The following is a 54,946-nucleotide window of genomic DNA, read 5'->3' as shown; positions in this document are numbered from 1 at the left end:
CGCGCTGACCAGCGGTGCCTACCGCTTCCGCGCCAGGCCGTTCGACCTGGTCTCCTCCCCGAGTTCCTGCGAGCACTGCGCGAGCGGGTGCGCGCTGCGCACCGACCACCGCCGCGGCAAGGTCACCCGCCGTCTGGCCGGCATGGACATGCAGGTCAACGAGGAGTGGAACTGCGACAAGGGCCGCTTCGCGTTCACCTACGCGACGCAGCCCGACAGGCTGAGGACGCCGCTGATCCGCAACGAGGAGGGCCTGCTGGTCCCCGCCTCGTGGCCCGAGGCCCTCGCCGTCGCCGCCGCCGGTCTCGCCAAGGCGCGCGGCAAGGCCGGAGTCCTGGTCGGCGGTCGCGTGACCGTCGAGGACGCCTACGGCTACGCCAAGTTCGCCCGCGTGGCGCTCGGCACCAACGACATCGACTTCCGCGCCAGGCCGCACAGCGCCGAGGAAGCACAGTTCCTCGCGCACGCGGTCGCCGGCAAGGGCATCGAGATCTCCTACACCGACCTGGAGCAGGCCCCGGCCGTCCTCCTGGTCGGGTTCGAGCCCGACGAGGAGTCGCCGATCGTCTTCCTGCGCCTGCGCAAGGCATGGCGCAAGAAGGGCCTGAAGGTCACCTCGATCGCGCCGTTCGCCACCGAGGGCCTGGCCAAGATGGGCGGCTCGCTCATCAGGACGCTGCCGGGCGGCGAGGCCGACGCTCTCAACGAGCTCGGCTCCGTGGCCGAGGGCACGATCATCCTGGCGGGCGAGCGGCTGGCCACCGTCCCCGGCGCGCTGTCGGCTCTGGTACGGCTCAGCGCCGCCTCCGGCGCCAGGCTGGCCTGGATTCCGCGCAGGGCCGGTGAGCGCGGCGCCCTCGAGGCGGGCGCGCTGCCGAACCTGCTGCCGATCGGCCGCCCGGTCGAGGACGAGAGCGCCAGGGCCGAGGTCGCCAGGGCGTGGAACGTCGGCTCCATCCCGGCCACACCGGGCCGCGGCACCGACGCGATCCTCGCCGCCGCGCTGAACGAGGAGATCGACGCGCTGCTCGTCGCGGGCGTCGACCCGCACGACCTGGCCGACTCCGAGGCGGCGCTCGCCGCCCTGGAGAACACGCCGTTCATCGTCAGCCTCGAGATCCGCGCCAGCGCCGTCACCGACAGGGCCGACGTGGTCCTGCCGGTCGCCGCCGTCGCGGAGAAGGACGGCACGTTCGTGAACTGGGAGGGCCGCGGCCGCTCGTTCGAGCGGGCGCTGCGGGTCCCCGGCATCATGAGCGACCTGGGCGTGCTGTCGGCCATCGCCGACTACATGGACGTGCACCTGGGCCTGCCCGACGCCGCCGCCGCCCGCAAGGAGCTCAGTGGCCTCGGCGCGTGGCGCGGCACCCGCGTCGGCGCGCCGAACGCCACCCCGGCGGTCCAGCGGACGCCCCAGGCGGGCGAGGCAGTGCTGGCCACCTGGCACCAACTGCTCGACGCCGGCCGCCTGCAGGACGGCGAGCCGTACCTCGCCGGTACCGCCCGCGCGGTCGAGGCGCTGGTGTCGGAGAGCACCGCGGCCGAGATCGGCGTGGTCGACGGCGGCAAGATCGTAGTCGGTGAGACGGTGTCGCTGCCGGTGCGCGTCGCGGACCTGCCCGACCGGGTGGTCTGGCTGCCGACGAACTCCGCCGGCAGCGCGGTCACGCGCGACCTGCGCGTGGTGGCCGGCGACATCGTCAGGATCGGGAGCGCCTCATGAGCTTGACAGTCCTCGCGACGGATCCGACCCTTGCCGACTTCGGCAAGGATCCGCTCTGGATCACCATCATCAAGGCGGTCGGCGTCTTCGCCTTCCTGATGCTGGGCATCCTGTTCGGCGTCTGGTACGAGCGTAAGCTGATCTCCCGCATGCAGAACCGCTACGGCCCCAACAGGGCCGGCAAGTTCGGTCTGCTGCAGTCGGTGGCCGACGGCATCAAGATGGGCCTGAAGGAAGACCTCTTCCCCAACACCGTGGACAAGGTGCTCTACCTGCTGGCCCCGGTCATCATGGTGGTCCCCGCGTTCCTGGCCTTCTCCATCACGCCGTTCGGTCCGATCGTGAACATGTTCGGTGTGCAGACGCCGCTGCAGCTGGTCGACCTGCCGGTCGCCGTGCTGTTCATGCTGGCGATGGGCGCGGTGTCGGTCTACGGCGTCATCCTGGCGGGCTGGTCGTCCCGCTCGCCGTACGCGCTGCTCGGCGGTCTGCGGTCGGCGGCCCAGGTGGTCTCCTACGAGATCGCGATGGGCCTGTCGTTCGTGGCGGTGTTCCTGTTCGCGGGCACGCTGTCCACCTCGGAGATCGTCAAGGCGCAGGCGTCCGGCGGTGAGGTCCTCGGGATCCCGATGCCGTCCTGGTACGTGATCCTGCTGCTGCCGTCGTTCCTGATCTACGTGGTCTGCGCCTTCGGCGAGGCCGCCCGCATCCCGTTCGACCTGCCCGAGGGCGAGGGCGAGCTGGTGGGCGGCTTCCAGACCGAGTACTCCTCGTCGCTGAAGTTCGCCCTGATCATGATGGGCGAGTACCTGCACACCTTCACCGCCTCGGCGATGGCGATCACGCTGTTCCTCGGCGGATGGCGGGCGCCGTGGCCGATCTCGCTGTGGGACGGCGCGAACACCGGCTACTGGCCGTTCCTGTGGTTCCTGATCAAGTTCATCCTGGTCTTCTCCGCTGTTGTCTGGGTCCGCGCCTCGCTGCCCCGCGTGCGCTACGACCAGCTGATGGCGCTGGGCTGGAAGGTGCTGATCCCGCTCAACCTGGCGTGGATCATGCTCGTCGCCACCGTCAAGCTGCTCAGGACCCCGGGCGTCGACCTGACGTTCGTGTACGTCATCGGCGCGATCGTGATCGTCGGAGCCTTCGCCATCTGGTGGCGCTTCGACACCGTGAACCAGCGCCGCAAGGACGAGGAGAAGGCCAAGGTCGCGGCCGAGTTCGAGCAGCTGGCCAACGAGCCGACCGCCGGCGGCTTCCCTGTGCCGCCGCTTGACCTGCCGCACTACCACGGGGTGGAGCGCAAGGAGGTTCCCAGTGGGAGCAACTGATTGGCTGAACCCCGTGAAGGGGTTCGGCGTGACCTTTCACACGATGTTCAAGAAGCCGGTCACGACGAACTACCCGGAGGAGAAGAAGCCGACGGCTCCTCGCTTCCACGGTCGTCACCAGCTGAACCGCTGGCCCGACGGGCTGGAGAAGTGCGTCGGCTGCGAGCTGTGCGCATGGGCGTGTCCCGCCGACGCGATCTACGTCGAGGGCGGCGACAACACCGAGAACGAGCGTTACTCGCCCGGCGAGCGCTACGGACGCACCTACCAGATCAACTATCTGCGGTGCATCCTGTGCGGTCTGTGCATCGAGGCGTGCCCGACCAGAGCACTGACGATGACCAACGAGTACGAGCTCGCCGACTCCAGCCGTGAGAGCCTCATCTACACCAAGGAGATGCTGCTCGCGCCGCTCACCCAGGGCATGGAGCAGCCTCCGCACCCCATGCGGCTCGGCGAGACCGAAGAGGACTACTACCGCTTGGGGCGCGAGAATGGGTGAGACCATCACGTTCTGGGTGCTGGCCGTCGTATCCGTCGGCGCGGCACTCGGAATGATCTTCAGCCGTAAGGCGGTCTACTCGGCGCTCCTCCTCGGCGGCGTGATGCTCTGCCTCGCGGTGCTCTACGCCGTGCAGGAGGCGCCCTTCCTGGCCACGGTGCAGGTCATCGTCTACACCGGCGCGATCATGATGCTCTTCCTGTTCGTGCTCATGCTGGTGGGCGTCGACTCCTCCGACTCGCTGGTCGAGACGCTCAAGGGACAGCGCTTCTGGGCCGGCCTCGCCGGCATCGGCTTCGCCGTTCTGGTGGTCCTCGCGATCGGGAACGCGCTGTTCGTCCCCGAGCCCGCTGGCATGGCGGCCGCCACCGAGCAGGCGGGCGGCAACGTGCAGGCGCTGGCCAGGCTGGTGTTCACCCGCTACGTCTTCGCCTTCGAGATCACCTCGGCGCTGCTGATCACCGCCGCGCTCGGCGCGATGGTCCTGGCGCACCGCGAGAAGGCCGAGCCGAAGCCGTCGCAGAAGGACCTGGCGCGCGCCAGGTTCGCCGAGGGCGACCCCTCGCCGCTGCCCGCGCCCGGCACCTACGCCAGGAACAACGCCATCGACATGCCCGCGCTGCTGCCCGACGGCTCGGTCTCCGAGCTGTCGGTCAACCGGCACCTCGCGCGCTACGACGTCGAACAGGGCCACCTGCCCGACGACCCCAAGCTCGCCGAGGCCATCAGGCACGCGGTCGAGGAGGAACCCGTGACAGAGGCTTCGTCGAAGGAGTCCGACCACCTGGGCGAGGTGACCAAGTGACCACCGAGTACCTGGTCCTCTCGGCCCTGCTCTTCGCGATCGGCGCTATCGGCGTGCTGATCAGGCGCAACGCGATCGTGGTCTTCATGTGCGTCGAGCTCATGCTCAACGCCTGCAACCTCGCGTTCGTCACCTTCGCCCGCATGCACGGCAACCTCGACGGCCAGATCATCGCCTTCTTCGTGATGGTCGTGGCCGCCGCCGAGGTCGTGATCGGTCTGGCGATCATCGTGACGATCTTCCGAACCCGCAGGTCGGCATCCGTGGACGATGCCAACCTGCTGAAGTACTAAGAGGTGACAGTGGAACCGGCTGAGATCATCCCGCACTCCGGTGGAGTGATCGGGGCCTCATGGCTGATGATCGCACTGCCCCTCTTGGGCGCGGCGATCCTGTTGCTCGGCGGCCGCCGTACCAACGGATGGGGCCACTACCTCGGCGTCCTGATGTCGCTGGGTGCGTTCGTCGTCGCGGTGCTTGCCTTCCTCCAGCTCGATGGTGGTCGTTACAGCATTCACCTGTACGACTTCATTCCCGGCATCGCGGACATCAGCCTGCTGGTCGACCCTCTGTCGATCAGCTTCTGTCTGCTGATCACCGGTGTGGGCTCGCTGATCCACATCTACTCGATCGGCTACATGTCGCACGACCCGGACCGGCGCAGGTTCTTCTCCTACCTGAACCTGTTCGTCGCGGCCATGCTGCTGTTGGTGCTGTCGGCCAACTACGTCGGCCTGTTCATCGGCTGGGAGGGCGTCGGTCTCGCCTCCTACCTGCTGATCGGCTTCTGGCAGTTCAAGCCGTCCGCGGCGGTCGCGGCCAAGAAGGCGTTCATCGTCAACCGCGTCGGCGACTTCGGTCTGCTGATCGCGATGTTCATGATGTGGTCGACGTTCGGCTCGCTCGCCTTCGGCGACCTCTCCGCCAAGGTCGGCGAGGCCTCGCAGGGCACGCTCACCGCCATCGGCCTGCTGCTCCTGCTCGGCGCCTGCGGTAAGTCCGCCCAGCTGCCGCTGCAGTCCTGGCTTCTCGACGCGATGGAGGGCCCGACCCCGGTCTCGGCCCTCATCCACGCCGCGACCATGGTCACCGCCGGTGTCTACCTGGTGGTCCGCTCCGGGTTCGTCTTCGAGGCCGCGCCCACCGCGCAGCTCGTCGTCACCATCGTCGGCGTGGCCACGCTGCTCGCCGGTGCGATCATCGGTTGCGCGAAGGACGACATCAAGAAGGGCCTGGCCGGTTCGACGATGTCGCAGATCGGCTACATGATGCTGGGCGCGGGCCTCGGCCCCGCCGGGTACGCGTTCGCGATCGGCCACCTGATCACGCACGGCTTCTTCAAGGCCGACCTGTTCCTCGGCGCCGGCTCGGTCATGCACGGCATGAACGACGAGGTCGACATGAGGAAGTACGGCGGCCTGCGCAAGTACATGCCGGTGACGTTCGTGACGTTCTTCATCGGCTACCTGGCGATCATCGGCTTCCCGCTGCTGTCCGGCTACTTCACCAAGGACGGCATCATCGAGACGGCGATGCACCACAGCGCCGTCCTCGGCTGGCTGGCCGTCCTCGGCGCCGGCATCACCGGCTTCTACATGTCGCGGATGGTCTTCATGACCTTCTTCGGCGAGAAGCGCTGGGCCGCCAACGCCCACCCGCACGAGTCGCCCGCCGTGATGACCTGGCCGCTGATCATCCTGTCGATCGGCTCGATCTTCCTGGGCGGCTACCTGATCCTGGGCGGCAGGCTGATGGAATTCCTCGCCCCGGCGGTCGGCCGGCCCGAGGAGGTCCCGCACTTCGACCCCTTCACCACGCCCGGCCTGGCCACGCTGGCTCTCGTCGCCGTCGGCGCAGGCATCGCCTGGATGAAGTACGGCAGGGTGCCGGTTCCCGAGACCGCTCCCCGCGGCTCGTTCCTCACCACCTTCGCCAGGCGTGACCTGTACGGCGACGCCCTCAACGAGACACTGCTCATGCGTCCGGGCCAGTGGCTCACCCGCATCGCGGTGTTCTTCGACAACCGCGGAATCGACGGCCTGGTCAACGGGCTGGCGGCGGCCGTCGGCGGCACGTCGGGACGGCTGCGCCGGCTCCAGACGGGCTTCGCGCGGACGTACGCGCTGTCCATCCTCTTCGGCGCCGCACTCCTGGCCGGCGCTCTGCTCCTTGTAGGGAACCTGTGATGCCCTGGCTTACGATCCTGATGGCGGTGCCCGTGGTGGGCGCCGTCCTGGTGGCCCTCACGCCGAAGGGCAACGGCAAGCTGGCCAAGCAGCTCGCGCTGGGCGTCTCGGTCGTCGTGCTGGCGCTCACCATCGCGATGGCCGTGCAGTTCAGCCCGAAGGGGCCGCGCTTCCAGTTCGTCGAGACCTACGACTGGATCCCGCGTTTCGGCGTCCACTACGGCGTCGGCGTCGACGGCATCGCGCTGGTGCTGATCGCGCTGTCCGCGGTGCTGGTGCCGATCGTGGTGCTGGCCTCGTGGAACGACGCCGACGCCCCGCACGCCAAGTACTCGGTGAAGACCTACTTCGCGCTCCTGCTGGTGCTCGAGGCGATGATGATCGGCGTCTTCGCGGCGACCGACATCTTCCTGTTCTACGTCTTCTTCGAAGCCATGCTGATCCCGATGTACTTCATGATCGGGTCGTACGGCGGCGCGCAGCGGTCCTACGCGGCCGTCAAGTTCCTGCTCTACTCGCTGTTCGGCGGCCTGCTCATGCTGGTCGCGGTCATCGGCCTCTACGTCATCGCGGGCAAGAACACCTTCATGTTCCCCGAGCTGATCGGGGCCATCCAGGACCCGACGACGCAGAAGTGGCTGTTCGCCGGCTTCTTCTTCGCCTTCGCGGTGAAGGCGCCGCTGTGGCCGTTCCACACCTGGTTGCCCGACGCGGCGGCGCAGGCTCCGGCGGGCGCGGCCGTGCTCCTGGTGGGCGTGCTGGACAAGGTCGGCACGTACGGCATGCTCCGGTTCTGCCTGGAGCTGTTCCCCGACGCGTCGAAGTACTTCACCCCGCTGGTGATCGTGCTGTCGGTGGTCGGCATCATCTACGGCGCGATCGTGGCCATCGGCCAGACCGACATGAAGCGCCTGATCGCCTACACCTCGATCTCGCACTTCGGCTTCATCGCCCTCGGCGTGTTCGCGATGACGAACGACGCCGGCGCCGGCGCCACGCTGTACATGGTCAACCACGGCTTCTCGACCGGCGCGCTGTTCCTGATCGCCGGGTTCCTCATCGCGCGGCGCGGCTCGCCGTACATCGAGGACTACGGGGGCGTGCAGAAGGTCACGCCGAAGCTGGCCGGCGTGTTCCTCATCGCGGGTCTGTCCGGCCTGTCGCTGCCAGGCCTGTCGTCGTTCGTCAGCGAGTTCATGGTGCTGCTCGGCACCTACGAGCGCTACATGGTGCCGGCGATCATCTCGGCGACGGGCGTGATCCTGGCGGCCATCTACATCCTGTGGATGTACCAGCGGATCGCGGGCGGTCCGACGGCCGAGCCGGTCAAGGAGTTCAAGGACCTCAACCGCCGCGAGCTGTGGGTGGTCGCCCCGCTGATCGCCCTGATCATCGGGCTCGGCTTCTACCCCAAGCCGCTGCTTGACGTGATCAACCCGGCCGTGGACCACACCCTGGTCTCCGTCCAGGTGGAGAAGTTCACCCCGGCGATTGCCGAGAAGGGGGCCGGACAGTGAACGGCACCATCCAAGCGCCGACGATCGAGTACGGCCTGCTGGCGCCGATGCTCGTGATCTTCGGCGCCGCGATCATCGGCGTGCTGGTGGAGGCGTTCGCGCCCCGCTACCTGCGCAAGTCGATCCAAGTGCCGGTGACGCTGCTCAGCATGGCCGGCGCGTTCGTGCTCGTCATCTTCCAGGTGATCAGCGGGTTGCCGTCCTCCGCCGCGGCGATGGGCGCCGTCGCGGTCGACGGCCCCTCGCTGTTCTTCTGGGGCGTCATCCTCGTCCTGGCGTTCGTCAGCACGCTGCTGGTCCTCGACGACGACAACTTCGTCGCCTCCGCCGCCGCTGTACCCGGTAGCGCGGCCGAGGAGGAGGCGGAGATCACCGGTGGCGCGCACACCGAGATCTACCCGCTGATCCTGTTCGCCGTCGGCGGCATGCTGCTGTTCGCGTCGGCCAACGACCTGCTGGTGATGTTCGTCGGCCTCGAGGTCATGTCGCTGCCGCTGTACCTGCTGTGCGGGCTCGCCCGCCGTCGCCGCCTGCTGTCGCAGGAGGCGTCGATGAAGTACTTCCTGCTGGGCGCGTTCTCCTCGGCCTTCTTCCTGTACGGCATGGCCTTCGTCTACGGCTTCGCCGGCTCGGTCGACCTGGCCAAGATCAGCCAGGCGCTCGGCACCGTGGGCGGCATGGACACGATGCTCCTCATCGGTCTGGCGCTGCTCGGCGTCGGCCTGATGTTCAAGATCGGCGCCGCGCCGTTCCAGGCCTGGAAGCCTGACGTCTACCAGGGCGCCCCGACCCCCATCACCGCGCTCATGGCCTCGGGCACGCTCGTCGCGGCCTTTGGCGCGGTTCTGAGGGTCTTTTGGGTGGCACTGGGCAACCTCGACTGGGACTGGCGTCCGGTCATGTGGGGCGTCGCCATCCTGACGATGGTCGTCGGCGCGATCCTCGCGATCACCCAGACGGACATCAAGCGCATGCTGGCCTACTCCTCGATCGCGCACGCGGGCTTCCTGCTCATCGGCGTGATCGCGACCAGCACGCAGCCGGAGGGCAACTCCTCCACGCTGTCGGCGATCATGTTCTACCTGCTCGTCTACGGCATCTCCACGGTCGGCGCGTTCGCCGTCGTCACGATGGTGCGCGACGCGGGCGGCGAGGCCTCCCACCTGTCGCGCTGGGCGGGGCTCGGCAAGCGGTCGCCGATGCTGGCGGGCGTCTTCGCCTTCTTCCTGCTGGCCTTCGCCGGCATCCCGCTCACCAGTGGGTTCTTCGGCAAGTACGCGGTCTTCGTCGCCGCGGTGGCCAACGGCGCGACGCCGCTGGTCATCGTCGGTGTGATCACCTCCGCGATCGCCGCGTTCTTCTACGTTCGCGTGATCGTGCTGATGTTCTTCAGCGAGCCCGCGGCCGACGGCCCCACCATCGCGGTGCCCTCTGCGGCCACCGCGGCTGTTATCACTCTGGCGGCAGCGGTTACGGTAGTGCTGGGGGTTTTCCCGCAGCCTGTCCTGGATCTCGCCGACAAGGCTGCCTCTGCCTTGTTCATCCGCTAAGGGGTTTATATGTCTGCGCCACCGGTTGTTGATCTGCCCATCGACGATGAGCGGTTGGCGCAGGACCTGGCCAGTGGTCTCGCGTCCGTCGAGAAACTGCTGCGCACCTCGGTCGAGAGCGAGGACGCCTTCGTCACGGAGGCGTCCAAGCACCTCATCGAGGCGGGCGGCAAGCGCTTCCGCACCATGATGGTGCTCCTGGCCGCGCAGTTCGGCGATCCTTCCGCGCCGGGCGTCGTGCCCGCCGCGGTTGTGATCGAACTCACCCACCTGGCCACCCTCTACCACGACGACGTCATGGACGAGGCGCCCGTCCGCAGGGGATCCCCCTCGGCCAACGCCCGGTGGGACAACACCGTGGCCATCCTCACCGGCGACTACCTGTTCGCGCAGGCGTCGGAGATCCTCGCCGACCTCGGCGCCGAGGCCATCAAGATCCAGGCGCAGACCTTCTCCCGCCTGGTACGCGGGCAGATCCGCGAAACGATCGGCCCCGCCGAAGGCGTCGACCCGATCCACCACTACATCAGGGTGCTCGCCGACAAGACCGGCTCCCTCATCGCCACCTCGGGACGCTTCGGCGGCCTGCTGTCCGGCGCGCCCGCCGACGTCGTCGAACGGCTGTCGAGCGCGTGCGAGGCCATCGGAGTCGCCTGGCAACTCGGCGACGACCTGCTGGACGTCGCATCGGAATCCGCCGAGTCAGGCAAGACGCCCGGCACCGACCTGCGCGAAGGAATCAGGACACTGCCCGTCCTGTACGCGCTGGAGTCGTCGCCGTCCGCGCGGCTGCGGGAACTGCTGGCGGGCCCGGTGGCCGAGGACGACGTGGCGGAGACGCTCGAACTGCTGCGGGCCGACCAGGGGATGGTGCGAGGACGGCAGGAACTGGACGCCTGGGTGAACAGGGCCAGGGCCGACCTGGCCACCCTGCCTGACATCCCGGCCAGGGCGGCCTTCCTCGCGCTGTGCGACTACGTGGTGGAGCGCTCGGGCTGACCCCGGGTTTGCGCTGCGCCCTCCTCGCTGCGCCGCCCTCGGGCTGACACCAGGGTTTTGCGCTGCGCCCTCCTCGTTGTGGCGCGCTCGGGCTGACCCTGCCGTCCCCCTGTCGTCGCGCCGCCGCCGGGCTTGGCGGTGGGGCTGGGCGGGGCGCCGTGACGGCGGGGACCGGAGTCCTGCTGGGCGAGGCGCCCTCGCCGGACGGTCAGCGGTGACCGGCGGAGGCGCCGGGGTGGCTTGCCGTACCGGAGGAGACGGGTTGCGGGTCCGCGCGGCGGGCCCGATGCGCCGCCCGGAGGCTGTCATAGGTGAACACCGCCAGCGCCAGCCACACGATCGCGAACCCGGCCCACCGGCTGGGCGGCATCGTCTCCTTCACGATCAGCACGCCCACCAGGAACTGCAGGATCGGCGCGATGTACTGCAGCAGCCCGATCGTGCTCAGCGGCACCCTGATCGCGCTGGCCGTGAAGAACAGCAGCGGCACCGCCGTCACCAGGCCGCCGCCCGCCAGCAGCAGCGCGTGCCACGGCCCGTGGTGGCCGAACGTCGAGCCGCCCGCCTGCTCCAGGTACACCAGGTAGGCCAGCGCGGGCGCCAGCAGCACCAGCGTCTCGACCGTGAGGCTCTCCGCCGCCCCGACGTTCGCCTTCTTCTTCACCAGGCCGTAGACGCCGAAGCTGATCGCCAGCGTGAGCGCGATCCACGGCAGCCGGCCGTAGTCGAGGGTCAGCACCACGACGGCCAGCGCGCCGAACCCGACCGCGACCCACTGCAGGACGCGCAGGCGCTCCTTCAGCAGGATCACCCCGAACAGAACGCTCACCAGCGGGTTGATGAAGTAGCCGAGCGCCGTCTCGACCACGTGGCCGGAGTTGACGCCGTAGATGTAGGTGCCCCAGTTGACGGTGATGAGCAGCGCCGCCAGCGCCAGCAGCCCGAACTGTCCCGCCCGGAGCTGCTTGAACCACGACCAGTGCCTGCGAACGGCGAGGATCGCCACCACGGCCACCAGCGACCACGCCATGCGGTGCGCGAGGATCTCGATCGGCCCCGAGGGCTTGAGCAGCGGCCAGTAGAGCGGGAAGAGTCCCCATAGCGCGTAGGCGGCGACACCATAGAGGACTCCACGACGTTGGTCAGGCATGTAACCAATTTTCGCCCCTTACTTCATTAAATACAAATGCGTATTGCTATCTGGGATGATGTAGGGACTCTTAAGTGTTGAGACGTAGGCTTGACGGAAGAGGAGGTGGATCATGGGCTGGCTGTTCGGCTCGCACAAGACATCGATGGTGAACCCCACGGACGCCCTTCCTGGACGCCCGACGCCGATACCCGTACCCGCGCGCCACGCGGTGCTCGACGCCCCACTCGTGGGAGCCGAGGGCGAGATCGCGGACTTCGGGCTCGGGTGCTTCTGGGGCGCCGAGCGGAAGTTCTGGGAGACGCCCGGCGTGGTGTCCACGGCGGTGGGCTACCAGGGCGGCTACACCCCGAACCCTACGTACGAAGAGGTATGTTCCGGGCTCACCGGACACGCCGAGGTCGTGAGGGTGGTGTTCGACCCCTCGAAGGTCTCGTACACGGATTTGCTCAAGGTGTTCTGGGAGGCGCACGACCCGACCCAGGGGCTGCGTCAGGGCAACGACGTAGGCTCGCAGTACCGGTCGGCGGTGTACGTCCACTCGCCCGAACAGGAGAAGGCGGCACTGGCCTCCCGCGACGCCTACCAGCAGGTGCTGACTTCGGCAGGGTACGGCGAGATCACCACGGAGATCGCTCCCGCAGGCGAGTTCTACTACGCCGAGGATTATCACCAGCAGTACCTCCAGAAAGTGCCGAACGGTTACTGCGGCATCGGCGGCACAGGCGTAGCCTGCCCGGTCGGCCTGACGTCCGGCGAGGCCTGAGCAGTGCCCTTACGTACGCCCCGGGAGCACCTGGAGGACATTCGCAGGCGGCCGGGGGCGTACGGCCTGGACGGCTCGTACCAGTTGTTCACGACGTACATCGCCGGATTCGATGCGGGCAGTGGCCACACCCTCCTGGAGGGTTTCAGGGAGTGGCTGATCGTTCAGGTGAATGGCGGTAACAATCTTGTCTGGGAGGCGCTGGTGCTCATGCTGGCGTTTCCCGGCGAGACTGGACCGTTCTCTTCCGAGCGGATGGATGAGGAGCGGAACGCGGTCGCTGTGGGCGTGCTCTTCGATGCGCTCGAACGCTTCCTGGCCGATCGTGATGGGCGGTCAGGTGGGCGGAACATGATCCAGCCTGCGTATGACCAGTGGCTCAGTCAGCAGCGCTGGACGCAGCCGTAGACGGACCATATCGATGAACACGCAGAGTGATCACGGCGACAATCTTCACTACAGGGTCAAGAGCAGACCGCCTACGGTGGCCCGACGCGCGTCGGGGCGGTCGCTGGCCGCGCTGCGGCTCTCCGGCCGGTCGCGGCCAGCGCCGCCCACGCGCATGACCACCGCCACGAAGGACCCGAGACGGCGAAACTCAACAACGAAAGGGACATCAACGCGCGTATCGCATTTCCAGCTCGTCCATTGCGAGGTCCCAGAAGGACCTGTAACGCTCAGCGCCGGGTTTCCATGGCGCGAGATACCAGGCTTCCCACTCACCTTCAGCGGTGCGGACGTGGGGATTGAGGAGAGCCACTCCGTCATCCCAATACCCGGCCAGAAGGGTGTCGGGCACATACTCCCCTCTGTAGTGAATGGAGTCCTGCTCCAGTCCGTAGACGAAGTAGAGCTCGTCGGGCACGCTCCATGAGTTCTCCTGCTTGGGTGCTGACCAGCTCTCGGCGATCGAGGGATCGACATCACGGAGCCAGCCGACTTCTTCGACACGCAGCAGGCAGCAGTCATCGTCGCTGCCCCACCCATTGGCGAACAGGAGAAGCTGCCGGTAACTCGGCGGCAGCTCCACGCCCAGCCGCTCTTCAAGCTCGCGGACCTCTGCTTCGGTAGCCGGGGGATACAGATCGCCGAGCGGACTGACCGCCGGGTGATCAGAACCCTCGGTCACCGGATGCTTTGCAGGGAAACGTTCCGACCATGCGTACCGGGCACTCATCGCGAGAAGATATCCCGTTTCGAGTGGCTGCTGCACGTGCAGCACAAAGCTAGGGCTGCCCCTCCCGATAACCTCCACGTGTGGGACATACGCGAGATGATCAAGCTATGGCGTCTATCGATGCTTGGCATCCCGCAGGTCGCCCAGCACACCGGACCACAGGAGCGCCGCTCTCCATCGATCTGGCACGAGGAGATATGAGCCGCGACGTCGCAATCGGCCTGGAGTTCAAACACGACATCGATTTCGTGGACATCCTCGATCGGCTCGCCCGGGCGGGTTGGGAATTGCTCCGCGAAGAAGACGCCATCTGGTACATGACCGACTATGACTGGAAGCACTTGCCGCTGGACGGCCTGGCTGAGGCGAAGCGCGACATGCGCACCTCTTATGAGGCCGGGGCGGCGGTCGGCATAACCACCAGGCTGCCCGACGGGGAGACCTTCGCGAACGTACTGTTCCACGAGGCAAGGACGTCGGTCTCCCTGATCCCCCTGCTGGATTACCGCACCATCGCGCACATGCCGGAGTTCGTCGATCTCGGCTGGTATCTCGAGAGGTTCCTGGCGTCATGCAGAGATCTGCCCATCGTACGAACGGAAGCCAGCGACCAGCGGTGAAGAGTCGAACCGGCCGGTGACGTCCGGCGACGCGTAGGCATACGTAGCGGCTGGTGCTTGTGCAGAGTGAGGGCCAGCATTTTGCTACTTCGAGTAGTAAACTGAGCCTGTGAGTATGCCAGAGCGGGACTTCGGCCCGGGAGACGGTCCGGCCGCCAAGGTCAGTGTGTCTCTGAGAACGGGCAACATTCGCGCTGTCCGAGAGCGAGTCGGGGCCCGCGGGTTTTCCGCCTATGTTGATGCCGCTGTGGAGCGCCAGATCGAGCGGGATCTCTTGGAGGAGGCCCTGCAGGCTAACGAGGCCGCTTCTGCGCCGATCCCGCAGTCTTTGCGTGATGAGGCGGCGGAGTTGTTCCGCCGCGTCAAGTCCGCGCCCGAACTCCAAGGGGAGGACGGATGGCGCGCGCACGAAGCCGGTTGAGCGCGGGCACCGTCGTTCTCGATTGCGAGGGGCTCGTGAAGTGGTGCGAGGCCGACCAGCGGGTGACAGCGTTCGTACGGGAGGCGCAGGACAACGACTTTCGGGTCGTGGTCAGCGCCATGACACCGGTCGAGGCACAAGACGTCCGGGTCAAAAGCGATCGTCTCAGGTGGTATCTGTCCCGACTGAAGATCGAGCCGGTGACCGAGGACATCTCGTCTCGAGCGATCGAGCTTCTTCGAGATGCCCGCCTGCACGGTCACAAGTACGCCATCGACGCTGTGGTCGCGGCCACCGCACTGCGCTCCGTGCGCCCTGCCGTCGTTCTGACGTCTGACGAGGACGACATGAGCAAACTGTGCGGGAAGGCAGTGCAAGTGGTCCCTGTCTGAGACTGCTTGAGGGCCGAGCGGGAGTCTCCGGAACTACCGCGGGAGGCGAACCACTAGCACCAGCAGGGCCTTCCGGCCCCAACACCCCGGCCTTGACCATGTACTCACGGCTTCGCGGTGGGGCGTTCCAGATCCACAAGCACGTCCAGGGGGACATGTGGCGTCCTAGACGAGTAAGTCCTAAGTCGTTTGGGCTGCGGGAACAGCGAAGGGTGTCGACGATCTGTTTGTGACGACAGACATCAACACCTTTCTCACCGCACTGTACGTGAAGATCGACGACTGGCTCGGCACATCACCCCGCAGCGGACGACCACCGAAGCTGACCGACGCCGAGTTACTGACCCTGGCAGTGGCCCAGGTCCTGCTCGGTGTCCGTTCCGAAGCCCGCTGGCTGCGGTTCGTCCCCCGACACCTGCCCGGCGCCTTCCCCTACCTGCCCGGCCAATCCGGCTACAACAAACGACTGCGCCGCGCCCTGCCCCTGCTCCAGCGCGCAATCCGGGTCTTGGCCCGCGACACCGACCTCTGGGCCGAACTGGTGTGGGTGGTCGATTCCACCCCGGTCGAATGCGGCCGTTCCCGCCCCACCGCGCAGCGCTCGGACCTGGCAGGATGGGCCGGCTACGGCTACTGCCGCTCCCACTCCCGCTGGTTTTGGGGCTTGCGGCTCCACCTGATCTGCACGCCGGCCGGACTGCCGCTCACCTGGGCCCTGGCCACTCCGAAGATCGACGAACGGCAGGTGCTGATGGCCATTCTCGATCACGATCCTGACCTGCTCGTCGACCGGCCCGGGCTGCTGATCGTCGCCGACAAGGGTTACGTGTCGGCAGAGCTGGACCGCTACCTGCAAGAGCGGGGAGTACGGCTGCTACGGCCTTCGTATCGCAACCGCATGCCCCGCCCGGGCGAGCAGTTCCTCAAGCCCATCCGTCAGCTCATCGAATCGGTCAACGACACTCTGAAGGGCCAGCTCGATCTCGAGCTTCACAGCGGACGCAGCCCGGAGGGAGTCGGCGCGCGCATCGCCCAGCGGATCTTGGCGTTGACCGCCGCGATCTGGCACAACCGCGCCACTGGCCAGCCCATCACGCGATCACTGATCGCCTACGACCACTGATCAGACTTAGGACTTACTCGTCTAGCGCTGCACCGCGACTCAGCGGTGTTCCCTGATCGCCTGTGTTCAGATCGTGTTCTGACTTACCCTGGATGAGTGAGTGCCAGCCATGCCGACGCCGTCACGTTCTCCGACCTGTCGAGAAACCCCCGGGCCGTTGCCGAGCGCGCGGCACGCCTGGGACGTGTCCGAGTCACGCATCGGGACGCCCCCGACTTCTACCTCACGGCGGTAGACCGTGAGGAGGAGCGCGATCAGACGCTGGCCACGGCGTCCCGGCTCTTTCTAGCCTTGATCAAACACGATCCCGCCGCGCGTGCATTGGTCCTCGCCATGCCTGAGGTCTTCCCCTGGGTGCGCCACCTTTCTCCGGAAGAGCTTCGCGCCTTTACCCTGGAACTGGTTGAGGCGCTCTCCGATGCCGCGGAGTTGGACGTTGATGTCACCACTCAAGAGGTCATCGCAGGGTGGCGGGCAACCGCTCGGATCAAGGCTGGCCCTGAACGCTATGCCGAGGCCCGCAAGCCGACCGTAGGTGACTTCGGGCCGGTGGAGGCTTCTGCGTGAGCCCGAAACGCGGCGATCGCGTTACGGTGCCACCGCCGGATGACGAGTGGGACGTGCGGTTCGGCACCAGCGACGCGGTCAGGGGATGGGAAGAACTGTGCCGTCATGCCCTGGCCAATGCGCGCCGACGCTTCGAGGTCCTGCGTGCTGATCCCCGTTCACGTTCAAGCCGTGACCGCCAGCATCGCCTACGCGGCGATCTCGCGACTCATCGTCACAATGGCAAGGACCTGGAGCAGTGGGAATTCGAGGTCACCAGCGGCGGACGTGTCCGCTATGTCATAGATGACGTCTCTCGCACTGTCTGGGTGGTCTACGCATCGCCTCGACACCCGAAGGACACCGACTAGGCGGCTATTGATGCGCTAGTCGAAGTGCTACCACCAGCAGTCCCTGTACAAGGTGCCCGACGGTTACTGCGGCATCGGCGGCATGCCGCGGAGGGCGGTTGTGGCCGAGGCCGGGTGGCGAACCGGCGCCGGCGCCGGTCGATCTCGCCGGCCACCTCGTGCCCCGGCGGCCAGGGTCTCATCGAAGGTGTCAGGGGTGGGGGATGTGCTGGTCGATCAAGGTCTGGGCCGCAGCCGCGGCGCGGCCGGCGGGGCCGGTCGGGCCCAGGGTGGCGGCGTTGGCGTAAAGGCCGGAGATGATGAGCATCAGCATGTCGGCCAGGGCGTCCGCGTCGGTGGCGCGTGCGGCCAGAGCCAAGGTGTGCAGGCGTCGGCGTAGCTGGCCGAGGTGGGCGACGGCTTCCTGGCGGCCGGGATGTGCAGGGTCACGGAATTCCGCCGAGGTGTTGTAGAAGGTGCAGCCGTGGAAATCGGGGATCTGGACGCTTTCTTGCGCGAGTTCGACAACCATGAGGAGCTGGCGGGCGGGGTCGCCCTCGTAGGCGGCCAGCGCGTGATCCATGTGTGACCACGTTTCGGCGTCGAGCTCGCGCACCCATGCGGCGACCAGGTCGTCCTTGCCGGCGAACTCCCGATAGAGCGCGCTTTTGCCGAGCCCGGTCTCCTCGACGACCTCCTGCATGCCCACCGCCCGGGCACCGCGCTCACCGAACAGGCGGGCTGCTGTCTTGAGGATGCGCTGCCTGGTGCCGGGCGCCGGTCTACGCGTCACCGTCGTCGGTTCCTTCCGCGTTCTCGGGGGCTTCTGAAATCTGCCTGTTGACACAGTATCGCTGCGCTCCCAACAATGGACCGATCGGTCCGGACCGATCGGTCCGCTATGGATTGGAGCACTGTTCTCATGACCGAGGCTGCGGCCGTCGGTGGTGTCAAGAACGTCGGCCTGCTGCTCGCGATGATGTCGCCGGTCTCGTCGGAGGCTGCACCGGCGATGGCTCCGCTCTCGTGCTTGCCCGCCTGGCGACCGCCGTCACCGCCACCGTGCTCGCGACCCAGAGCGACGAGGGCCTCAGCGGCTGCCGCGCCGGCCTGTGGACCGTTGTCGCCATCACCCTGCTGCGCGCCGCGGCCATGAGGTCCGCGTCAATCCGCTGAACAGCATCGAGAAAGGAAACACACATGCGCATCTACACCGCAATCGCCACCTCTGCCGGCCGTGACGGGCGGGCGGTCTCCTCTGACGGCAAACTGGACGTCCAGCTCGCGCTCCAGAAGGAACTGGGCGGCAACGGCGACGGCACCAATCCCGAGCAGCTCTTCGCAGCGGGCTACGCCGCCTGCTTCGCGACGTCGCTGAAACTGGTGGCGGGCCAGAAGAACCTGGACGCCTCCGACGCGTCGGTCACCGCCGAGGTGGGGCTGTCCCCCAACGGCAAGGGCGGCTACCAGTTGGATGCCACCCTGCACGTGGAGCTACCCGCGGGCCTCTCTCCCGAAGAGGCCCACGACCTCGTGGAGACCACCCACCAGGTGTGCCCGTACTCCAACGCCACCCGCGGCAACATGCGAGTCAACCTGGTCATCGACCAGTGATCGTCATCGGTGGGGCCGGGGTCTCCCGCCGAGCCCCCCGAGATCCCCGGGTGGGCGGCACCGAAGCCCCTGATGGCAGCAGGTGATCAATCCGGCTGCCAGGGGCTTCACCCCCGCTGCCAGGGGAACCGAAGGCCCGCGATCATGCGTAGATCAGCGAGCCGTAGTCCGGGGATGAAGGACGCACGCCGGGCTGTGCCTCGCCTTGCTCAAGCATGATCCCACCGCGCGTGCCGATGCTTCGAGGCGCTGCGGGCTGATCCCCGTTCGACTCCAGCCACGACCGGCACATCGCCTACTCGGCGACCTCGCGACTCATCGTCACAGCGGCAAGGACTTGGAGGATTCCAGCGGTGGACATGACCCCCGAGGGACACCGACTAGTCGGTGCCGGTGGGGAGTGAGAGGCCGGCGTAGACCTGGTTGAGGACGGTGGGCAGCAAGGCCTGGGCCGTGGTCCTGCCGCCGGGCGACAAAGTCAGGTTCGTCCAGATCACCAGCGTGACCTCGTTGTCCATGTCCCGGCCGATGAAGGAATTGAAACCGGGCAGCTCACCGCCGTGGTAGTACATCGAGGCGTTCGGACCGAAGCGCTGGTAGGCGATGCCGTACCCGTACTTCTTCCCGTCGGGCGGCGCGGCCGGGTCCTCGGCTTGCGGGCTGTGGAGCCACTGCCGTTGGAACGCCGGGTTGAGGACCTTGCCCGTCACCAGGGCCTGGATCCAGGTGGCCAGGTCGTCCGCGGTGGAGATGACGCCTCCGGCGGCGGCGGCGTAGGAGGGGTTCTGGTGGGTGTAGTCCACCGGCCGGAGCTTTCCGGACCGGGCCGCCGCCTGCATGTCGGCGGGGTAGGGCCGGTCGACCAGCGCGTAGGCCGTTCCGCCGTACATGTAGCCGTGCGAATAGGGCAGGGGGAGGGACAGGTCGTCGGCGGCGGGCAGCGAGGTGCCCGCCAGTGCGAGCGGGGCGAACAGCCGGTCCCGGAACTGCTGGGCCAGCGGCCGGCCGCCCGCCTTCTCGGCTACGAGACCCAGCAGCACGTAGTTGGTGTTGCTGTACTCGTAGGACGTTCCGGGGGCGAAGGTCGGCGGACGCCGGAACGCGATGTCCAGCATTGCCTGCGGCGTCTGGGCCTTGCCCGGATCGGTGTCCATGGTCGCCGCCAGCTCGGGCGCGTCGGTGTAGTTGTAGAGTCCGCTGCGCATCTTCAGTAGCTCGGCGATGGTGATGTGTTCGCCGTCGGGCACTCCAGGAACGTAGGCGGACACCGGATCGCTCAGCCGGAGTTCGCCGTCCTGGGCCAGGAGGATGATCAGCGCCGAGGTCATGGTTTTGGTGTTGGAGGCGATCCGGAAGTGGTCGCGCGTGGTGGGCGGTCTGGCGGTGCCCAGCTCGGTCGTGCCGACGGTGGCCCGGAAAGTTCCCTGTGGGGTGCGGAGCAGGATCACCGCGCCGGGAACCATGAGTTTCTTCGCCGCACGTTCGACGGCGGACTGGAACACGGTCGGATCGATCGGCTTCAGCGCCGAAGCGCTCGCCGTCACCGTAGGTGTGGGCGACGCGTTGGAGAAGGTCGTGAAACTCGCCTCTGGGGTGAAGACGTAGCCGGCGATCAGTAGGACAGCGCTCGGTGCCAGCAGAGCCATGTGGCGGGCGGTACGCGCTACACGGTGACCGGCTTCTCCATGACGCGTACGGTTCGGCGCGCCGCCGTCAGCTCGGGAGTCCCTCATGTCGGCATCACCGCCCCCACGCGTGGCGGTTCGGTGCCGCAGTCAAGGTGAGAAGAAAACAGATGCGGCACGACCGCGGAGGCCAAAAGGAAATAAGTTGCGTAATTTTATCATCTTTTCGGCACGCCTCATTGGCCATTGTCGTGCCGGCCAAAGCGCTACCACCGGAGAAGAATCCCGGCGGCTACTGCGGGACCGGCGCCCCCTGTATCAACGCAGGTGGCCCCTCGACCTGGTGCCCGACCGGTCACTCGGCCGATGGCCTGCTTGGGCCTTTAATCGAGATGCGCTCGCTGGGCGAAGGGGTCCCAGCGGACAGTGATGAGTCCGCCATAGTGCCTGGCCAGCTTGCGACGTAGATCCTGGTCGAATCCGTTCACTTCGAGAACGGCACGGTTGAGTTCCGGTTCGATCCCCATGCCCAGAGAAGACTCCGCTTCTTCCATCGGACCGTCCTGCGCCTCCATCAACGTCGTCAACTCGGCCTGGCTGTTCTCCGCCATTTGCGGCTGGGGGACGATGCTGAATCGGATGCTCTTCCCGTCGGACCAGTACGCCCCAGAGACGGGTGGGGCGGCCAGCTCCCGCCCCCGCGCGGTGACATACGGTGCGACGAGCCGGTATGGCTCGTGCAGGATGTACGGCGGAGCAAGATCGTGCGGGTAGGTCTCGGCCCGCCGCCGAGCGATCTCCAAAGCGCGATTGAACGGCTCGATGCCCTCGTAGGACCTGAGCAGCACAACGTCGACCGGCGTGAAGTAGACCTCAACCGCGTCATTCGTCGCAGGCTGCACGATCACCCGTCCGTCTCCCGGAAGGAACATGGGTGCCGCCGCGACGACGTAGACGGCGAGAATGGTGAAGATCAACCTTAATCGCATGCGCCATGAGTGTAGGTGCGTGTCGGAGAAGATCGTTGCCTGGCCGCAGCCTTCTTTGCGGTCGCACGGTGGCAATGAGGGCATGTGCAATCGTTCGTGTGGGCCGTCAGCCGCAGATCAGCGAGGTCGCGCTTGCCGGCGGGCTTGCGCACGGTGGTGGCGCCGCCTGTCACAGGCCCAGTCCGCCAGCCGTCCCGCGAAGCCCCGGCCGGCGAAGACGTGCCGGATCGGGGTGGCCAGGTAGGCCGACAACAGGCGCTCGTCACCCCGCCCCCTGGAGCCGGCGGATTCAGATGAGGCGTTCCAGGAAGACCGTGATGGTCATGATCGTGATCCCGACGACGATCAGGTCGACAGCCCATCGCAGATTGCGGTTCTTGGCGCTGGCCACCTGGACGAATTGGAGTGCGTCAGAGGCGATGATCAGGTCGTAGTCGCGGGTCTCGGCGTTCAGCTGCTCGATCAGCGCCTGCGGCGTGGGCGCACTGGCGTAGGAGAGGATTCTCGGTTCTCGCTTGGAGGAGAGCGGCCGGATGGTGACCAGGATCAGCATGACCGCCGCGGACAGCAGGATCAGCGCCACGATGACGCCGAAGCGACCGATGCCGGGAAAGCGGGCCGGGCCGGTGAGGATGAGGGTGACGACCGCACCGTAGGCGACGCCCGCCCAGGACAGCAGGAGGCCTGCTCTTTGCTGGCTGGCGCTTATCACTTCGGCGCGGGCCACGTTGGCGGCGGCGTCGAGCCGATCTCTGACGAGCGGGGGTATGTCCGGGCTGCGTGCACCACCGTCGTCTCCGGAGTGAGCACCGGGTGCGGCTTGGTCGTGGTTCATGGTGACGGAGCCTTTCCGCGAGGTCGTGAACCGGCGGGACCGGACGGTGCACGAGGTGGGCGAGATGTGGGTCCCCTTCGACGCCGCAGGCGGTGGACGCAGGGGATGTGCCCCTGCCTGCTACGGATCCTCATGCGGTGGTGGCGCGCGGCGACGGCTCAGCACCGCCGCGATGGGGATCGCGGCCGACAGGCCGCTCAGCAGTACGGCGGCGAGCGCTCCCAGGATGGGCGGCGCGTTGCCGAAGGCGAGGCCGACGGCGGCGAGCGCTGGTCCCGCGTTGCGCACCGCCGCGACCCCGCCCATGGTGGTACGGCGTGCCGGCGGTCCGGTGGCCAGGGCCGTACCGAGCGCGAAGGCGAGGGCGGAGAAGACGAAGCCCGCGAGCAGGCTGAGCGAGCCGATCAGCGCGACGACGTCGCGCCAGTTGCCCACGAGCATGCCTGCCAGCACGATGAGGAACGTCACGTTCGACGTCGTGGCGGCCACCGGATGCCATGCCAGCGCTGTGGCAGGAGCGTAGTGTCGCACGATCAGTCCGACGGCGAACGGCACGAGCTGGAGGACCACCACGGTCAGCATCAGCACCGGGACGTCGAGTGCGACTCCGCCGCCCACGTCGGCCGCCTGGAGGATGAGGTTCACGGTGGGCCCGAAGGTGATGCTGCCGATGGCGGCCAGCAGGACTTGCATCGCCGCCCCCGCGACCACGTCCCCGTTTTGCACCATGCCGAGTTTCGCGCCGAACGGTCCGCCAGGTGAGGAGGCGATCAGGAGCAGCGCGACGAACGCCGCCGAGGGCAGGCCGAACAGCGCGGCGACGCCCCAGCCGAGGAGCGGGATGGCGACCAGGTTGGCCACCAGTACCAGCACGAGCAGCAGGACGTTCGCGAAGACGGCGCGCAGGGCCGGCAGCGTCGCGCCGAGACCCGCGGCGAACATGGTGGCCGCGATGAAGACGACTGTGACGGCGTTGAACAGCAGCTGCAGCGTGTCCATGAGGGTTCCCGGTCGTCGTGCCGGAGCGGTGTCGCCCTGGTCAGCCGGTGAGGTCGCCCAGCCAGCGCAGTGCGGTCAGTCCTGGCATGAAGCAGTATTCGCCGCCGCGCGTGACGACGAATCGCGGCAGGGAGAGCAGGCGTCGCCGTACGGGACGCCGGGGGATGGTGTAGTCGCCGGAGCCGTCGGCTGAGCCGACGACGGGGTCCTTCGCGTCGCCCGCGCCGAAGAAGACGCCGTCGTTCATCCATTCCGACTGGACGAACTCGAACTGCCGCCCGAGATGGGCTCCGACGAAGGCGAACATCAGCCCCCTGTCGGCCCCGTCGTCTTCCAGGACTCCGTCGGGCAGTGGCGGGCCGTACGCCGTGCCGCGCCTGATCATGCGGTGCAGCCTCGGCACGCCGGCGACCGAGGCATCACGGGGATTGCCGCGGCGGATGTGGCACCCGCCGGGGGTCGTGAAGCCGGCGGCATCGTCCTGCTCGAACAGGAACGTGTTGTTGCGCATGCGGTCGGCCCCGAGAGCGGGGTCGTCGTGCAGGGGGCTGAGCGCCAGCGGTGCGCCGCTGCGCCAGCGCCCCATGATCTTCGCTGCCAGCAGTTCCTCGTCCGCGGGGCCGGTGGAGTTGTCCTTCAGGTACCGCCGGAACAGGGCGACGCGCTGGTGAAGTTTGCGGAAGACCACGTAGGTGCCGTTGCGCCCGAGCACCTCGGGCTGCGGGGTCTGGATGCCGCCGAGCTCGTCAGGGTAGCCGAGCACGAACTCGCCGGCCTTCAGCGGCGTCTCCAACGGGTTCGAGCCGGCTATGCCGCTGCCCTCGACGGCGGGATGGCTGATGCCGTCGCGGTAGCCGAAGGGCTCGGTCTCGGTGGGGAGTGCGTGGCAGTTCTGGCGCCAGATCGCCGTCACGCCTGGCAGGGCTTCGTAGGCCGGACGGGCGCGGTCGACGGCGGCCTCCAGCTGCGCGCTGTCGGGCGCGAGTGCCACCAGCACCACGTGGACGTCGGACGTGCCGAGCGGGGGCTCCCAGTTCTCGGGGCTGCTCTCGCCGGTGTCGCCCAGCGCGCTGGCCCGTGCCGCCATGCCTTGCCGGAACTCCCAGGCGAAGGTGTCCAGCCATTCCTGCGGGACACCGAGCGCCTTGAGACCGTGGTAGGTGAGCGCGACGCTGACCCAGCTCTCGCCGAGTGGGCTCACCGTGTCGGCGGCCGAGGTCACCACGGCGCCGGCGCGCCGCATCAGCTCCCGCCCGTGGTCGCGGTCATCGATGCGGAAAAGGATGTAGGTCGCCGCGTACGGCGTCGGCCGCGGGCTGAGAACCCCGCGCTGGATGTCGTCGAGCTCGAGCTTGACGTGGGTGTCCTCGCTCACCTGGACCGGCCTCCCCGTGGCGCTACTTCGCCGAGACGATGTTGTTCCAGAAGGTGCGCAGGCTCTCGTCGACGCCGAACAGCGAGCTGAAGATCGTGGTGTCGGCGAAGATCACGTCACCGGCCCGGTCACCGCTGGGCGGCATCCACAGGAACATGTTGAACTCGGTGTTCCCTGCCTCGGTGAACGGGTGCGGCCTGGACATGTCGATCGGCTGCCTGCCCAGCACGTGGATGACGTTCGGGTCGTCGGTGGTCACGGCGTAGTGCGGCAGGTGCATGTGGAAGTTGAAGCTGGACACGCCTTCCAGCCACCGCTTGGTGTCCAGATCCCTGGTGATGGACAGCGGGGCGCTCTTGCCCCCATCCGTCACCGCGGGACGGAGCCCGTAGCGGTTCTCCACGGGCACCCCCAGGCCCGCCATCAGCGATCGGGTGTACCTGCCGAAGCGTTGCTGGCGGGGCACCAGCGCGTCGCCGTGGTGGTGGTACTCCATGTCGCGCACCGCCATGTCGTCGGAGGCGCCGACGTCGTGATGCGGTCCCAGAGCCAGGCAGGTTCCTTCGCGGGTGAGGAACTCGCGGAGGGCCTCGATCTCCGCAGGTGTGGCGTCCTGTCCAGTGATCATGTGGTCCAGCCCCCACACGAACAGGGTGTCGGTGTCCGCCAGCACCCGTTCGTCCAGCGGCGTATGGAACCCCGCCTGATCGACGCGTTGGTACACGGGCACGGGGTAGCCGGTGGTCTCCTCGACGAACTGCTGGAAGGGCAGCCAGCCCCAGAAGAAGAGCTCCAGTCCGCCTGCGATGCCCTGTTGGAAGCGCAGCGGATCCGACCATTTCGGGTCCTCGTAGGCCGGCCACGTCACGCGGCGCACTTCGGTCATCGTGGAGAACCGGTTGTCCAGCTCGGTCACATCCCTGCCTGCCTCGGCGGGATAGCTCCACGCCACATAGATGCTCAGCCGGCGCCGACCTGGGCTGTAAGGGCGCGGCACATGGTTCTGGTTGTAGGTGCGCGCGGTTCTGGACTCGCTCATCTCGTCTCCGGGAAGCGCTGGTGGGTGTCACTGCAGCTGGTCGAGCATCTCCGACATCGCGCTCTTGATCCGCAGAGCTTTCTTGATCTCGTCGGCGGTGACGAACGGGTACTCGCCGTACTCGATGAAGCTCGGGCAGTGGTGCTCGCGAACGAATCTGACGAAGGCTTCAGGGTTGGTCTTCCAGTCCTCGGGGAAGCCCTCGAGGTTCTCGAAGGCCGTGTTCACTCCCGCCCGGGTGAACAAGACGATGGCGTCTTCGGTGTACTTGTCGAAGTCGGTGTCGAAGATCCCCTGGTACATGAAGCGGGTGTCGTCGTCGAAGAGCACCCAGCGCAGGTAGTGCAGCTTCAGAGGGGCGAGCAGGTCAGGGTCGTCCTCCAGCGCCTTGGCCAGCGTGTAGCCGTAGCCGCGGATCGTGTCGGCCCGGCCGGGTTTGACCTTCGCGATGATGGTGAACCCGTAACACGCCGGGGTCCGCGGGTAGACAGGGCCGTACTTACCCTGCTCCAGGTGGTCGGTCTCCTTCGGGATGACGGCCGCCTGCGGCTTGATCTCCATGCCGGTCCCCTCCGTCGTTCGACTCCAAGGGGGGAAGGCTAAAACAGCCTGACTGCGGCAATTGTCCCATAATGCGGCTTTGTGGGGCAGTTCATGTTCGCGAACGTCCACGCTCGGCCTGGACCACCGCCACAGAGCCACGCGCAGGTGTCCGCGCGCCGCAGCCGGGATCTCCCGCCTCAGGAGGGCGACTCGTGCTGAGATCCGTCCGCGTCCAGGTCGAGGCCGCGGGCGGCGAGGTAGGCGGCGCGACCCACGATCGCGGCATAGGTCGGGAAGGAAAGCGGGATCCTGGCCAGTTCCTCGACCCGCATCCGCGCCGTCATCGCCACAGCGGCCACCTGGGCGGTCTCCACGGCGCGCTCGCCGACGACATGGCAGCCGAGGATCTGGTGCCCGGCCCGGTCGACGACGAGCTTGCAGAATCCGGTGGTCCGGCCGTCGATGATCGGGCGGGTGGCGGCATCGAGGCCGACGGTCGCCACGAGCACGTCGTGGTCCTGGCGGGCCTTCGTTTCGGTGAGGCCCACCTGGGCGTACTCGGGGTCGGTGAAGCTGCCGATGGGACTGACCTGGTCCCAGACGGGGATTCGCGGACCCCGTACCGCGTTCGTCGCCGCTATGAACCCGGACTGACTCGCCTGCGGAACCAGCATGAGCCGGCCGGTGACGTCGCCTGCGGCGAAGATGTGGGGGACGGAGGTCCGCTGGTAGGCGTCGACGCGCACGAAGCCGCGTTCGTCGATCTCGACACCCGCCGCCGCGAGGTCGAGCCCCGTGGTGTCCGCCGTCCAGCCGATGGCCGAGACGACCAGTGACGCTTCGGCACTGCCTGGCGCGCCGTTCTGGGAGAAGTGCATGCGCACACCATCGGGCGTCCTGTCGAAGGAGGTGATGGCGTCGAGGTTCTCTCGCACCACCATGCCGCGCTCGCGGAAAGCGTCGGCTACGACCGCGGAGACGTCGTCGTCTTCCGAGGGGAGAATACGAGGCCCGGTCTCGAACAGCTGAACGCGGGACCCGAAGGCGGCGAAGATGGAGGCCACCTGTACACCGGTGGCGCCCGCGCCGATCACCAGCATGGACGGAGGGACCTCACGCAATCCCCAGGCGTCACTGTGGGTGTGGGTCAGTTCGGCGCCCGGGACGGTGAGCGGCCTGCTGACGCCGCCCGTGCACAAGATGATCCTGTCGCCGTGGAGTCGAAGCCCGTGGCTGGTCTCGACCGTGTGCGGATCGACGAAGGAGGCCGTGCCCGCGTGCTCGTGGACCGTCACCCCCAGACCATCGACGCTACTGCGCAGCGCCGAATGCGTCCGGACCTCGTGAACGACCTCGCGTACCCGGGCAAGCAGCCGCGGATAGTCGAGGCGGAGCTCGTCCGCGGCGATGCCGTACCAGTCGAGCTGACGGGCCTCCCGCACCAGCCGGGCCGCATGGGCGAGGGTGCGGACCGGTACGGGGCCGTCGTTGGCCGCCATCCCGCCGAACTCGTCGCGGGTCACCAGAGCGGTACGGGAGCCCAGGTCAGCGGCGCGATGAGCAGCGAAGGCGCCTGCCGGTCCTGCGCCGATGACAATGACATCGGTCATGTCCGGTCCTGTGGTCGAGGCCGACACCCTGGCCTTGCGGCTCAGCTGAATCGACTGTCTCTGCCCACTCTAGGTGGTCGAGTTCAGCCCGCACGCGACGGTGCCGCGAGGACAGACCCGCCGCCCCGCGACCCTTGCTCCGGTGCCCGCCGCCACGGCCGACCTACAGCATCGGTGCGGGGATGGCGGAGGTCAGCCCGCCGTCGATGCGGATGTCCTGTCCGTTGATGTACGACGCTTCGTCGGAGGCGAGGAAGGCGACCGCGGCGGCCACCTCGTCGGCGGTGCCGACACGGCCGGCGACGACTGTGGTGGCGACGGCGGCCTGGGCCTCGGCGGAGGCCTCGGCACGGAACGCCGGGGTGTCGATGTAGCCCGGGCTCACGGAGTTGACGCGGATTCGCCTGGGCGCCAGTTCGGCCGCGAGGGTTCGCGTCAGGTTGTGCACCGCCGCCTTGGTCGCCGAGTAGAGGGCGGCGTCGGGCACACCACGGTGCAGTGCGAACGACGCGTTGATCACGATCGCTCCCCGTTCGGACAGCAGCGGAAGCGCCTTCTGGACGGTGAAGAACGCTGCTTTGAAGTTGATGTCCACGACGCGGTAGAACTCGGCCTCGGTGACGTCGTCGATGGGCTGGAACGCGCCGACGCCCGCGTTGGCGAACACCACGTCCAGCCGCCCGTACCGCTCGCGGATGGCCGCCGTCAGCGTTTCCAGATCGGCGAGACGTGTCGCGTCACCGGGTATCCCGAGCACCCGGTCGCCGAGGTCCTCGACCGCGGTGTCGAGCCGGGTCTTGTCGCGCCCGGTGATGATCACCTGCGCGCCTTCGGCGAGTAGCCTGTGCGCGGCGGCCAACCCCATGCCGCTGGTGCCTCCGGTGATCAGTGCGATCTTGCCGGCGAATCGGGAACTGTTGTGCGTCATGGTTTCAGCGTGCCGACCCGCGCGGCGAACATACAGTGCGCGGTTATCGTGGGTGTGGCACCACCACGTTCAGGAGGTCTGCGGTCCTCAGGCGGGGGCGGCGAGGCGGATGTGCCGCAGCCGTTCGAGCCGATCGCCGGTATCGGTGCCGGGCCGGGGGTTGTACAGCACGAGGCACCAGTCGGGGTGATCGGCGACCGTCAGGGTGGTCGCGTCGAAGAACAGCTCGCCGGCCTCGGGATGGCGGAGCGCATTCACGGCCTGGACCGGGACACCCACCTCATGGCGTTCCCACAGTTCGGCGAATTCGGGGCTCACGACGCTGAGATCGTCCACCACCCTTCGGAACTCGGGATCGTCTGGGAAGTGCGCCACATCGGCGCGATAGGCGGCCACGACGGCAGGCGCGGCGCAGGCCCACACCTCGTGCATCGCGCGGTACCGGGGATTGGTGAAGAACGTGATCAGGCAGTTGTGGGCGGTGCCGTCGAAGCCGAACACCGTCCGCGCCGTGTCGTTGAACGCCAGCACATGCCAGTACCGGTCCCGCAACACCGCGGGCCGTCGCTCCCATGCGTCGAGCAGTTGCCGCACTTCGGGAGTGAGCTCAGCCGCGGGCGCCACACCGGCGGGCGGCGGGTTGAGCCCGGCCAGCAGATACAGGTGCACCCGCTCCGGCTCGCTCAGGCGCAGGGCCCCGGCGATCGCGTCGAGTACCTCAGCCGAGACGGTGATGTCGCGCCCCTGCTCGAGCCAGGTGTACCAGGACACTCCGACCCCGGCCAACATCGCTACTTCCTCGCGCCGCAGCCCCGGGGTCCGTCGCCGGCCCGCCGACGGGATGCCGACGTCACCGGGTGTGAGCCGCGCCCGACGGATGCGCAGGAACTCACGGAGTTGCTCGTGGCGCCGCCGCGCGGATTCGCTGGTCATACGCCGACGGTAACCCCTGCGTGGGTCGCGGGGCATCCGGCGTCTCCGGCATCCCCCGGCGGCCCCGGCGGCTTCAGGGGGCGGAGGGGCTCAGGACCGACCGCAAGCCGCGGGGCAGAACGTGGCCTCGGGGTAGCGCGACGACGGCTTGTCCAGGAGGGGCTGCCGCTGCGACTTCAGGTGCTGGTCGAGGAAGGCCGCCACGTACGTGCGGGTGATCTCGGCGGAGCGTGCCGCGGGCAGAACGCCGGCGGGGGGCGTGATGCCGAGCGCGCTCGCCAGCAGCGGGCCGTCGGTGAAGGACTGGTGTTCCGCGCCCGACAGCACGAGCCAGCGCTTCCACCCGGTCAGCAGTCTCCAGTCGCGGTCCCACGAAGTATCGCGACCGCCCGGGCTGTGCTGCGGCGAACCCATGAACATGAACGGCCGGGAGAGCCCGCTCTTGGGGATCCGGGCGTAGGTGGTGCCGTCCATGTCGATTCCGGCGCGTACGCGGGCGTCCTTCAGCATGGCCGCCACGGCACTGGCCCCACCGATCGACTGGCCCACCATCGCGATCCTGGAGCGGTCGATCAGGTCAGCGCCGTCCCACTTCGACGGCAGCTGGTCGAGCACGAAGGAGACGTCGGCCGCCCGGCCCTCGACCACCCCCGTGCCGAAGCCCGGGTCCGTGTCGCTGTCGCAGGCGAGGCACTCCGCGACCCGCCCGTCGGGAAGGGTCGTGGCGTAGCTCTCGTAGGTGTGGTCGATCCCGGCCACGACGTAGCCTCGGCTGGCCAACTCCTCGGCCAGGGACGTGAGTGTGCTCATCGGCTTGGTGAAGCCGGGGGAGAGCACCACCAGCGGAAGCTTCCGCCCTGCGGGTTCGGCGTCCTTGACGGCGTTGGTTCGCGTTCTGCTCAGGATGTCGTACGGCACGCCCCCGATCCTCAAGCCCTTCAGGGTGAGCTCCGACTCCTTCGGCGTCATGTACGGCGCCCGCCGCCCGTCCCGCTGCTTGGTCGGATACCACAGGGTGACCTTGAGCTCCCTGGCGTCGACGTCGAGGTTCCAGGGATCGGGTCGGGAGGCGTCTTTCAGGTACAGGGCGGTGGTGCCGACCGGATGGGTGCCGGTGGGGGCGGGCAGAGTGGCGGGGCCGGTCGGCGTGGCCGACGGGTTGGCGGCGGACCGGGGCGGCACGGGTGCGGAGCAGGCGGACGCGGCGAGCACGACCAGTCCCGCGGCGACTGCCAGGATCTGTCTCATGGAGAGGTCCATTCACTTGTGCAGCAAGGTCAGGGCCTTGGCCAGCGCGGGGTCGCGCCCTTCGGCCGCGTCCTTCGGCGTCAGTGACACGTAGTGGTCGGGGGGCACGCCGATCCGGTCGATCACCTCGCGATCGGGCCCCAGATGGTGCTTGACGGGGAAGCTCAGCACAGTGTTGTTGCTGAGCAGGAACGGCTGCGCAGGGCCGGAGATGATCCCGGCGGTCCTGGTGCCGGCCAACTGGCCGATCCGCAGGTCCTTGACCGCGGAGCTGAAGTGCTCGCACGCCGAGGCGCAACCGCGGTCGGTGAGCACCACCAGCGGCAGGTTGACCAGCTCGACGGTGTCGTCGGTCCGCGAGGCCTCGCACGTGCCGTCCACGGTGCACAGGTAGGCGGTGACCTTGCCGTGGACGAACGCGCTGAGCAGCCGGGCCGCCTCGACGGGGCTGCCGCCGCCGTTGCCGCGCAGGTCCAGCACGACGCCGGTGAGCGTCCGGCCAGCGCGCAGCCTGGAGACGGCCTTGAGCACCCTGTTCGCGGAGTCGGGCGCGAACCCGCGCTGCCGTACATAGGCGATGTCGCCTTCCAGCAGCTTCGACGTCACCACCTGCAGGGCGGCCAGATCCCGCTGGAAGAGGCCGGGTTTGAGCGTCACGCTCCAGCGGCGGCCGGTGGCCTGCCGCAGGAGCCGCAGCAGGACCGGGCGCGCCTGCGGGTATCGCGGGTAGAGGGCGGCGATCGCGGGGGTGGCCTTCCCGTCGATGAACGGCGCCGATCCGTTGATCGATTCGATGATGTCGCCCGGGCGCAGCCCGGCGGCCTGCGCCGCGCCACCCTGCACGGTGGTGACGAACAGCGGAGGGAGGGCGACGCCGGGGTTGCTGTCCGCCTGCGCACCGGTGACGTTCGCCTGGAGACCCAGGCCGTAGCCGTCGCCGTCGTAGTAGTCGGGCGGCCGCTTGACGTCGTGCGCCCAGCCGGCGTGGTTGTCGCCGAGGCCGGCCACGATGGCCTCGAGGGTGACGACGGCCAGCTTGTCGCGCAGGTCGGGGACCTGCTCGGTGGTCTTCCGATAGACGGCCTCGAAAGCGGTCCAGTCGGCTTTCCTGTCACCGGTCAGCGCCGGCATGGTCGCCCCTGGAACGTCGCGCCCGTGGCGGTTGAGCTCCTGCGTCAGGGCGACGAAACCGGCGGTCAGCAGCGAGCGGGCGTCCAGCGTGGCGCCGCTGTAGTAGTTGCCGAGGATGCAGAAGTACGCCTGCTCGACCACGTCGATCGTGGTGGCCGTCTCCGCCCCTGGGGGTCCCTGGGGCTGCCCGCAGGCCGTACTGGCTGCCGTGCTCGCCTGGCTGCGCGGCGGCGTCGGTGCCGTGCAGGCCGCCGCCAGGAGGAGGGCGAGCCCGGCTGCCACGGTTCTGGCGGTCATGACAGGCGCCTCCGGATCCACCAGAAGCAGAACCAGGTGAGGCCGAGGGTGAGGAGGGCGTAGATCCCGGTCTCGATCCACTGGAAGGGCCAGAAGCGGTCGAGGGGCTGGTAGGTCGCCTGCTGCCGGTAGCCGAGCCGGTTGATCTCGGCCATGCACGCGTCCATGCCCTGCCCTCCCGCCCTCGATGGTGCGCAGGGTCCTGACGTCGTGGAGATCTGGATGGTGGCTTCGTCGCCGGCGCCGCCGATCGTGCGTCCGGACGGATCGACCAGGTCGCTGGACATGACCCAGGCGCCCGCCTGGCCGGGAACGGCCGACTTCAGGACCATGTGCGCAGGTCCCCCTCCATTCGGTGGTATGCCGAAGTTCTCCACGTTCGCCCTGCCGAGCTCGGAGGTCGTCGTGACCGGGGGCATCAGGTGGGGACGGACCAGCAGCGGCATGGCGAGCTGGATCGCTGCGAAGACGGCCAGGGTGAGGGCCATGGCGGGCAGCGTGCGGCGGACGAGCATGCCCACCGTCACGCCCAGGACGAAGGCGAAGGCCCCGTACCCCATCGGGGCGATGCCGCGCGCGCCGAACACCAGGGGCGCCATCAGGGCCAAGCTGTCCGGGGCCGACTTGTCCAGGGGCCCGGACCACAAGGTCACCGCGAGGCCGCACAGGCAGGCGGCGGTCATGGCGACCAGGCCGGTGAGCCCGAGCTTGACCGCCAGCCAACGGCCGCGGGTGATGCTCTGGTTCCACACCAGCAGGTGTGTGCCCGCCTCCAGCTCGCGGGTGATCATCGGTGCTCCCCAGAAGATCCCGACGAGAGCGGGCAGGAGCAGCACGACGAGGCTGACGGCCAGGAAGGGGAGCTGGTACGCCTCGAAGAAGCGGTCGAAGAACTGGTCGCAGGTGTTGTCCTGGGTGCAGTCGGCGATCCCGGCGGAGTAGCCGGAGGCCAGCCCAGGACCGGTCAGGGCCAGGGCGGCGGTGAGCATGACGAGTAAGGCGGCCGTCATCGCGACCGAGCCGCGGAACTGGCGCCAGGTCAGCCAGATCATCGCTGGACCTCCAGGGTGGGCCGCCGGTCGGCGGCGGTGGACTTGTCCATGTAGGCCAGGACGAGGTCTTCCAGCGTGAGCCGGCTGACCGTCCAGGCGGGATCGAGGATCGGGGCGCCGGTACGGATGATGTAGGTGCTCTGCCGATCGGTGTGCCGCGCGGAGACGATGTGCTGATCCGCTGGCAGCCTGCTTGGATCGCGACGCGGGCCGGTGAGCCGGTGATGGGTGGCCAGCAGGTGCTCGGTCTCCCCGGCGATCTGGACGCGCGAGTCGACGAGCACGATCAGGTAGTCGCACGTCCTTTCCAGGTCGGAGACCAGGTGGGAGGAGAGCACCACGCTGAACTCGTGCTCGACGGTGGCCTCCATCAGCCCCTGCAGGAACTCGCGGCGGGCCAGCGGGTCGAGCGAGGCGACCGGCTCATCCAAGATCAGCAGTTCGGGCCGCTTGGCCAGGCCCAGGGTGAGGGCGACCTGGGCGCGCTGGCCGCCGGACAGCTTGCCCGCCCGGTGGGCGGGGTCGAGACCGAGCCGCGCGATCCGTTCCCGCGCCATCACGGCGTCCCAGCCGGGGTTGAGCCGTGCTCCCAGCCGCAGGTGATCGGCGATACTCAGCCCGGCGTAGACGGGGGTGTCCTGGGCGACGAAGCCGACCTTGGCCAGCTGTGCGGGGCCGCCGGCGGGGCGTCCGCTCAGCACGGTGATGCCGCCCGTCGTGGGCTCCAGCTGGCCGCTGGCCAGTTTCAGCAGCGTGGTCTTGCCCGCTCCGTTGGGGCCCACCAACCCGACGACGTGGCCGGCCGGGATGTCGATGGTGCACTCGCGCAGCGCCCAGCGCTTGCCGTACTTCTTGCCCAGTCCTTGGGCCGCTAGGACAGACGTCACGCTATGTCCTCCTGAGAGGTGGTCCGAAAGGTGGTCATGAAGAGGGCCTCGATGCTCTCGTCGTCGAGGCCGGCCCGGCGGGCCTTGGCCAGCCAGCGCTGCAGTTCCAGCCGCAGCGGGCCGTGCGCGGCCAGCGAGGCGCCGGTGAGCGTCGCCGTCACGAACGTCCCCACCCCCGGCCGGGCGGCGACCAGGCCCTCGTGCTCGAGTTCCCTGTAGGCCTTGAGAACGGTGTTGGCGTTGATCGCCAGTTGCGCCACGACCTCCTTGACGGTCGGCAGCTGGTCGCCCTCGCGCAACAGGCCGAGTCGCAGCGCATGCCGTACCTGCTGGACCAGCTGCAGGTACGGCGAGACACCGGACCGACCGTCCAGATAGAACTCGATCACTGCATCTCCATTTATCTAGGTTCCTAAGACTTTAGATCCCTAGATCTAAAGCGCTTGTAAGGAGAGCTGTATCGCCGGTCCCGGTTCCGCGTCCCGATCCGCTTCGGGCTCGGCCACCGGCATGCCCGGCCCCCTACGCTGATCGGGCCTACGCGGCGGTACCCCGGAGTGAATGCCGCCGATAGCGTTCTCCTGTGGACAGAATCTTCACGGTCGAGGAGGCGCGGAGTCTCATGCCGCAGGTGTGCGGGCTCGTGGCCGAGCTCGTCGCCATCCGCGCCGACCTCGCCGAGCTCGGCCACGATCTCAGAGAAGGCGTGCGATCCCCGCTCGGCGGTCTGCCCGAGGCCAAGGCCATGGAAGCGCGCATCGGCGAGATCCTCGGCTGGTTCGACGAGCGGCAGATCGAGATCAAGGGCATCGCGCCGGTGCTCGTCGACTTTCCGGCGGTTCTCGATGGGGTGTCCGTGCGGCTGTGCTGGATCGAGGGTGAGGCCGAGCTCGGCTGGTACCACCGCAGCGAGCTCGGCTTTCCCGGCCGGCGCCGCCTTCCCTGAAGCCCGAGCCGAAGGCGGCCGACCGCGACCACGCTCGCCGCTCGTCCTCCCGTCCCGTCGAGCGACGAAGCCGGGGCGGTCAGAGATCCAGGTCGGAGCCGCCGAAGCGGTCTTCGAGGAACCTGCCCTGGTCGCGCAGAGCCTGCTCGTCACCCAGGTACACCGACTCGGCGACCTTGCGGAGCTGGGCGCCCAGCAGGTCGAGTTGGGCGAGCACCTCCTCGTGGGCGCTGCGCTGCCGCTCGCCGCGCCGCGTGAGCGCGTACGAGCGGGGCAGGTTGGCGTAGGCCTCCAGGCTTGACGGAAGGTAGTCCCTGATCGTCTGCGACACGATGTGCAGGTGGTCGGGGGAGGAGGTGAGCGCGTCCGCGCGGCGCAGGATGTCGCGCAGCACCTCGGCCAGCTCGCCGACCTTGGTTGCCACGTCGTCGGGGAAACGGTTCCGGCCGACCCTGGCCAGCAGCGTGTCCAGGTCGGCGAACAGTTGCCGGCTCTCCACCTCCGCGTGCGAGATCGTCAGCTTCACCCGGTCCGCCGGGGCGAGCACCGCCCCGACGCCGTACAGCCCGGCCACCACCACGGGCCAGTACGCCCCGGCGACCCCGAAGAACACCAGCACCACGCCGATCAGCGCCAGAGCGCATCCGGCGATGTTCTTCGTGGATCCGGCATAGGCGAGGACCCGGGCGGCCGGGCTACTGGTAGCCACGGATCTCCTTGAAGGCCGCCGTCAGCGATCCCGAGCGGGCGTCGAACGTCGCACCACCCGTGAGCTGCGCGACCTGATTCATTTCCGCCACGTCGCTGTCGCCGAAGAGCACCACGAAAGCCGGGAACCTCACCTGCAGAGAGCGGTAGTACGAGGCGAAGTCGTCGTAGGAGCTGCCGTCCGTGTTCTCGCCGTCCGTCATCAGCACGATCGAGGTGAAGTCCGCGGACGGCGAGGACCTCGCCTGCTCGTAGGCGGCACGCAGGCTGTCGAAGATCGCCGTACCGCCCCTGGTCCGCAGCGCCTCGCCGTACGAGCGGATCTGCCGGAGCACGGGATCGGCGTCCCGCTCGGGCAGCGTGAACGTGCGCGGCTCCTCGGGCGTCGAGTTGAACGGGATCATCGTGACCGTCTCGCGGTTGCGGAAACGTGAGAACGTCCCGCTCACGGAGGTGTCGGCTCCGGCCAGCGCGGTCAGTGCCCGCTTCAGCGCGTCGAGGCGATCACCCGCCATCGATCCGGAGGTGTCCAGCACGAAGAGGGTCCTTGAGGGCTTGCGCACCTGGTTGAGATAGACGCCGATGAGCTCGTCGGCGGCGCTGCGCCGGTTGGGGAACGGCAGCTCCACCAGGGACGCCGACCCGAAGCGCTGGTCGGGCCGCACCTCCGGCACGATCGGCCGCCGGTAGGTCGTCGCCATGATCTCGCGCTGGATCTCGGGCTTGCGCAGCCAGGCGGCGAGCTTCCCGTACAGCGCCTGCTTCTCCGCTCCGGCCGAGTTCAGCAGCGTGAGCGGGTAGTCGGCCGTCACGACGCCGTCGGTCGGATAGATCAGCGTGAGCGGCTCCCTGAGCTTGCCCGAGGCGTTGAGACCGAGAAGCACGGACTCGTAGTTCACCAGCCCGTCCACCGTGCCCTGTTTGATGTACGCGTCGGCGAGCCAGCCGGAGGAGCCCGCGGTGAGCGTCTGCGCCGAGAAGAACTCCGTCAGCTTCGGCGTCGCCGCGTCGATCTGGGCCTGGTCCAGGGCCTCCCCGGCATCCGAGAGTGCGGCGGTCACGCCGACCAGCGCGGAGAATCCGGAGTTGGAGGCGGCCGGGCTGGTCATGCCGAAGGTGAACTTGTGGGCGCGAGCGGCGGCGGCGATGTCGTTCCAGGTCACGGGTTTGCTGTCCCAGCCGAGCTCGCGGGCCTTCGACCGCTTCAGGCCGAGCAGTACCGGCGAGGCCATGACCTTGGTCTGGGTCGACAGCCGCGCGGTCGCCCCTTCGATGAGCGAGAGGTAGCGGTTGGAGGAGAACCAGGTCGCGTCGTACGTGCCGTCCGCTCCGCCGTTCCCCACCTGCTCCGCTCCGTCGAGCGTCCCGGAGTACGACAGCGCGACCCGCACGCCGACGGCCTCCTGCGCACGTTCGAGCAGCGGCTCGAGGTCCTTGATCTCGCTGCCTGCGAGGACGCGGAGCACGTCGGGGCCGTTCACGGGCTCCGAGGCGGAGCCGGAGCCGCCGCAGGCCGCCGACGCGACGAGCAGGGCGATCACGGCAAGCGCCCGCCCGGCCGGTCGCATGGTGAGCACTCGCCCCGTCACCGGGGAGGCGGTGGTACGCGTGGCGGCGTCGGCCGGCCTTCTCACCTGGGGAGCCCCTTGCTTCCTCATCGGGGGAGGGCCTGTTCGTCGCCGCGCTGGGAGCGCTCCAGGTATGTACGGGCGTGGTCGAGCTCGACGGTCAGGTTGTCGACCGTGATCGCCATGTTCTCCACGGCCTGGGCCTTGAACGTGTCGATCGTGTCCATGGTGGCGTAGATGTTGTCGAACGCCTTGCGCAGCGCGTCCATGCCGACCGTGGTGGAGGCCGCCTGCGTCTGGATGTCCGCGGCCTGGGTGCGCAGCATTTCGCTGGTCGCCACGATCAGATCCGACGTGGTCGTGTTGAGGGCGGCGATCTGGTCGAGCACCAGCTTCTGGTTGGCCAGCGCCTGCGCGACGGTCACCGCGGTGCGCAGCGCGGCGATCGTCGTCGTGGTCGCGCGGTCCACACCCTTGATCAGCTCGTGGTTGTTCTTGCGGATCAGGTCGAGGGCGAGGTAGCCCTGAGCGGAGACCGCGAGCTGGGTTAGCAGGTCCTGGTGCTTCTGCCGGATGCCGAAGAGCGCGTCCGAGCGCAGCGCGGTCGCCTTCTCCGGGTCGGTCGGCTCCACCCGCGTGATCCGCGCTTCGACCGCGGAGTCGAGCGCGGCGGCGAGCAGGGCGTACTCCTGGAGCTTGGTCATCGACTCCCAGAGGTTGGCCTTCTCACCCTCGATGGCCGCGTTGTCCTTCAGAAGCTCGTCCTGCCCGGACTTCAGGGCACGGATGATGTCGTCGATGTGCTGCTGAGCCGACTGATATTTCGCGAAATAGTCGCGCAGCTTGTCGCCGAACGGGATCATGCCCAGCAGCTTCTTGCCGGGGCTCGACGCCTGCTTGGGGTCGAGGTCGACGATCGTGCGGCGCAGCGCGACCAGCTGGCCCGCCACCGCCACCTGCGCGTCCTTGCCCTCGCCCTTGGCCGACGCGAGCGCTGCCACGGGACGCCGCAGCATGCGGTTGGCGACCTGGGACGACGCCCGGATCTCCGAGTCGCCCATCGAGGTGATGTCGTGCACCTTGCGGGTGAACTCAGGGGAGCGGGGGTCCAGCCCGCTGAGCTCCTCGGCGAAGCCGTTGGCCTTCTCGGCCAGCTCGTCGCTGCGTCCCTCAGGTATGGGCAGCATGGTGGCCGCCTTCTCCGCGGGCACCTTGGCCACGGGTTCGGGCGGGCTGAGGACGAGATCGCTCACGTGGTGTCTCCTGCGGGCAGTAGTGAAGGCGGGGTCACGGGGTGGGGGACGGAGCCGCGCCGGACCGGTACAGCTCCTCGACCTCGGCGATCATGCTCTCCAGCCGCTCGTAGGCGGGAGGCTCGACCACGTCGATCAGGCCGGGCGGCAGCGGGGCCCCGGTCTTCGCCACCATGTCGCCGAACGCCTTGGGGGCGGCGGTGCGGAAGCCGTAGGCCGCGGCGAGGCGCCCGAGTTCCTGGTCCTCCTGCAGCAGGCGGCCCACCTCGGTGCCCTGGGCGCTGAGCGGTACGAGAGTGTGCTTGCTCAGGACCGTCGGCGAGGGGTACAGCAGTCGCATGTCAGGGCGGATCGAGCCGTCACCGGCGAAGAGACGGGAGGCGTACTGCGCTTCGTAGATCATGACCATGGGCGTCTTGCCGATGCCCTGGGACAGGTAGTCCTCGAACGGCGCCTCGCTGGAGGTCTCGGAGTAGCCCTGGTCGAGGAAGAGCGGCGCGACTTCCTCGGCCACCTTGGAGACCTGCGCGTTGGAGTTCACCACGTCGTCGCCGTTGGCCACGTAGCCGGCTATGGACAGATACATCGCCGCGGAGTTCGACGTGCGGATGTCGGTGGTGGTGAGCAGCACCCGCTTGCGCGCGGGGTAGGCGGTGTTGCCCGGGAGCCTGTCCCACCGGGTCCCCTTTGCCACCAGGTCCAGATATTTCTTGATATCGAGGATCTGGTATCCCTGACCGGAATCCCGGACGACTCCCGCCCTGGCGAGGACGTCCACGATCGGCTTGAAGGTGGCGACCGCCATCGGGGAGGAGAACGGCGCGAACGTGCGGGCGGCGCCGTGGTCGCGTCTGATCTTCTCGGCGGCCGGCACGCTCGACGGGAACGCGAAGCCGTACTTCTTCGGGTCCACCGAGGCCGCGATCTGGCGCGATCCGGCGGTGTCGACCTCGACCCGCAGGCCGTGCCCGGCGAAGACGGCCTGTACTCGCCGGTCGTCGAAGAAGGGCTTCTTCTCCGACCCGATCACCCCGCGGACAAGGATGAGGTCTTTCTTCTCGGCGCCGCCTCCGCTGCGGTCGCCCACCACGATCGCCACCACCACGGCGGCACCGAGGAGCAGCGCCAGCCCGACGCCGATCCATCGCTTCATTTGGTTCCCCAATAACTCACCCCGTATCGCCGCATACCGGCGCTCTCTATCGGATTATGTGAGATATCGGGGTGGCTGGGAGTGGCTCACGAATAACGTGTTAACAATTCAGCTTCTGTTCACTGAAAGGTCACTATGCGATGGGCTGAACAGTTCGCTAAACGGCCATATTGGCGCGGGCGGGGACTCGATCGGTCGCCATCGAAATGAGGGCGCTACCCCGAAAGCCCGCGCCGATGAATTCGCTGCTGCGCCGATTTCTTCGTGCGTGTCTGTCCCGCTTGTTCGTGGATGCGCTGCCAGATCGGTCAAATTATCCTATATCGGACATAAGGGACCAGTTATTTCCCTTGCGGGACATCCCGCTGGCGTTATGATCTTCCTTTTCCTCGGTCAGGCCGAACAGCCCGGCCGGGGTCCATGCTGACGGGGCCGTCACGAACGCCCCCATGAATGGGACTGGAGATCCGTTATGAGGCGTGCACTGATCACATTAGGTATCGGCTTGGGCCTGGTGGGCTCCACCGTCGTCTCCGCACCGGCTCTGGCCGCGAGCCCGGTGACGGTCCCTCTGGCCACCAGCGTGTCGGCTGCTCAGCAGGCCGCGACGTTCTGGCTCGCCGACGGGGCCGCCAACCTGAAGAGCGCCACACCCTACGCCGTGCAGACCGTGGTCCATGGGGAACGGACGTCCACCGCCGTCGTCCCGGACGGCAAGCCTGGCGTGGTCGCGCCGGTGCAGGGAGTGGCCTCGCCGGAGGGAAAGCTGCCCACGACCTCGGGCAAGGTGTTCTTCGTCGGCGCCGACGGTCAGCCGCACTGGTGTACGGGCACCGCCATGCAGTCGAACTACCGCAACCTGGTCGCCACCGCCGGTCACTGCGTGTACGACACCCAGCGCGCGGGCGCCGCGCTCGACAAGTGGGTCTTCGTCCCCGGCTACTCCGAAGGCACGACCCCGTCGGGCCTGTACGTCGGAAAGCAGGCCGTCGCCCACTACGACTTCGGCGTGTACGCGGACTACGACCGCGACTTCGCCTTCGTGAACGTGTACAACGGCGTCGTCTCGTCCTCCTCCGGCGTGCTGACCGATACCGGCAGGCTGGTCGACAGCGTCGGCGGGCTGGGCTTTCGCTACAACCAGCCGCCGAGCTCCTCGGTCGACGTCTTCGGCTACCCGGCCGGCCCCAACCCTGACGGAACCGGGCGGCCCTACACAGGCCAGACCCTCGAACAGTCCACCGGATCGACATTTCCCGTGAGGCTCTCCGACCTCGCCGCCGACCAGGCCATCGGCGTCGACTCCCCGTTCCCCGGTGAAGGCTCCCTCGGCTCCTCCTGGCTGTACCACTACAGCAAGGACAGCGGCACCGGCTACCTCAACGGCATCACGATCAGCGTCTCCGACACTGACGGCGACGGCCGCTACGACACCGGCGTCTCCCCTTACTTCGACGGCGAGGTGGCTGCGGTCTACTCCGCCGCCGGCAACTTCTGGACCGGCCCCATCGCGTAGAAGAACGCTGCACCCGCCCGCCGCCCGTCCACCCAGGCGAGCGGGCGGGTGCAGCGTTGCCCTCATCGCGCTGACACGGGCCGGACAGTCGTGCGCCTCTGGCCTGACGACATTGCAGGGGTCGGAGCCCGTGTGTTCGACGCGGGAGTCGAGGTGATGGCCGATGGCCGGAACGGCGGTTCAGTCGCACACCCCAGGCAGGGCGCACACCTTCTTCGCCATCTTCTTCGCCTGGGCGGCGATCTTCCTGCCGGCCTCCGGGCCGTTGCCGATGTCCGTGTAGAGGAACAGAGCGGTGCCGCGGCGGGCGACGATCGCCCGTTCGCCGGGCTCACGCTCCCGTACAGCACGAGCTGTTCGCTGCTGCCGGAGGGGGCGCTGGTCGAGTAGGTGATGGTGCGTATCGCGAGCCGGTTGTCGCGGGGCTTCGCCTTGGCGCGGCAGGGATTGAGCTCGAGCTGCCGGGTCAGGCTGTCGCTGATCTCCCACCACTCCTCGTCCTCCATGACCGGCCCGGCGATCGCCGCGGGCTCGGTCACCAGGAATCCCTTGGGGATCTCGACGCTGTCCGCGTAGGCCACGCCGGTTCCGGCCGACACCGATCCGATCACCAGTGCCACTGCCATCGCTTGCTTGATCACAATGGTTGAGATGCGGGATCTTCTCGATAAGTTGTCCCGGTTTCGTGCGGCAGGCGATGCTCAGACGGCTGATGTCGGATCGGCCCCGCTGAGCGTGGTCTCAGGACGCGATGACGACCTTGCCCGGAGCGTGCCCCTCTTCCTGATACCGGATGGCCGCCGGGATCTCCTCGAACGGGTAGACCCGGTCGATGACCGGGGTGACCTTGCCGTCTTCGATGAACTCGGTCAGCGTCAGCAGGTTCCGCTTGTTCTCCGTGCATCGGACCACGTCCGCCAGGGCCATGGTCTGGGACACGAACGGCGACACCGCGAACGTCGAGAACATGCGGCCGGCGGGTCGCACCCATCGGCCGGCGGGCCCGCCGACGACGACGTAGGTGCCCTGGGGGGTCAACGCCCGGCGGCATGCCGCTCCCGGGTAGCCGCCCGCGACGTCCAGCAGCAGGTCGTAGCGCTGCCCGTTCCGGGTGAAGTCCTCTCGCGTGTAGTCGATGACCTCGTCCGCGCCGATCGACCGGACCAGGTCCACGTTCCGCGTGCTGCAGACGCCGGTGACCTTCGCGCCGAACGCCTTGGCGATCTGCACGGCGAACGTGCCCACGCCTCCTGAGGCCCCGTTGACGAGCACACGCTGCCCCGGCTGTACGCGTCCCTGGTCGCGCAGGCCGAGCAGGGCGGTGCCGGCGGCCATCGGTACCGCGGCCGCCTGCTCGAACGACAGGTTCGCCGGTCGCGGTGCCAGCTCGTCTTCCCGGACGCAAACGTACTCGGCGAAGCCGCCCTGCTTGGGCATCGCGAACACCTCGTCGCCGGGGCGGAACTCTGTCACGTCCTTGCCGACCGCCTCGACCTGCCCCGCCACGTCGGCGCCCAGGACGTTGATTTTCGGCCTGCGCAGCCCGGGGCCGCCGCCCATCAGGCGCGCGATGTACGGCTCGCCTCTCATGAAGTGCCAGTCGTACGGCTGGACGGAGGTGGCGCGTACCCGGACCAGCACCTCGTCGTCGCCCGGCACGGGCGTCTCGATCTCGGTGAGATCCAGGACGTCGGGTGAGCCGTACGAGCGCAGGACGAACGCCTTCATCACATTCTCCTCATCCACGGCGAGTGCGGACATCCATCGGGGGCCGTCACGCTCCCGCATCGACGGCGTGTCGTGAAAATCAGCGTAGAAGGCGTGATCAGGGGGCTCATCAGCCGAAAGTACGCCCGTTTGGCGGACGATCGGCCAGGTCAGGCAGGGCCGTTCTGTCGATGACCCGCCGTCGCCTCAGCCGTCACGATCGAGGGCATGACCGACGAGAGCCCGGCGGGACGCCTGCCGTTCCCGCAGCCGCCGCGAGCCGGCCGGTTGAAGGACGGCCGGAGCGGGGCCACAGCCCCTTCCTCGAGGGCTGGGTGGCTCGTGCCGGCCGCGCTGATCGTGCTCGGCGCCGTTCCCGTGGTCGCCGGTGCCGTACGCCTGACGGAACTGGCCGGCGGTGCGGCGATCACGCCGGAGAACGGACGGTTCTTCGCGGCGCCCCTGCCCGTGGTGCTGCACATCATCGGCGCCTGTGTGTACAGCGTGCTGGGCGCCTTCCAGTTCGCGGCGGGGTTCCGCCGCCGGAGGCCGCGCTGGCACCGTGTCGCGGGGCGGCTGCTGGTTCCGTGCGGACTCCTCGCGGCGCTGGCGGGGCTGTGGATGTCCCTGTTCTATCCGCGCCCCGCGGGCGACGGCGAACTCCTCGCGGGGTTCCGGCTCGTGTTCGGCGCGGCCATGGTCCTGTCCCTTGCCCTGGGCTTCGCCGCGATCCGGCGGCGGGACGTCGCAGGGCACCGCGCCTGGATGGTCCGCGGTTACGCGATCGGCCTGGGCGCGGGCACGCAGGCGGTGGTGCTGGCGCTCTGGTTCCTGGCCATCGGCACGCCCGGCGAGATCGCCAGGGCGCTGCTCCTGGGCGGCGGATGGGTGATCAATCTCGCTGTGGCCGAATGGATCATTCAGAGGCGGGGCGCCCGGCCATCCTTCTGACGCCTTTCTCAGGATCGCTCTAGACGCGGTTGGTCTCGTAGGCCCACATGGCGATCTCGACGCGGTTGCGAGCGCCGAGCTTGGCCATGAGGCTGGCGATGTGGGACTTGACGGTGCTGAGAGAGATGCGCAGCTCGTCGGCGATCTCGTTGTTGGTTCGCCCGCGTGCCACGGTGGCCAGGATCTGTTCTTCACGGTCCGTGAGCACCTCGATGGGGTGCGTCGGGGGTGAGGCGGGCCCGGTGCGGGCGAAGGCGCCGAGCAGCCGGGCGGTGATGCTCGGGGCGATGAGCGCGTCGCCGTTGGCGGCGGCGTGGACGGCCTGCGAGAGCAGGTGAGCGCCGGCGTTCTTGAGCAGGAACCCCCGGGCACCGGCCCTCAGGGCGGCGTAGACGTACTCGTCGAGATCGAACGTGGTGATGACGACGACGGCGAGGGGGTCCTCGACGGACGGCCCGGCGAGGGAACGGGTCGCCTCGATGCCGTCGAGGCCGGGCATGCGGATGTCGAACAGGCACACGTCCGGGCGCAGGCGCCGCGCGAGCTCGACGGCTCGCCGCCCGTCGGCGGCCTCGCCGATGACCTCGATGTCCGGCTGGGCGTCGAGGATCATCGAGAGTCCGGTACGGACGATCTCCTGATCGTCGGCGACGATCACCCGGATGCTCATGTCGCCGATCCGGTTCGAGGCAGCACCGCGGTCACCGTCCATCCCCGGTCGGGGTCGGGGCCGGCGACGCAGGTGCCGCCGAGCAGATCGGCGCGTTCGATCATGCCGATGAGCCCGTACCCGGGCGACCCGGTCTGGCGCAGGAGGCTGCTGTCGCCGTCGTCGCTCACGCGCAGGTGCACCGACGTGTCGTCGGCGGCGACGCGGACCTCGATGCGGGTGGCGTGGCGCGCATGCCGCCTGGCGTTGGTGACCGACTCCTGGGCCAGGCGGTACAGCGCGGCCCCGACCAGCGGGGGAAGGTCGTCGAGGTCGCCCGAGATCTCGACGTCGACGGCCGGGACGGAGGGGCCCTGGCTCGCCAGCCCTTCAAGATCGGCGACGCCCCGTCCGGGCGCCAGCTCCGCCTGCTGGTCCTGGCGAAGGACGCGGACCATGGTGCGCATCTCGGCGAGGGCGCGCGCCGCCTCCGCCTCGATCACGTGGAGCGCCTCGGTGGCGGCGTTCGGCCGCGACGCCGACGTCGCGAGGCCCGCCTGCGCTCGGATCGCCATCGCCGAGACGTGATGAGCGACGGTGTCGTGCAGGTCGCGGGCCAGCTGTTCGCGTTCGAGCAGCTTGACCTGGTCGAGCTCGCGCATCCTCTCCCTGGCCCGGTACCGGAACGCCACTCCCAGGGCGATGGCCGACGACATGACGGCGAACGCCGCCACCGCGTCGGCGAGGACGATGCGGTCGAAGCCGATCGAGAGGAGGACCGCGACGAGCATGATCGCCAACCCGGCCGCGGCCTCGCGTCCCGCTCCCCACCGGAACAACGCGTACACGAGGAGCAGCAGGTACACCATCGTGTACGTCTCCGGAGACTCGCCGCTCGTCAACAGCGGGGCCAGGCTCGTGGTTCCGAAGGCGATCGCGAGCATCGGCAGCGGTCTGGTCCTGCGCCACAACAACGTGGGCACCAGCCCGAGGGTGACCGTCACCGAGACGGCCCGCCACGGAAGGTCCGGCCGCAGGACTCCCTCGAGAACCGCGATCGGCACGAGGACGCCCACGAGCGCCCAGTCCCGCCACACCCGCAGCGGCGGGTCGGGGGGACGTGGCTCGTTCCACACGGAGCGAAGGAGGCCGTACACCAAATCATGGTAACGAGTGCCCCTGTTCAGCCCGAAGAGCAATTCTCACATTTCCAGCGGGATCGGACGGTGCGGCGGGAGCGGTGCGACGCCGCCGCGGCCAAGATCGGTGAGGTCGTGTTCGGTTCGGGGTCGGTCTCCCCGGTCACATCGGCCGGTTTTCGCGGGTCTACTGTTACGACACGCCGCGCGGAAGGACTGTGACACGGTGGACGAAAAGGTATGGCTGACCGAGCGTTTCGAGGAGCATCGGGCTCATCTGCAAGCGGTGGCCTACCGGATGCTCGGCTCGGTGAGCGAGGCCGACGACGCTGTGCAGGAAGCCTGGCTGCGACTCGATCGCGCCGACACCAGCGGCGTGGAGAACCTCGGCGCGTGGCTGACCACCGTGGTGGCACGCGTGTGCCTGAACGTGCTGCGCTCGCGCGAGCATCGGCGCGAGGAGTCGTTCGAGGTGCGCATGCCCGACCCGATCATCAGCCCCGAGTCCGGGATCGACCCCGAGCATGAAGCGTTGCTGGCCGACTCGGTCGGGCTGGCACTGCTGGTGGTGCTCGAGACGCTGTCGCCGGCCGAGCGGCTGGCGTTCGTGCTGCACGACATGTTCGCCGTGCCGTTCGAGGAGATCGCCTCGATGACCGAGCGGTCTCCGGCCGCGGCGCGGCAGCTCGCGAGCCGCGCCCGCCGCCGGGTGCAGGGGCAGGCCCCGGCTCCCGACCCCGATCTCGCCCGTCAGCGCGATGTCGTCAACGCGTTCTTCGCCGCCGCCCGCGACGGCGACTTCGACGCGCTCGTCGCCGTGCTCGACCCGGACGTCGTGCTGCGGTCCGACGGCGGCGTCGTGCGTGCCAGTCAGACGGTCGTGCTCAACGGGGCGCGGACCGTGGCCGAGCAGGCCGTCGGCTTCGGACGGCTCTCGCCGTTCGCACGGCCGGCGCTCATCAACGGTGCCGCCGGAGTCGTCGTCGCCGCCGATGGACGGCCGTTGTCCGTCATGGCCTTCACCGTCGCGGGCGGGAAGGTCGTCGCCATCGACGTGCTCGCCGATCCCGAACGCCTACGCGAGCTCGACCTGCCGGTCCTCTGACCAGCCCGCCGTCGTCGCGGCGATCCTTCGATCCGGGACCCGTTCCCTGCGGCCCTGGCGGTGGCGGCGCGCTCGCCGGCGAATGGACGGGGACATTTCGGGTGGCGATCTGTCTCACGGGGAAGCATCTCAGGAACTCCCTCGTGTGGCGATCGTTGATCCGGCGTGACGGCCTTGGCTGCGGGGGTGTCCATGCAGTTCATCGAGACCAGCATCATCGGTGTCCGCTCCGCCGTTCTCACCTTCCGGCGGCCCGGCTCGCCGATGAGGTTCCTTCTCATCCCGATGGTGCACGTCGCCGAGCAGGCCTTCTACGACCAGGTGGCGGAGCGGCTGCGCGGCTGCGACCTCATCGTCGCCGAGGGGGAGCCGTATGCCGATCTCCTCCTGCACCGCAGGATCTCCAGGATCCGGGTCGATGGGCTCGTGCATCAGCTGGTCGGTCTCGACGTCGAGTCGTTGGGTGTTCCGCTGCTCTGGCCCGACAGGGACGACGATCGTGGGAGGTGGTTCAGCCTCGTCATGGACGCGCTCACCGCGGTGCCGGACTGGCTGACGACGATCAGGTTCCCGTCCGGCGGCATCGACGTCACGGACCTCACCGGACACGACGGGTGGGCGGGCGGCCGGGCCAAGCAGGTGTGGCGCAAGCTCATGCTCCACGAGCGGGACAAGCGCCTTCTGGACCTCCTCACACGGATCCACGAGGAGCGCGGCGAGGAGCCGATCACGGTGGGGGTGCCTTGGGGTGCGGCCCACATGATGGCCGTGGCGGGCTGCCTCTTCTCGGAGTTCGGATACCGGGTGGTGGCGGCGGAGTGGGTGACCGTCCGCAACGCTCGGTGAAGCGGTGGGATCATGACGCCGCGCCGAACGCCACGAACTCACACGGTGATGACGATCTTGCCGGCCGCCTGTCCGCTTCTCAGGTACCGGACGGCTTCGGCGACCTCGTCCAGCGGGTACGTCCTGGCGATGATGGGGGTGACCTGGCCGGACGCCAGGAGCTTCGTCAGGAGCCGAAGGTCCTCCTGGCGCGCTGTCGAGAACAGGGGACGCAGCTTCTGGCGGACGAAGGGCGAGAGCAGGAACATGCGGAGCTGGCGGTCCGTGCCCTGCAGCCAGCGTCCTTTCACCTCGCTGCCGATGACGACGAGCGTTCCTGTGGGGGTGAGCGCGCGCCGGAGGTGGGACAGCGTACGGTGGCCCGCGGTGTCGACGATGAGGTCGTAGTGGTGGGCGCCGTCGGCGAAGTCCTCGCGGGTGTAGTCGACGACGTCGGCGCCGAGCGAGCGGACCAGGTCCGCTTTGGCGGTGCTGCACACACCCGTCACGTCCGCGCCGAACGCTGTGGCCAGTTGGACGGCGAACGTCCCGACGCCGCCGCCCGCGCCGATGACCAGGACCCTCTGCCCTGCCTGGACCGGGCGAACACCCTGGAGGGCGGGGAAGGCGGAGGTGGGGACCGCCGCCGCCTGTTCGAAGGTGAGGTTGGCCGGTTTGTGGTCGAGCCGGTCCTCGCTGGTGCGCGCGTACTCGGCGAAGGAGCCGTCGCAGGTGCCGTACACCTCGTCGCCGGGCCGGAAGCGGGTCACGTTCGCGCCGACGGCCTCGACGCGGCCGGCGACGTCCAGGCCGGGGACGCGGTGTCTCGGTCTGAACGGCCCTGAGGCGAGGCGGCTGAGGTACGGCAGGCCGGTGATGAGGTGCCAGACGCCCTGGTCGACGCCGGCCGCGACCACGCGTACGAGCACGTCGTCGTCCCCGGCCACCGGCCGGTCGATGTCGGCGAGCCGCAGCAGGTCGGGTGAGCAGTAGGTCTCTCGGACCATCGCTTTCATGCGATCACGTTCCTCTCGGTGCAGGGCTACGGCTCGGTGTCGGGGTACTGGAAGACCTCGTCGAGGGGGGCGTCGAACACCCGGGCGATCCGGAAGGCCATCTCCAGCGAAGGCGAGTAGCGGCCCTGCTCGATGGCGATGACGGTCTGGCGGGTCACGCCGATGCGTTCCGCCAGGTCCGCCTGTGTCATCTCGCCGTGCGCGAAGCGGAGGGCCCGGATCACGTTCGTGACCTTGGTGGGCTTGACCATCGTCAGAAGCCCCTGCGGTACGCGACGATCTTCACGATCGCCGAGGCGAGTGCCGACAGGACGAAGGCCAGGTAGAGCGCGTTGGCGATCCAGAAGTGCTCGAACTTCGCCAGGGTCAGCCCCAGTACCGCCACGGAGCCGACGGCGAGGACGTAGTACTCGGCGCGCTGGCCGTACCGGTGGATGTCGGTGTCCCGCTCGTCCTTGAGGTTCGCCTCCCTGGGCGCGGCGATCGCGGTCACGATGCTCGCGACGACGTTCACCGCCACCGCGACGCCGATGGCCGTGAGGAGGGGCCACACGTAGGCGATGTGTGCGACGTCCGTCGACGCGACCTGTCTGAGGATGGTGGCGAAGTAGACGACGGGCACGCCGACGGCGATCACGGCGTAGATCCATACACGTTTCTCTTCGGTTGACACGCGTGCTCCCGATGTCAAAGAAACCTGACATGGGGAATGTAAAACAACCCGTACATGACGTCAAGCATTCTTAACATCGCGCAGGTGAGGGGGTCAGTACCAGGCGACCAGGCCCGCCGCCCCGGCCCCTTCGGCGTGGGCGCCGCGGAGGATGGTCAGGGGCGCGTCGAGCAGCTCGCCCGCGTCGAAGTCCGGGCTGTCGCCGAAGTCGTTCATCCACTGCTTGATGCCGGTGATGACCGCGGCGCGCCGGATCCCCCGGACGTCCAGGGCGGTCTCGGGGATGAGGCTGACCGTCCATGTCCCGATGGTGCTCACCTTCGACTCCATGGGGTGCATTGACGGTACGCGCTGGGCGACCCTAGCCTAGAGGATCTACCTATCAGTTGGTAGGTTTTGGCGTCGCTGAGGAGTGAGATGGACGACAAGCCCGGCCTGGGGGAGAAGCTCGCCTTCTTCTCGGGAGTGTTCGGTGGCGTGCTCATGAGCGCGGGCTCCGGCTTCCTGCTGCTGTACCTCACCGACGTCGTGGGCATGGGCGCGGCGGCCGTCGGCACGCTGATGCTGGTCGCCAGGGTCGCGGACGGCGCCAGCGACCCTGTCATGGGCTACCTCGTCGACCATCTCCCGCCGACCCGCTGGGGCAGGTTCCGCCCCTACGTGCTCGTCGGCGCGTTGTTATGCGTGTTCTGCGTCGTCGCGCTGTTCGTCGTGCCCGCCCTGCTGCCGAACGCGGTCGTCGCCGTATGGATCACGTACCTGCTGTGGGGCCTGCTGCTCGACCTCTTCCTGATCCCGATGACCTCGCTGGTGCCCGCGATGAGCGGGGACCCCGGAACGCGCGGGCAACTGGCCGCGATCGTCGGCGTCACGGGGTTGTTCGCGGCCGCCATGGCCACGGGTCTGACGTTGCCGGTGGTGGGCGCGCTGGGCGGGGGGACGCGCGGATGGCTGACGTACGTGATCGGCTCCGCTGTCGCGGGACTCTGCCTCGTGGCCGTCATGGTGCTGAAGGTGCGTGAGCGGGTGGTGCCGCTCTCGCCAGAGCGATACCGGCTCGCGGACGTGCGGCGGGTGTTCTTCTCCGGCAGGGCGGTGCCGATCCTGCTGCTGTCGAAGGTGTCGGTGCAGGCGGCCAGCGGGGCTCTCACGGCGGCGATGCCGTTCTTCTTCCTCTACTACATCGGCGACCAGCGGTATCTTTCGGCCGCGGCGTTCGTCATGGCGATCCCGATGGTGGGAGGCGCGATCGTGGTGCCCGTGCTGGGCAGGCGGGTGGGGGCGAAGCCGCTCTACCTGGCGAGCCTGGGCGTGTCGGTCACCGGACTGGCGCTGCTGATGGTGGTGCCGTCCGATCCGGTTCCTGTGCTGGCCTGCTTCGCGCTCACGGGGGTCGGGTTCGGCGGGGCGGTGGCGCTCAGCCTGGTGCTCCTGGCGGAGCTGACCGACTACACCGAGTGGCGGCACGGCTTCAGGACCGAGGCGTCGCTGGCGGCGATGACCTCGTTCGCGTCCAAGGCGGGCGGCGGGATCGGCGGAGGGCTGCTGGCGTACACGCTCGCGCTGACCGGGTACCGCAGCGGGGGCGTGGCGCAGAGCGAGGAGACGTTGACCGGCATCCTCATGGCCCAGAGCCTCGTGCCCGCGGGCATCGGGCTGGTGGGCGCGCTGGCCTTCGCGGCCTACCCGATCAGCAGGGAGGTCGCGAGGGAGGCGGCCGAACGTCTGGCGGGACGGCGCACGGCCGTGGTGGAGCCGGCATGATCGTCAAGACGGCCCAAGGTGAGGTGCGGGGGAGCGTGGCGGGCGGGATCGCCAGGTTCCTGGGGGTGCCCTATGCCGCCGCGCCGTACGGCGACGACAGGTTCGCGCCGCCCCGCCCGCACGATCCCTGGTACGGCGTGCGTGAGGCGACCCGGATGGGCCCGACGCCGCCGCAGGTGCCGTACGCGGGAGGGCTGGAGGACATCCTGCCCAGCGTGATCATCGACGGTGAGGAGATCCTCAACCTCAACATCTGGGCGCCCGCGGAGGGCACGGGTCACCCGGTCATGGTCTGGCTGCCCGGCGGCGCGCTCACCAGAGGGAGCAACGCGCTGGCCACCTACGACGGCCATGCCTTCGCACGCGACGGTGTGGTGCTGGTGTCGGTGAACTACCGGCTGGGCGCCGAGGGCTTCTCGGTCCTCGACGACGCGCCGGCCAACCTGGGCGTGGCCGATCAGGTGGCGGCGCTGCGCTGGGTGCGTGACAACATCGCCGCCTTCGGCGGCGCCCCTGACCGGGTGACGGTCGCGGGCCAGTCGGCGGGCGGAGGGGCGGTCGCCTCGCTGCTCGCCCATCCGCCGGCGAAGGAGCTGTTCTCGCAGGCGGTCATCCAGAGCGGCCCGGTCGGCCCCGGTCCCGCGGGGCGGGCGAGGCGGATCACCGACCTGATGGCAAGGGACCTCGGCATACCCGCGACGCGCGAGGCGTTCGCGCGGGTGTCGCCCGAGGACCTGCTGGCCTGCCAGACGCGGATGGTCGGCAGGAGCCAGGGGTTCGGCGTCGTGCCGGGTGACGAGCCGGTGCCGTCCGATCCGGGAGCCGCGCTGCTCACGGGTGCAGGGGCGGACATCCCGGTCATGATGGGCCACACGTCCGAGGAGTACCGGCTGTGGCTCGCGCCCACGGGGAAACTCGAAAAGATCACCTGGCTGCACCTGCTGGCCGCCCGGCTGAGGTTCAAAGTGCCGCGCAAGGAGGTGGCGGCTCTCCGTCGCGCCCGTCCGGGGGCGGGAAGCGGGGAGCTCCTCGGCGAGCTGACCACGGACCTGCTCCTGCGCAGGCCGATGCGCGCCCTGGCCGACGCCCGCGGCGCCCGGACCTGGATGTACGAGTTCGCGTGGCGCTCGCCTGTCCACGACCTCGGCGCGGCGCACGCGGTGGAGCTCAACTACGTCTTCGACACGCTCGGCACCCCGGAGGCGGAGGCGATCTGCGGGGCTGACCGCCCGCAGGAGCTCGCCGATCTGATGCACGGGGCGTGGGTGCGCTTCGTCAGGGAAGGCGAGCCAGGCTGGCCCGCCTGGGACGAGGGCCGCCCGGTGATGGTCTTCGACTCGCCGGGCGGCGGCGTGCTCAGGCCTTCAGACTCGCCCTGACGGAGTCGAGCAGCGTCTCCCGCCACTCGCGGGCGAGGGGCAGGAGCGCGGTGAGCCCGTGCGAGCCGTGTACCTGCCCCTCGAACTCCCTGTACGTCACGGACACGCCGAAGGACCGGAGCCGTTCGGCGTAGCGGCCGCCGTCGTCGGCCAGCGGGTCGCACTCGGCCGTCAGGATGACCGCGGGCGGCAGCCCTGTGAGGTCGCCGGCGTGCAGCGGGGAGACGAGCGGGTCGGTGGGGTCGTGGTCGCCGAGATAGTTCTCGACGCACCAGCGGATCTCCTTACTGGTCAGCACGTATCCCTCGGCGTACGTGCCGATCGAAGGGGAGGACAGCGTGAGGTCGAGCGCGGGGATCTCCATGATCTGCAGGTCCAGTGCGGGGCCACCGCGCTCTCGCGCCAGCAGGGCGACGGCGGCGGCGAGGTTGCCGCCCGCGCTCTCGCCCGCGACGCCCAGCCAGCCGGGGCCGAAGCCCTGCGCTGCCGCCCACTCCAGGGCGCGGTAGCAGTCGTCGACATGGGCGGGGAAGCGGTGCTCGGGCGCCAGCCGATAGTCGACGCTGACCACGGTGACGCCGGTGCCCGCGGCGATGGTCCTGCAGCGCGTGTCGGTGTCGTCGGGGTGCCCCGACCACCAGCCGCCGCCGTGGTAGAAGACCAGCGTGCCGGTGCTGTCCCGCGCCGGGCGGTAGATCCGAGCGCCGATGCCGTCCGGCGGGATGGTCACGTCGCGGACCTCCGCCACGGCGGGCGCGGGTTCGACGTAGCGGGTGTAGGGGCGTTCCTCGGCGGACCTCTCGCGCTGGGCGCGCCGCCGCTCGGCGACGGCGATCTCGCGGTCGGGCGCGGGCAGCGAGGCGTACATCTCGAGCAGGGGGGCGAGCAGTGGATCGAGTGCCATAACAAAAACCTACCAACTGATAGGTGGTTTTGTTAGCCTGGATTTCATGGCCGCACGAAAGCCCTCCACCGCGGGCGTCGCCCGCAGGGAGCAGATCCTCGCCTCAGCCCGCGAGCTGTTCAGCCGCAAGGGCTACAGAGGGGCCTCCCTGCGCGACGTGGCCGCCCAGGTGGGGCTGACGCTCGCGGGTGTCCTGCACTACTTCCCCTCCAAGGAGGACCTCCTGGCCGCCGTACTGCAGCAGCGCGACGACATCGACATTCCCTGGTTCGAGGCGAGATGGGAGGAGATGGGCAGCTTCCGCGAGGCGACCCGCGAGCTGATGATCCGCAACATGGAGACGGCGGGCGTCATGCGGCTGTTCGTGACCCTCTCCGCCGAGGCCGGCGACCCCGAGCACCCCGCCCACGACTTCTTCAAGCAGCGCTACCGCACCAGCCGTGAGCTGTTCTCCGCCAAGCTCGCCCAGGCCAAGAGCAGAGGCGAGGTCGACGCCAGGGCCACGGGGCCCGTGCTCATCGCCGTACTCGACGGGCTGCAGACCCAGTGGCTGCTCGAACCCGACTTCGACCTGCTCGCCTCTCTCGACGCCTACCTGGACACGATCGCGCCGTGAACGACCTGACCATCGCCGAAAAGGCGTCGCTGACCTCCGGCGCCTCCCTCTGGACCACCAAGACCGTCGACCGCGTCGGCCTCCCCTCGATCACGCTGAGCGACGGCCCCCACGGGGTGCGCCGCCAGATCGTCGGCGGAGACCATCTCGGCATCGGCCAGAGCATCCCCGCCACGTGCATGCCGCCCGCCGTCGCCCTCGGCTCCTCATGGGACGCCGATTTGCTGCGCGGGGTGGGCGCCGCCCTCGGGACCGAGGCCCGCTCGCTGGGCGTGCAGGTACTGCTCGGCCCCGGCATCAACATCAAGCGCTCCCCGCTGTGCGGCCGCAACTTCGAGTACCTGTCGGAGGACCCGCTGGTCAGCGGCGTGCTCGGGGCAGCGCTCGTCGACGGCCTGCAGTCGCGGGGCGTCGGCGCGGCGCTGAAGCACTTCGCCGCCAACAACCAGGAGACCAACAGGCTGCGGGTCAGCGCCGAGGTGGACGAGCGCACACTGCGCGAGATCTACCTCGCCGGATTCGAGCATGTGGTGAGGCACGCCAGGCCGTGGACCGTGATGTGCGCCTACAACAAGGTCAACGGCGAGTACGCCTCCCAGAACCACTGGCTGCTCACCGAGGTCCTGCGCGAGGAGTGGGGGTTCGACGGCCTGGTCATGTCCGACTGGGGCGCGGTCGACGACCGGGTCGCGGGGGTGCGGGCGGGGCTCGACCTCGAGATGCCCACCTCGGGAGGCATCACCGACGCGCAGCTCGTCGAGGCGGTGCGGGACGGGCGGCTCGACCCCGAACTGCTGGACCTCGCGGCCCG

General features: G+C 68.7%; 59 protein-coding genes (2 of these 59 only partly in view). 29 read left to right on the top strand and 30 right to left on the bottom strand.

Annotation, left to right across the window (positions count from 1 at the left end; all coding sequences use genetic code 11):
* The 9 genes from AC3EO4_RS42940 to AC3EO4_RS42900 all read left to right on the top strand — a co-directional run.
* Nucleotides 1-1,723, top strand: partial view of an NADH-quinone oxidoreductase subunit G gene (locus AC3EO4_RS42940; protein ID WP_431901434.1) — the 3' portion only. 650 nt of this gene lie to the left of the window's left edge; 1,723 of the gene's 2,373 nt are visible here — the last part of the coding sequence; its start codon lies off the left edge, out of view; it ends in the stop codon at nucleotides 1,721-1,723.
* Entirely contained in the window at nucleotides 1,720-3,054 is a 1,335-nt protein-coding gene (gene nuoH / locus AC3EO4_RS42935; protein ID WP_379577903.1) for an NADH-quinone oxidoreductase subunit NuoH, read from the top strand. Before AC3EO4_RS42940 ends, nuoH begins: the two co-directional genes overlap by 4 nt.
* Nucleotides 3,041-3,556 carry an NADH-quinone oxidoreductase subunit NuoI gene (nuoI, locus tag AC3EO4_RS42930; RefSeq protein ID WP_379577901.1) on the top strand — a complete coding sequence of 172 codons (516 nt, stop codon included), beginning with the start codon at nucleotides 3,041-3,043 and terminating at the stop codon, nucleotides 3,554-3,556. Before nuoH ends, nuoI begins: the two co-directional genes overlap by 14 nt.
* Entirely contained in the window at nucleotides 3,549-4,361 is an 813-nt protein-coding gene (locus AC3EO4_RS42925; RefSeq protein WP_379577899.1) for an NADH-quinone oxidoreductase subunit J, read from the top strand. Before nuoI ends, AC3EO4_RS42925 begins: the two co-directional genes overlap by 8 nt.
* A complete protein-coding gene (nuoK, locus tag AC3EO4_RS42920) occupies nucleotides 4,358-4,654 on the top strand; it encodes an NADH-quinone oxidoreductase subunit NuoK (RefSeq protein ID WP_379577897.1) in 297 nt (98 codons plus the stop codon). Before AC3EO4_RS42925 ends, nuoK begins: the two co-directional genes overlap by 4 nt.
* Nucleotides 4,655-4,720: 66 nt before the next feature.
* Entirely contained in the window at nucleotides 4,721-6,547 is a 1,827-nt protein-coding gene (gene nuoL / locus AC3EO4_RS42915) for an NADH-quinone oxidoreductase subunit L (protein WP_431901467.1), read from the top strand.
* A complete protein-coding gene (locus tag AC3EO4_RS42910; RefSeq protein WP_379577895.1) occupies nucleotides 6,547-8,064 on the top strand; it encodes an NADH-quinone oxidoreductase subunit M in 1,518 nt (505 codons plus the stop codon). The genes nuoL and AC3EO4_RS42910 overlap by 1 nt, the downstream gene beginning before the upstream one ends.
* Nucleotides 8,061-9,614 (top strand): NADH-quinone oxidoreductase subunit NuoN, encoded by a 1,554-nt coding sequence (nuoN, locus tag AC3EO4_RS42905; protein WP_379577893.1) that lies wholly within the window; start codon nucleotides 8,061-8,063, stop codon nucleotides 9,612-9,614. Before AC3EO4_RS42910 ends, nuoN begins: the two co-directional genes overlap by 4 nt.
* Nucleotides 9,615-9,623: 9 nt before the next feature.
* A complete protein-coding gene (locus AC3EO4_RS42900; protein WP_379577891.1) occupies nucleotides 9,624-10,613 on the top strand; it encodes a polyprenyl synthetase family protein in 990 nt (329 codons plus the stop codon).
* A gap of 208 nt (nucleotides 10,614-10,821) precedes the next feature.
* On the opposite strand, the gene rarD is transcribed toward AC3EO4_RS42900, so the two are convergent.
* Nucleotides 10,822-11,763, bottom strand: coding sequence for an EamA family transporter RarD (gene rarD, locus AC3EO4_RS42895; RefSeq protein WP_431901430.1), 942 nt, complete (start codon nucleotides 11,761-11,763; stop codon nucleotides 10,822-10,824).
* A gap of 112 nt (nucleotides 11,764-11,875) precedes the next feature.
* On the opposite strand from rarD, the gene msrA reads away from it, so the two are divergent.
* Nucleotides 11,876-12,529, top strand: coding sequence for a peptide-methionine (S)-S-oxide reductase MsrA (gene msrA / locus AC3EO4_RS42890; protein WP_431901427.1), 654 nt, complete (start codon nucleotides 11,876-11,878; stop codon nucleotides 12,527-12,529).
* Between the two features lie 84 nt (nucleotides 12,530-12,613).
* The gene (locus AC3EO4_RS42885; RefSeq protein WP_431901426.1) at nucleotides 12,614-12,937 is read left to right on the top strand and encodes a hypothetical protein; all 324 of its coding nucleotides are present in this window, start codon (nucleotides 12,614-12,616) and stop codon (nucleotides 12,935-12,937) included.
* 208 nt (nucleotides 12,938-13,145) lie between these two features.
* Here the strand turns inward: AC3EO4_RS42885 and AC3EO4_RS42880 are convergent, their stop codons facing one another.
* Entirely contained in the window at nucleotides 13,146-13,751 is a 606-nt protein-coding gene (locus tag AC3EO4_RS42880) for an SMI1/KNR4 family protein (protein ID WP_379577884.1), read from the bottom strand.
* A 152-nt stretch (nucleotides 13,752-13,903) separates the two neighbouring features.
* Between AC3EO4_RS42880 and AC3EO4_RS42875 the strand changes: the two genes are divergently transcribed.
* From AC3EO4_RS42875 to AC3EO4_RS42850, 6 genes are all read left to right on the top strand, one after another.
* The gene (locus tag AC3EO4_RS42875; protein WP_431901423.1) at nucleotides 13,904-14,326 is read left to right on the top strand and encodes a hypothetical protein; all 423 of its coding nucleotides are present in this window, start codon (nucleotides 13,904-13,906) and stop codon (nucleotides 14,324-14,326) included.
* Nucleotides 14,327-14,573: 247 nt separating this feature from the next.
* A complete protein-coding gene (locus tag AC3EO4_RS42870; protein ID WP_431901422.1) occupies nucleotides 14,574-14,747 on the top strand; it encodes a hypothetical protein in 174 nt (57 codons plus the stop codon).
* Nucleotides 14,723-15,139 carry a type II toxin-antitoxin system VapC family toxin gene (locus AC3EO4_RS42865; RefSeq protein WP_379577878.1) on the top strand — a complete coding sequence of 139 codons (417 nt, stop codon included), beginning with the start codon at nucleotides 14,723-14,725 and terminating at the stop codon, nucleotides 15,137-15,139. The genes AC3EO4_RS42870 and AC3EO4_RS42865 overlap by 25 nt, the downstream gene beginning before the upstream one ends.
* A 229-nt stretch (nucleotides 15,140-15,368) precedes the next feature.
* Nucleotides 15,369-16,262, top strand: coding sequence for an IS982 family transposase (locus tag AC3EO4_RS42860; RefSeq protein ID WP_431901420.1), 894 nt, complete (start codon nucleotides 15,369-15,371; stop codon nucleotides 16,260-16,262).
* Between the two features lie 96 nt (nucleotides 16,263-16,358).
* The gene (locus AC3EO4_RS42855) at nucleotides 16,359-16,829 is read left to right on the top strand and encodes a hypothetical protein (protein WP_431901418.1); all 471 of its coding nucleotides are present in this window, start codon (nucleotides 16,359-16,361) and stop codon (nucleotides 16,827-16,829) included.
* On the top strand, nucleotides 16,826-17,179 hold the full coding sequence (locus AC3EO4_RS42850) for a hypothetical protein (protein ID WP_431901416.1): 354 nt from the start codon (nucleotides 16,826-16,828) through the stop codon (nucleotides 17,177-17,179). Before AC3EO4_RS42855 ends, AC3EO4_RS42850 begins: the two co-directional genes overlap by 4 nt.
* Before the next feature lie 190 nt (nucleotides 17,180-17,369).
* Here AC3EO4_RS42850 and AC3EO4_RS42845 read toward each other — a convergent pair whose 3' ends face one another.
* Nucleotides 17,370-17,951, bottom strand: coding sequence for a TetR/AcrR family transcriptional regulator (locus tag AC3EO4_RS42845; RefSeq protein ID WP_431901413.1), 582 nt, complete (start codon nucleotides 17,949-17,951; stop codon nucleotides 17,370-17,372).
* Between the two features lie 233 nt (nucleotides 17,952-18,184).
* Here AC3EO4_RS42845 and AC3EO4_RS42840 point away from each other — a divergent pair, with 233 nt between their 5' ends.
* Together AC3EO4_RS42840 and AC3EO4_RS42835 are read left to right on the top strand one after the other, a co-directional pair.
* Complete coding sequence (locus AC3EO4_RS42840; RefSeq protein WP_431901412.1) at nucleotides 18,185-18,334, top strand: hypothetical protein; 150 nt, start codon at nucleotides 18,185-18,187, stop codon at nucleotides 18,332-18,334.
* Between the two features lie 24 nt (nucleotides 18,335-18,358).
* On the top strand, nucleotides 18,359-18,772 hold the full coding sequence (locus AC3EO4_RS42835; RefSeq protein WP_431901410.1) for an organic hydroperoxide resistance protein: 414 nt from the start codon (nucleotides 18,359-18,361) through the stop codon (nucleotides 18,770-18,772).
* Between the two features lie 380 nt (nucleotides 18,773-19,152).
* Here the strand turns inward: AC3EO4_RS42835 and AC3EO4_RS42830 are convergent, their stop codons facing one another.
* The 15 genes from AC3EO4_RS42830 to AC3EO4_RS42760 form a co-directional block, all read right to left on the bottom strand.
* Nucleotides 19,153-20,418, bottom strand: coding sequence for a serine hydrolase domain-containing protein (locus AC3EO4_RS42830; protein WP_431901408.1), 1,266 nt, complete (start codon nucleotides 20,416-20,418; stop codon nucleotides 19,153-19,155).
* A 362-nt stretch (nucleotides 20,419-20,780) separates the two neighbouring features.
* Complete coding sequence (locus AC3EO4_RS42825; RefSeq protein ID WP_379577871.1) at nucleotides 20,781-21,386, bottom strand: hypothetical protein; 606 nt, start codon at nucleotides 21,384-21,386, stop codon at nucleotides 20,781-20,783.
* 289 nt (nucleotides 21,387-21,675) lie between these two features.
* Entirely contained in the window at nucleotides 21,676-22,221 is a 546-nt protein-coding gene (locus AC3EO4_RS42820) for a Pycsar system effector family protein (RefSeq protein ID WP_431901405.1), read from the bottom strand.
* 120 nt (nucleotides 22,222-22,341) lie between these two features.
* Entirely contained in the window at nucleotides 22,342-23,220 is an 879-nt protein-coding gene (locus tag AC3EO4_RS42815; protein ID WP_379577867.1) for a bile acid:sodium symporter family protein, read from the bottom strand.
* 40 nt (nucleotides 23,221-23,260) lie between these two features.
* A complete protein-coding gene (locus AC3EO4_RS42810) occupies nucleotides 23,261-24,595 on the bottom strand; it encodes a Dyp-type peroxidase (protein ID WP_431901402.1) in 1,335 nt (444 codons plus the stop codon).
* A 22-nt stretch (nucleotides 24,596-24,617) separates the two neighbouring features.
* Nucleotides 24,618-25,634, bottom strand: coding sequence for a hypothetical protein (locus AC3EO4_RS42805; protein ID WP_379577863.1), 1,017 nt, complete (start codon nucleotides 25,632-25,634; stop codon nucleotides 24,618-24,620).
* A 27-nt stretch (nucleotides 25,635-25,661) separates the two neighbouring features.
* Nucleotides 25,662-26,195: a hypothetical protein gene (locus tag AC3EO4_RS42800; protein WP_379577861.1), complete on the bottom strand. Its 534-nt coding sequence runs from the start codon at nucleotides 26,193-26,195 to the stop codon at nucleotides 25,662-25,664.
* A gap of 179 nt (nucleotides 26,196-26,374) precedes the next feature.
* Nucleotides 26,375-27,787: a dihydrolipoyl dehydrogenase family protein gene (locus tag AC3EO4_RS42795; RefSeq protein ID WP_431901399.1), complete on the bottom strand. Its 1,413-nt coding sequence runs from the start codon at nucleotides 27,785-27,787 to the stop codon at nucleotides 26,375-26,377.
* 163 nt (nucleotides 27,788-27,950) lie between these two features.
* Nucleotides 27,951-28,715 (bottom strand): SDR family NAD(P)-dependent oxidoreductase, encoded by a 765-nt coding sequence (locus AC3EO4_RS42790; protein ID WP_431901396.1) that lies wholly within the window; start codon nucleotides 28,713-28,715, stop codon nucleotides 27,951-27,953.
* 87 nt (nucleotides 28,716-28,802) lie between these two features.
* Nucleotides 28,803-29,648, bottom strand: a complete 846-nt coding sequence (locus AC3EO4_RS42785; RefSeq protein ID WP_379577855.1) for a helix-turn-helix transcriptional regulator — start codon at nucleotides 29,646-29,648, stop codon at nucleotides 28,803-28,805.
* 90 nt (nucleotides 29,649-29,738) lie between these two features.
* The gene (locus tag AC3EO4_RS42780) at nucleotides 29,739-30,896 is read right to left on the bottom strand and encodes an alpha/beta hydrolase family protein (protein ID WP_379577853.1); all 1,158 of its coding nucleotides are present in this window, start codon (nucleotides 30,894-30,896) and stop codon (nucleotides 29,739-29,741) included.
* Between the two features lie 12 nt (nucleotides 30,897-30,908).
* Nucleotides 30,909-32,324 carry a S41 family peptidase gene (locus tag AC3EO4_RS42775; RefSeq protein WP_379577851.1) on the bottom strand — a complete coding sequence of 472 codons (1,416 nt, stop codon included), beginning with the start codon at nucleotides 32,322-32,324 and terminating at the stop codon, nucleotides 30,909-30,911.
* The gene (locus tag AC3EO4_RS42770) at nucleotides 32,321-33,376 is read right to left on the bottom strand and encodes an ABC-2 transporter permease (protein ID WP_431901392.1); all 1,056 of its coding nucleotides are present in this window, start codon (nucleotides 33,374-33,376) and stop codon (nucleotides 32,321-32,323) included. The genes AC3EO4_RS42775 and AC3EO4_RS42770 overlap by 4 nt, the downstream gene beginning before the upstream one ends.
* Nucleotides 33,373-34,263 (bottom strand): ABC transporter ATP-binding protein, encoded by an 891-nt coding sequence (locus AC3EO4_RS42765; RefSeq protein ID WP_431901390.1) that lies wholly within the window; start codon nucleotides 34,261-34,263, stop codon nucleotides 33,373-33,375. The genes AC3EO4_RS42770 and AC3EO4_RS42765 overlap by 4 nt, the downstream gene beginning before the upstream one ends.
* Entirely contained in the window at nucleotides 34,260-34,652 is a 393-nt protein-coding gene (locus AC3EO4_RS42760) for a GntR family transcriptional regulator (protein WP_379577845.1), read from the bottom strand. The genes AC3EO4_RS42765 and AC3EO4_RS42760 overlap by 4 nt, the downstream gene beginning before the upstream one ends.
* A gap of 194 nt (nucleotides 34,653-34,846) precedes the next feature.
* Between AC3EO4_RS42760 and AC3EO4_RS42755 the strand changes: the two genes are divergently transcribed.
* Nucleotides 34,847-35,209 (top strand): DUF2203 domain-containing protein, encoded by a 363-nt coding sequence (locus tag AC3EO4_RS42755; protein ID WP_379577843.1) that lies wholly within the window; start codon nucleotides 34,847-34,849, stop codon nucleotides 35,207-35,209.
* Between the two features lie 79 nt (nucleotides 35,210-35,288).
* Here AC3EO4_RS42755 and AC3EO4_RS42750 read toward each other — a convergent pair whose 3' ends face one another.
* From AC3EO4_RS42750 to AC3EO4_RS42735, 4 genes are read right to left on the bottom strand one after another with little or no spacing between them, the layout of a single operon-like run.
* Nucleotides 35,289-35,918, bottom strand: a complete 630-nt coding sequence (locus AC3EO4_RS42750) for a hypothetical protein (protein ID WP_431901386.1) — start codon at nucleotides 35,916-35,918, stop codon at nucleotides 35,289-35,291.
* Nucleotides 35,905-37,551, bottom strand: a complete 1,647-nt coding sequence (locus AC3EO4_RS42745) for a vWA domain-containing protein (protein ID WP_379577839.1) — start codon at nucleotides 37,549-37,551, stop codon at nucleotides 35,905-35,907. Before AC3EO4_RS42745 ends, AC3EO4_RS42750 begins: the two co-directional genes overlap by 14 nt.
* A gap of 20 nt (nucleotides 37,552-37,571) precedes the next feature.
* Nucleotides 37,572-38,738 (bottom strand): toxic anion resistance protein, encoded by a 1,167-nt coding sequence (locus tag AC3EO4_RS42740; RefSeq protein WP_431901383.1) that lies wholly within the window; start codon nucleotides 38,736-38,738, stop codon nucleotides 37,572-37,574.
* 34 nt (nucleotides 38,739-38,772) lie between these two features.
* Nucleotides 38,773-39,891, bottom strand: coding sequence for a hypothetical protein (locus tag AC3EO4_RS42735; RefSeq protein WP_431901382.1), 1,119 nt, complete (start codon nucleotides 39,889-39,891; stop codon nucleotides 38,773-38,775).
* Nucleotides 39,892-40,363: 472 nt separating this feature from the next.
* Between AC3EO4_RS42735 and AC3EO4_RS42730 the strand changes: the two genes are divergently transcribed.
* Both AC3EO4_RS42730 and AC3EO4_RS42725 read left to right on the top strand, forming a co-directional pair.
* Nucleotides 40,364-41,407, top strand: coding sequence for a trypsin-like serine peptidase (locus AC3EO4_RS42730; protein ID WP_431901380.1), 1,044 nt, complete (start codon nucleotides 40,364-40,366; stop codon nucleotides 41,405-41,407).
* Nucleotides 41,408-41,800: 393 nt separating this feature from the next.
* On the top strand, nucleotides 41,801-41,983 hold the full coding sequence (locus AC3EO4_RS42725) for a hypothetical protein (protein ID WP_431901378.1): 183 nt from the start codon (nucleotides 41,801-41,803) through the stop codon (nucleotides 41,981-41,983).
* A gap of 165 nt (nucleotides 41,984-42,148) precedes the next feature.
* Here AC3EO4_RS42725 and AC3EO4_RS42720 read toward each other — a convergent pair whose 3' ends face one another.
* Complete coding sequence (locus AC3EO4_RS42720) at nucleotides 42,149-43,135, bottom strand: NAD(P)-dependent alcohol dehydrogenase (protein ID WP_431901376.1); 987 nt, start codon at nucleotides 43,133-43,135, stop codon at nucleotides 42,149-42,151.
* Between the two features lie 207 nt (nucleotides 43,136-43,342).
* On the opposite strand from AC3EO4_RS42720, the gene AC3EO4_RS42715 reads away from it, so the two are divergent.
* Nucleotides 43,343-44,065 carry a DUF2306 domain-containing protein gene (locus AC3EO4_RS42715; protein ID WP_379577827.1) on the top strand — a complete coding sequence of 241 codons (723 nt, stop codon included), beginning with the start codon at nucleotides 43,343-43,345 and terminating at the stop codon, nucleotides 44,063-44,065.
* A 19-nt stretch (nucleotides 44,066-44,084) separates the two neighbouring features.
* Here the strand turns inward: AC3EO4_RS42715 and AC3EO4_RS42710 are convergent, their stop codons facing one another.
* Nucleotides 44,085-44,735 carry a response regulator gene (locus AC3EO4_RS42710; RefSeq protein ID WP_379577825.1) on the bottom strand — a complete coding sequence of 217 codons (651 nt, stop codon included), beginning with the start codon at nucleotides 44,733-44,735 and terminating at the stop codon, nucleotides 44,085-44,087.
* Nucleotides 44,732-45,871, bottom strand: a complete 1,140-nt coding sequence (locus AC3EO4_RS42705) for a sensor histidine kinase (RefSeq protein ID WP_379577823.1) — start codon at nucleotides 45,869-45,871, stop codon at nucleotides 44,732-44,734. The genes AC3EO4_RS42710 and AC3EO4_RS42705 overlap by 4 nt, the downstream gene beginning before the upstream one ends.
* A gap of 208 nt (nucleotides 45,872-46,079) precedes the next feature.
* Here AC3EO4_RS42705 and sigJ point away from each other — a divergent pair, with 208 nt between their 5' ends.
* Together sigJ and AC3EO4_RS42695 are read left to right on the top strand one after the other, a co-directional pair.
* Nucleotides 46,080-46,958, top strand: coding sequence for an RNA polymerase sigma factor SigJ (sigJ, locus tag AC3EO4_RS42700; RefSeq protein ID WP_431901372.1), 879 nt, complete (start codon nucleotides 46,080-46,082; stop codon nucleotides 46,956-46,958).
* Nucleotides 46,959-47,123: 165 nt separating this feature from the next.
* Nucleotides 47,124-47,804 carry a hypothetical protein gene (locus tag AC3EO4_RS42695; RefSeq protein WP_431901370.1) on the top strand — a complete coding sequence of 227 codons (681 nt, stop codon included), beginning with the start codon at nucleotides 47,124-47,126 and terminating at the stop codon, nucleotides 47,802-47,804.
* A 38-nt stretch (nucleotides 47,805-47,842) separates the two neighbouring features.
* On the opposite strand, the gene AC3EO4_RS42690 is transcribed toward AC3EO4_RS42695, so the two are convergent.
* The 4 genes from AC3EO4_RS42690 to AC3EO4_RS42675 all read right to left on the bottom strand — a co-directional run bounded on the left by AC3EO4_RS42690 (nucleotide 47,843) and on the right by AC3EO4_RS42675 (nucleotide 49,790).
* Nucleotides 47,843-48,799, bottom strand: a complete 957-nt coding sequence (locus AC3EO4_RS42690; protein WP_431901368.1) for an NAD(P)-dependent alcohol dehydrogenase — start codon at nucleotides 48,797-48,799, stop codon at nucleotides 47,843-47,845.
* A gap of 26 nt (nucleotides 48,800-48,825) precedes the next feature.
* On the bottom strand, nucleotides 48,826-49,050 hold the full coding sequence (locus AC3EO4_RS42685; protein ID WP_379577815.1) for a helix-turn-helix transcriptional regulator: 225 nt from the start codon (nucleotides 49,048-49,050) through the stop codon (nucleotides 48,826-48,828).
* A 2-nt stretch (nucleotides 49,051-49,052) separates the two neighbouring features.
* Nucleotides 49,053-49,472: a hypothetical protein gene (locus AC3EO4_RS42680; protein WP_379577813.1), complete on the bottom strand. Its 420-nt coding sequence runs from the start codon at nucleotides 49,470-49,472 to the stop codon at nucleotides 49,053-49,055.
* A gap of 93 nt (nucleotides 49,473-49,565) precedes the next feature.
* The gene (locus AC3EO4_RS42675; RefSeq protein ID WP_431901366.1) at nucleotides 49,566-49,790 is read right to left on the bottom strand and encodes a hypothetical protein; all 225 of its coding nucleotides are present in this window, start codon (nucleotides 49,788-49,790) and stop codon (nucleotides 49,566-49,568) included.
* A gap of 99 nt (nucleotides 49,791-49,889) precedes the next feature.
* On the opposite strand from AC3EO4_RS42675, the gene AC3EO4_RS42670 reads away from it, so the two are divergent.
* On the top strand, nucleotides 49,890-51,236 hold the full coding sequence (locus AC3EO4_RS42670) for an MFS transporter (protein WP_431901363.1): 1,347 nt from the start codon (nucleotides 49,890-49,892) through the stop codon (nucleotides 51,234-51,236).
* Nucleotides 51,233-52,615 (top strand): carboxylesterase/lipase family protein, encoded by a 1,383-nt coding sequence (locus tag AC3EO4_RS42665; RefSeq protein WP_431901360.1) that lies wholly within the window; start codon nucleotides 51,233-51,235, stop codon nucleotides 52,613-52,615. The genes AC3EO4_RS42670 and AC3EO4_RS42665 overlap by 4 nt, the downstream gene beginning before the upstream one ends.
* Here the strand turns inward: AC3EO4_RS42665 and AC3EO4_RS42660 are convergent.
* A complete protein-coding gene (locus tag AC3EO4_RS42660; protein WP_431901357.1) occupies nucleotides 52,593-53,519 on the bottom strand; it encodes an alpha/beta hydrolase in 927 nt (308 codons plus the stop codon). The genes AC3EO4_RS42665 and AC3EO4_RS42660 overlap by 23 nt on opposite strands.
* 46 nt (nucleotides 53,520-53,565) lie before the next feature.
* Between AC3EO4_RS42660 and AC3EO4_RS42655 the strand changes: the two genes are divergently transcribed.
* Nucleotides 53,566-54,135, top strand: coding sequence for a TetR/AcrR family transcriptional regulator (locus tag AC3EO4_RS42655; protein ID WP_379577803.1), 570 nt, complete (start codon nucleotides 53,566-53,568; stop codon nucleotides 54,133-54,135).
* On the top strand, nucleotides 54,132-54,946 hold the 5' portion of the coding sequence (locus AC3EO4_RS42650) for a glycoside hydrolase family 3 C-terminal domain-containing protein (RefSeq protein ID WP_431901354.1). It continues 1,504 nt past the right edge of the window; the window shows 815 of its 2,319 coding nt (coding positions 1-815); its start codon is at nucleotides 54,132-54,134; its stop codon lies off the right edge, out of view. The genes AC3EO4_RS42655 and AC3EO4_RS42650 overlap by 4 nt, the downstream gene beginning before the upstream one ends.

The organism is Nonomuraea sp. bgisy101 (assembly GCF_057708945.1).
The sequence above is the reverse complement of the archived record's forward strand: the minus strand, read 5'-3'. Positions and strand labels throughout refer to the sequence as shown.

Bases quoted from the DNA above. Each gene is read 5' to 3' on its own strand.
- nuoH (WP_379577903.1), top strand. From the start codon at position 1,720: ATGAGCTTGACAGTCCTCGCGACGGATCCGACCCTTGCCGACTTCGGC.
- AC3EO4_RS42925 (WP_379577899.1), top strand. From the start codon at position 3,549: ATGGGTGAGACCATCACGTTCTGGGTGCTGGCCGTCGTATCCGTCGGC.
- nuoL (WP_431901467.1), top strand. From the start codon at position 4,721: ATGATCGCACTGCCCCTCTTGGGCGCGGCGATCCTGTTGCTCGGCGGC.
- AC3EO4_RS42910 (WP_379577895.1), top strand. From the start codon at position 6,547: ATGCCCTGGCTTACGATCCTGATGGCGGTGCCCGTGGTGGGCGCCGTC.
- AC3EO4_RS42900 (WP_379577891.1), top strand. From the start codon at position 9,624: ATGTCTGCGCCACCGGTTGTTGATCTGCCCATCGACGATGAGCGGTTG.
- rarD (WP_431901430.1), bottom strand. From the start codon at position 11,763: ATGCCTGACCAACGTCGTGGAGTCCTCTATGGTGTCGCCGCCTACGCG.
- msrA (WP_431901427.1), top strand. From the start codon at position 11,876: ATGGGCTGGCTGTTCGGCTCGCACAAGACATCGATGGTGAACCCCACG.
- AC3EO4_RS42875 (WP_431901423.1), top strand. From the start codon at position 13,904: ATGAGCCGCGACGTCGCAATCGGCCTGGAGTTCAAACACGACATCGAT.
- AC3EO4_RS42865 (WP_379577878.1), top strand. From the start codon at position 14,723: ATGGCGCGCGCACGAAGCCGGTTGAGCGCGGGCACCGTCGTTCTCGAT.
- AC3EO4_RS42835 (WP_431901410.1), top strand. From the start codon at position 18,359: ATGCGCATCTACACCGCAATCGCCACCTCTGCCGGCCGTGACGGGCGG.
- AC3EO4_RS42830 (WP_431901408.1), bottom strand. From the start codon at position 20,418: ATGGCTCTGCTGGCACCGAGCGCTGTCCTACTGATCGCCGGCTACGTC.
- AC3EO4_RS42825 (WP_379577871.1), bottom strand. From the start codon at position 21,386: ATGCGATTAAGGTTGATCTTCACCATTCTCGCCGTCTACGTCGTCGCG.
- AC3EO4_RS42820 (WP_431901405.1), bottom strand. From the start codon at position 22,221: ATGAACCACGACCAAGCCGCACCCGGTGCTCACTCCGGAGACGACGGT.
- AC3EO4_RS42815 (WP_379577867.1), bottom strand. From the start codon at position 23,220: ATGGACACGCTGCAGCTGCTGTTCAACGCCGTCACAGTCGTCTTCATC.
- AC3EO4_RS42805 (WP_379577863.1), bottom strand. From the start codon at position 25,634: ATGAGCGAGTCCAGAACCGCGCGCACCTACAACCAGAACCATGTGCCG.
- AC3EO4_RS42800 (WP_379577861.1), bottom strand. From the start codon at position 26,195: ATGGAGATCAAGCCGCAGGCGGCCGTCATCCCGAAGGAGACCGACCAC.
- AC3EO4_RS42795 (WP_431901399.1), bottom strand. From the start codon at position 27,787: ATGACCGATGTCATTGTCATCGGCGCAGGACCGGCAGGCGCCTTCGCT.
- AC3EO4_RS42790 (WP_431901396.1), bottom strand. From the start codon at position 28,715: ATGACGCACAACAGTTCCCGATTCGCCGGCAAGATCGCACTGATCACC.
- AC3EO4_RS42785 (WP_379577855.1), bottom strand. From the start codon at position 29,648: ATGACCAGCGAATCCGCGCGGCGGCGCCACGAGCAACTCCGTGAGTTC.
- AC3EO4_RS42780 (WP_379577853.1), bottom strand. From the start codon at position 30,896: ATGAGACAGATCCTGGCAGTCGCCGCGGGACTGGTCGTGCTCGCCGCG.
- AC3EO4_RS42775 (WP_379577851.1), bottom strand. From the start codon at position 32,324: ATGACCGCCAGAACCGTGGCAGCCGGGCTCGCCCTCCTCCTGGCGGCG.
- AC3EO4_RS42770 (WP_431901392.1), bottom strand. From the start codon at position 33,376: ATGATCTGGCTGACCTGGCGCCAGTTCCGCGGCTCGGTCGCGATGACG.
- AC3EO4_RS42735 (WP_431901382.1), bottom strand. From the start codon at position 39,891: ATGAAGCGATGGATCGGCGTCGGGCTGGCGCTGCTCCTCGGTGCCGCC.
- AC3EO4_RS42730 (WP_431901380.1), top strand. From the start codon at position 40,364: ATGAGGCGTGCACTGATCACATTAGGTATCGGCTTGGGCCTGGTGGGC.
- AC3EO4_RS42725 (WP_431901378.1), top strand. From the start codon at position 41,801: ATGGTGCGTATCGCGAGCCGGTTGTCGCGGGGCTTCGCCTTGGCGCGG.
- AC3EO4_RS42720 (WP_431901376.1), bottom strand. From the start codon at position 43,135: ATGAAGGCGTTCGTCCTGCGCTCGTACGGCTCACCCGACGTCCTGGAT.
- AC3EO4_RS42715 (WP_379577827.1), top strand. From the start codon at position 43,343: ATGACCGACGAGAGCCCGGCGGGACGCCTGCCGTTCCCGCAGCCGCCG.
- AC3EO4_RS42710 (WP_379577825.1), bottom strand. From the start codon at position 44,735: ATGAGCATCCGGGTGATCGTCGCCGACGATCAGGAGATCGTCCGTACC.
- AC3EO4_RS42690 (WP_431901368.1), bottom strand. From the start codon at position 48,799: ATGAAAGCGATGGTCCGAGAGACCTACTGCTCACCCGACCTGCTGCGG.
- AC3EO4_RS42685 (WP_379577815.1), bottom strand. From the start codon at position 49,050: ATGGTCAAGCCCACCAAGGTCACGAACGTGATCCGGGCCCTCCGCTTC.
- AC3EO4_RS42670 (WP_431901363.1), top strand. From the start codon at position 49,890: ATGGACGACAAGCCCGGCCTGGGGGAGAAGCTCGCCTTCTTCTCGGGA.
- AC3EO4_RS42665 (WP_431901360.1), top strand. From the start codon at position 51,233: ATGATCGTCAAGACGGCCCAAGGTGAGGTGCGGGGGAGCGTGGCGGGC.
- AC3EO4_RS42660 (WP_431901357.1), bottom strand. From the start codon at position 53,519: ATGGCACTCGATCCACTGCTCGCCCCCCTGCTCGAGATGTACGCCTCG.
- AC3EO4_RS42655 (WP_379577803.1), top strand. From the start codon at position 53,566: ATGGCCGCACGAAAGCCCTCCACCGCGGGCGTCGCCCGCAGGGAGCAG.